This is a genomic window from Pseudomonas sp. CP-1, from assembly GCF_021213715.1.
In the GTDB taxonomy this organism is placed as follows: domain Bacteria; phylum Pseudomonadota; class Gammaproteobacteria; order Pseudomonadales; family Pseudomonadaceae; genus Pseudomonas; species Pseudomonas aeruginosa.
Genome location: NZ_JAJQKY010000009.1, coordinates 1 through 54,974 on the forward strand (window position 1 = coordinate 1; position 54,974 = coordinate 54,974).

A 54,974-nucleotide genomic window follows, 5' to 3' on the forward strand; every position below is an offset into this window, starting at 1 on the left:
GAGGCCAGGACCTGGCAGAGTGGTGCGGGCCGCACCACCCAGCTCACCGCCTGCGCCGCCCCAAGGGAAAATCACCTTGCTCGACAGTGAGTATTTCATGGCTCATCACCCCGCTCGGATGGCACGCTCGATCCGTGCCTGGGACGAATGAGGTCCTTGAGCCGGCTGAGGACCTCGCTCCCTGTCCGGGTATCACCCCGCATTTGAACTTGGTGCTGTTTAGGCGTTGTGGGGCTTGGTGGTGCCGGAGCACGACTGGGGCGTTCCGTTGCGGGGATGTTTCGCTCAGCCGGTTCTTCCGGAGCCCAAGAGGCGTTGAACTTGCCCTGGACTGCACGCTGGATGAGCGTCATGAGGTAGCCGAACGGATTGCTGACTGTTCCGCCGGCACAACGGTGCTGCCACTGCTCGATGATGGGTAGCCGAAGATCTTCGGACACCCGTCGGAGCGCGCTTACCGCCTGGATCCGTTGCTCCGCCTCCAGTGCGTGCAGGAGATCCTGCCAGTTTGGATGGGCTTCCTCGCGTGCTCGCGGTTGTACTGGCTTTTTACATACAGAATCTTGTTTGTATGTATACGTACTATATGAGTTCGGCATCCGAACCAAGGGCGTACTCGGCGGATTCTGTCTGGGTTCGGCATCCGAACTCAGCGGTAGAGCGCATTGCTTGCCGCTGATTTCACTGAGTTCGGCATCCGAACTAGGGGTGGAATGAGGTAAATCCGACAGAGTTCGGATGCCGAACTCTGCCGCTGGATCCGCTTCGAGCTGACTATCGATAGCCCATTGCTGGTGGTTCAAGCGTCCCTCGAGCTTCTCCAGATGGGTAGGGAGGCGGCGACCCACGTCCGGATCATCCCTGAACTCCCGCCAGATGATCTGCCCGATTTCGCGTATGGCTCGGTTGCCGTGGCCGGTGGATTGGCTCAGCAACTGCATGTAGTCGGTGTCCAGCTCCAAGGCTTCGGCTGGAGAGACAGGCTCGTCGTGAAGAATGTAAACGTTGCCCTGGACCTGTCCGTTGAGGTCGTTGCGCAGGCGTCGGCCGAGGCTGAGCCAGCGGGTCAGACGAAGGACCATGAGTGCCTTGGCGATGGTTTCGCGCGAGGCGATCTTGCCTGGCTGCATGCCGAGATAGGGGCGCAGTTGCTCGTATGTCGGGAACGCGGTCAGTCCGTCGTCGTTGATGAGCAAGCGGAAAACTTGCCAGCAGTTCCGCTCCAGCGGAGTAAGACGCTTATCTAGGAGGAGGCGCCGTGGAACGGTTTCATGCGGATTGCCGCTGAAAATGATGCCGGAATATTGTTGAGCCAGCGGTTCGCTGCTTTCGGCAGCAAGCCGCTTCTTATACAAATGGGCCTCGAGATGTCCCGAGGCCGAGTCCAGCAGTGTCGAGATGGGAAAGCGCGACAGCCTCATGGTGCTGTGTCGCCTTCCGACTGAACCAGGTTCAGTAGTTGTTGACGTTCTGTCTCAGCGTTCACCTGCGTTGTTGCGGATGGGGCAGAGTGGGGCAGGTGTGAGCTGACGCTAGCGAGGTAAAGAGTGGATTGGGACTTTTGCAGGCCCGCCTGGCTCTGGCTCGATTTGCCAGACGGATAGAGCCCGTCTTTCAACCAGCTCTGGATGAGAGACCAAACAATGGCGAGGCTGATGAATTCTGGACTGTCTTGTTCGATTCCGGCGTTGATTTCCTCAGTTAGGATCATCGCGATGTCCAGCAACTCCATGCTGTCCTCGAGGCGGACCTGATTTTCCTGCATCAGGTGCTCCCAGCGGAACCATATCTGGCGCTCGATCTGTTCATCGAGCTGCCGCCAGCGACCTCGGCGCGGGTGGATCTCCAGCATCAAGCGCTTGGTGGCGGTGTCCTCCGGCGACAGACCGAAAAAGCTCTGGATCATCGTTGTGGTGGCTCCCAGCTTCAGTGCGCGTTCGATCTGCAGGTCTTCCTGCGCGCTGCGCTCGGCTGTGGCCAGGATTTTCTCCATGACGTCGATGTTCACTCTGACGTCTACCCAAGAAACCGGGGTATTGGTCAGGATGCTCATGACGGCAGGCTGTTGGAGCTGAGCCAGAATCTCCGGCCGCAGCCCCATCTCGGCACAACGCCTGAGCTGGCCGTTGCGCAGGTGGTTGAGCACCTGCGTCAGGACCGCTTCATTGATCAACGACTTCGACATGTCGATCCCTCCCCAAATCGTGCGAAATCACTGGTCGGTAGCTGCTTGCTCGGAGGCGGCCGGCAGCAGCTCAAGGTCAACCAAGCGTCGGGCCAGACGAATTATCCGGAACAGTTTCACCAGGGCTTCGTCATTGAGACGGCCTGCCTGGCTGGATGGCTGATCGCCTGTGGTGGGTTGGCCCAGCAGCAACTGAGCGAGGCCAGCTGAGAATTGAAACTCGCCCAGGGCGTCGCGGCAGGTCTGCTGGTCGTGTGAGTTCAGGACGACTTGGACCTGGCCGCTGAGCGCTTGAAGCAGCGTCATGAGGTGCAGCGCTGAATCAGTAATCTCATGGTCTTCATTGGGCTCGCGATACGTGTAACCCACACCGCCCTGGATCCTGACGATCTCGCCTGGGGCACCGACGTGCAGAGCGATTTCTTCAGCCAGATCAGCGATGTGCTGTCGCAGGATTTCGGGGGTGTCGATCGACCGCTCGATGTACCAGAGGTCGGTGATCGGGTGCAGGCCGCCGACTTGCACCGGGATTGCCTGCAGAGCTGTTTCCTCGAAGACAGGTAGATGTTCACCCTCGAGAGCGGCCAGCCGTTGGCGAGTCTGCTGGATCTTGGTGGATACCGGGCTCACGATATGACCTGCCAAGAGCTCAGCACGCTCCTCATCGGTCAGTTGCTGCTGTTGTACAGGTAGCGGCGGAGTTGGCGGGGTAGAGGGATTACCCGGGAGGCTATTGGTCTTGGACGTTTGGAGGCCGGCAGCGGGGCTCTGTGATTGTGCTTGTCCAGTAGTCGACGCAGCAGGACTTTCCTGCCCTACTGGTGGGATTTCAGGTGGTGCGGCAGGTGCGGGCAGATCGACCAGAGTGCCGCGGCGCTGCTCTTGCTGCCCGTTGGTGATCTCGAGCAGGATTTGGTCATAACGTAGGCCCAGGGGGCGCTTCATCTGGTCGATGAGTTCGTCTTGGAAGCGGTCGAAAATGAATTCGTCAGGGCTACTGTCGAAGATCGCCAGTGTGTCCTGGAACAGCATCTCGAAGTCGACACCCTCACCGGAGTAGAGGCGTTTCCAGCAGCCTAGGGAAGCCTTACGTAGTGAGAGAATGCGAGAAACACGATCAACCCCCAGGCCCGAGTACAGCATGCTTGGTATGGCTGGAAGCAGTATCTCAACGGCATCCAGCATTCTGCTGATGTGTGAGGGTGAAACAGGATAGCCGTCATCGGTCAGCTTCCGTGACAGCTCACGGATACCGACCGGTTCGCCTTTCTCCTCCTCATACCAGGCTTTCGCTTTCTGAATGCCCACGGCTCGCTCGATGAACTTGAGGTCACCCTTCAGGTCGTTCTCAGCTAGGTGACCAGTCAGCGCGATGATTTCGCCGCGCTGCTTGTCCCAGGGCCTGAACAGGCAGTTGAAACGGAAGTAACGCTCGTCGCCGGTCTCTTTGTAGAGCTCGTTGAGAATTTCCAGGCGAGTGTTGCCGCCGTTGCGAATGCGGTATTTGTCTTCCCCAGGGCGTCGAGTCACTGGTGGCGGCGTATCGAGGCCTCGATGCCGGATCGATTCTTTCAGCTCATCGTATTTCGGGTTTCGAGTGGTCCGGGGGTTGTCGTGCCAGGGGAGGACCTGGTCGAGTGTCAGCACCATGGGCGTGTCGCTGATCGGGTCCGACAACTGTTCCAGAACGGGCGGCGCGGTGAAACCAGGGGCAAGTAGCCGGTCTTTCAGATCTTGCGGGTTGATCTTGGCCATACTCATGCCTCCGCCACCTGAGGCGTGTTCGCCGCAGCCAGCTCTGCCTGCAGACGCTGGTTCTTGGCGAAGAGCTCGTCGACCATTCGGTTCGCTCGAGCGAGTTCTTCTTCGAGCTCGTTGCTGCGCTCCAGCCGGTAGACGATCTCGCTGTTGGCCGAGCGGTGGTTATGCGCGGCTTTTTGCTTTAGCTGATCGCGCAAGCCCAAGGGCATACGGACAACGAACTTATCTTCGGTTTCTCGGGCCATGGTCATTCTCCAATTTGGGCCTTGCGCCGCTTGAGCTGGTCGCGGAGTTGAGTGGGGAGACTGCTGATCCGCAGCGTGTCGCGCTCCTCGTCGTACTCGATTCTGGATCCCAGCAAGTGCGCCTCGAAGCTGATCAACAGGCCTTCGGCGCGGCCGGTGAAGCGGCGGAACTGGTTGAGGGTGCGCTTGTCCGCCGGGATTTCCGGCCACATCCCGTAGTCCATCGAACGGATGAAGTCGTATAACCCCCGCTGATGCTGCACGACCATCCCTTCCGAAAGCGCGTCGAGGGTCATCGGCTCGCCGATGCGCGCCTGCGAGGTGGCGTAGTCGACCAGCGTCTCGGTTTTCTCGCGGGCCTGTTCCTCGGCCATGCCCTCGCTCTCCACGAAGTCGCTGAAGGCCTTGAGCAGGGCGCGGGTTTCGCCCGGTGAGTCGATGCCCTCCTGGCAGCCGATGAAATCGCGGAAGTAGTCGGTGACCTTCTTCCCGCCCTTGCCCTTGATGAACGAGATGTACTGCATCGACTGCTTGTTGTTACGCCACTCGGAGATGTTGATCCGCGCCGCCAGGTACGGCTGGCCGAAGTCGAGGTGCCGCGACGGGGATACCTCCAGCGACTCGTTCACCGCCACGCCTTCGCTGTGGTGCAGCAGGGCGATCGCCAGGTAGTCGGTCATGCCCTGCTGGGAGTGGGCGAACAGCACGTGGCCGCCGGTGGAGAGATTGGACTCCTCCATCAGCTTCTGCAGGTGCTCGACCGCTTCGCGGCTGAAGCCGACGAAGTCGCGATCGCCCTCCAGGTACTCACCGAGCCAGCCGCTGAACGGGTAGGCCCCGGACTCGCCCTGGAAGAAGCCCCAGGCCTTGTTCTTGGCGTTGTAGCTTTCGTTGAGGTCGGCCAGCAGGTTCTCGATGGCCTGGGAGTCGCCCAGCTCGGCGTCGCGCGCGTGGAGCACGGCCGGGGTGCCGTCGGGCTTCTTCTCGATCAGGTGGACGATGGCGTGTTTGATAGGCATCAGAAAGACTCCTGGTTCAGGGAACGCTGCCGGTCGGCTCGACGGAGCATGGCGCGGGCATTGAGCTCGCCGCGTGCGTCGCTTGGCGTGGAAGAAATGAAGATCGAGGCGCAGCCGATCTTGCTGAGCTTCAAGTGGCCGCCTGCGGAGCGGTCGACCCTCCAGCCTTCGGCTTGAGCGAAGGCCACCAGCCGGCGAACGCTTTCCCGGGTGCCGCGAAGGAAACTACGCATCCGTGGTCTCCTCGCTGTTGAGCTGCAGCCAGGTCTCCATCTCTGCAAGGGAGCGGGGAAGGCTATCGGTGGCGGCGGCATCCAGGAGGCGTTTCACCAGCGCCTGAAGGCTGCGACGATCGTTCTGTCGGCTGCAGGCCAGGTCGTCATGCGCGGAACGCAGCATGCGGACCTCTGTGCGCAGTTGAGCGAGCTCGTCCTCAGCCGGCCGGTAAGCGGTGACGTCAGGCATCGCGCGCTACCTCCTTGGGATTTCTACAGGACAGCTCCCAGCGGCTCTCGATGCGCTTTTCATGGTCGCCTGCCTGTGCCGGCATACGGGTGATGTATGCGTTGTCCTCGCCAAACAGCCGTTCGGCAAGGCGGGAGGCTGCCACCTTGTCGCTCCAGGTGCAGGTCGCACGCTGCTTCTGAATGGTATTGGTCCAGAAACCGGCGCCATCGAACTTGACGATGCACTGATAGGTCTGGGACGCCTTCATGATTCGGCCTCCTTGCTGAGTGCATCACCGACCTGAACGGCCACCAGTTCGGGCAACTCCGGCTCATGCCCGGGATAGTTGTTGGCCAACTGATGCAGGAACTCACGCGCGGCGTCCTTGCTGCCTGCAATGCGGAACACGGCGGTGAGGTGCTGGGAGTCCTGAGTGCCGCAGCAGAGGTGCGGCACCAGGCTCACTTTCAGCGAGCAGCTGAACAGGTGTCGCGGGATCCATACCGACCAGAAGTAAGCCGAAAGCAGTTGCCCCGGAGCGCGCGTAGTGACCACCAGGGTCCCGGCCTGAGTGGTCGAGATTTCGATGTACCCCAGTTCCTCCAGCTCACGAAGCTCTCGCTCCATCGAGCTGGGTGCGACCGTGCTCTCGTCCCGAGAAAGGCGCGAGATCACTTGGCTGAGGGCGTCCAGCTCGATCGGGTTGACCCCAACGTGATTGGCATGAACCACCGCCGAGTCGGTGAACGCGGCCGAGGCGTGGATGCTCGGAAAACGGGTTTCAGTGTTCATCACGGACAGCCTCCAACTGATGGAAGTCGTAGCTCCCGCAGCAGGGGCAGACCAAGACCTCAGCTTCACCTTCCGGGGTGTTCTCTGCGGGGAGGATTTGGCGCACCAGGTGGAGAGGGTGGTGCTGACCGCAATTCATGCACTCGTGGGTGACCAGGTGCTGGGAAGCGTTCATGCTTGGACTCCTTGCCGGCGTGGGCCGGCAACTGGCAGCGGAAGATGAGATGAAAAATGAGATTGCAGGACCGGTAGCGCTGAAGGCGTGACGGTCGCTGCTAAAAGGGAGCCGGACGCATCCGGTGGTAAGGTTGGCGTCGCCAAACAAACCCACCCAGACCACAGGAGGTCCGGCATGAAGAACGAATACCGCTTTGGATACGACGAGATGCTTATCCAGATCCAGGCATGCGTTCCTGACTCACAAAAGGGGGACGGATTGCCTATGACGATGGCCAGAGCGCAATGGATAAGCCAAGTCTTTGTGCTGTGTACCCTTGGTAACTCACTGGCACGTGACAAAGGCTGGAGGCTATGGGGCATGGATGCCATTGAGTATGCGCTCATGCGTCGCTACTCCTGGCCACTGGAAACCATTCGGGAGATGCCAATTCGGGATAGGTGGCTAGCACTGCATGAAGAACTGGCGGATTTGCAATGGGATGAAGAGGCTCAGCAGGTATGGCTAGCGAAGATCGAACCAGTGCTGCCAGGCGCACCGGGGACGGACTACGACGTCTGGCGTTCGGATGCGCCAGGATTTCAATTACCCCAAGCTCCTGGCTATCTAGTGGTCCGGTAACGAATGCTTCGGGTCTCGAGCGCTTATCGGGCCAAATCTGTTCGGGGTCGATCCTGACCACCGTGGAAAAGCGATAGCCGTGCTCCTGCCAGTGCAAGACTGCCCCGCACCGGTGACTAATCAATCCCTCCTGCTCGAGCCGCTGAGCCACCCAGCTTGGGCGTAGCCCTCCGTATGGTATGTCCTCACGGCTGTTAAGAACGTACTCGATGACACCGTGGATGAGGGCAGCGCTGGGAACAAGTAGGCAGGCATCCAATAGCCAGGCATTGGCGGCGGACCCGTCATACACTCGTCCGTGGTGGCAGAAGTTCTGCAAGGCTTGTATCCATTCGGCGCTCGCTATCGAAAGGAGATTGTTAGCGGGCTGCTGGTCACGCATGACTAGACTCCTTGCCGGCTCCCGCCGGCGAGAGATCGGAAGTTCAATGAAGGGGCTCATGCAAGAGCTCCCTGCCAAGTTGGTGCAAGGTCGGCGAAGCGGGTCTGGTTGGCGATGAAGGCGGCGCGGACGGTGCCGATCGGGCCGTTGCGGTACTTGCCGATGATGATTTCGGCGATGCCCTTGGCCTCGGTGTTGGGGTGGTAGACCTCGTCGCGGTACACGAACATGATCACGTCCGCGTCCTGCTCGATTGCGCCGCTCTCACGCAGGTCTGCGTTGTTCGGTCGCTTGTTCGGCCGGTTCTCCAGGCTGCGATTGAGCTGGGACAGGGCCACGACGGGGCAATCCATCTCCTTGGCCAGTGCTTTCAGCGAGCGGGAGATCTCCGAGATCTCGGTGGCTCGGTTTTCCAGGCCTGGGCAGCGCATCAGTTGTAGGTAGTCGACCAAGATCAGCACGGGATGGCCGTACTTCCTGGCCGCACGGCGTACTTTGGCACGTAGCTCCGTCGGCGAGAGGTTGCCCTGGTCGTTGATGACCAGGCGGCTGCCATATTCGTTTATGCGCTTGATCGCGACAGACAGCCGGGGCCAATCCTCCTCTTGCAGTTGGCCTTTCATCAGCTTGCCAAGGTCCAGATGGCCAAGCAGGGCGGCCAGCCTGAACAGCAGCTGCTCTGCCGGCATTTCCATGCTGTAAACCTGGACAGACTTCTGTTGGTCGCTCTGCAGCGCGGCGTCGATAAGGTTGAGGGCAAACGACGTTTTACCCATCGAGGGACGGGCACCGACGATGATGAGATCTGATCTCTGTAGTCCGCCGGTGAGCTCGTCGAGATCCTTCAGGCCTGTCGGGACCCCCGTTACCGTCACGTTGTTGTTGAAGCGGTAATCGATGGTGTCGACGATCTTCGCGAGGCCCTTGTTGATATCGACAAAGTCGGACTTGTGCTGATCTTGGCCGAGGGCGAACAGCTTCTGCTCGATCTCTTCCTGAACCTCACAGGGATTCGCCTGGTGGTTCGAGGCGGTTCTGGTGCAGTGGTGCCCGAGAGACATCAACTGCCGCAGGTGCGCCCGATCGCGAACGATCTGCGCGTAAGCCTCGATATTGGCCACGGAGGGCGTGTTGTCAGCGAGCTGGCCGAGGTAGGCCAGCCCGCCGGCTTCTGGAAGGTCTTCGATCGCTTCCGACACCGTCACGACGTCAAACGGGGCGTCCTTCGCGGCCAACTCGCTGATGGCGGTGAAGATCAGCCGATGTTCATGCCGGAAGAAGTCCTCTTTATGCAGGTGTTCGCCGACAATGTCCCATGCCGCGTTGTCCAGCATCAGGCCACCGAGTACCGCTTGCTCTGCCTCGACTGAGTGAGGAGGAGTAAGCTCCAGCGCGCTCACTTCGAGTCCTCCTGGCCGATCTGCAGGAATGTGCTTCCGCTGCTGCCTGGGGCGCCGATGATCTCCAGCGCTTTCACCTCCACCTTGGCGGACTCGATGATCACCGAACCCACATGAGCCACCGCTTTCGCGCGTTCGATATCCAGGGGCTTGTCTTCGTCCAGCAGCCCTTCGATGGTGGCAAAGAGGTGATTACGCAGATCCTCAATCTTGTTTTTCATGCTCGACCTCCTGAATGGTGCGCTTGAGCTTGCTGATGACGCGGATTGCGCTCTTCAGCTCAGGTGGATAGCGATGGATGGAGTTGCGGCGCATGCGTTCGGCCCGGGTGATGAGCTCCAGGTTGTCGATGACGACGTTCTGCTTGTTGTTGTCCTTGAAGCAGACGCAATGGCCGGTTGGGATGGGGCCGAAGTGTTCTTCCCAGAGCAGGATGTGCATGCCCTTCCAGTCCCGGGGGGGATAACCGGTATCCGAGATCTTTCGTTGCAGGTAGCCATCAGCGCTGACCCGTGTACTGCCGACTGGGAGCCATGTGTGGGGCTTTTGCCCCTTCTTGAACTGCGTTTCCGACGAGCGTCCTCGCGCGAGAAGCCCCTTCATGCCGCAGTTCCATGGCGTATGCCCCTTCTTGAACTGCGTTGCATTGCCTTCGATTTGAAGCTTCCGGCCGCAGGCCTGCAGAATCTGCTTGGCGAGCTCTGGGCTTTTTTTCAGTCCTAAACGGTGGGCTTTTGCGTAGATCTGCTGGACCGTTTTGTTCAACCTGGCTGCTAGGACCTCGTTCGGCATATCCGGATACAGGCGCAACAGCACCAGTTCCTGTTCGGCAGTCCAGATTTCGCGGATGCAGCGCTCCTCTCGGTTGCTGAATTTGCTGCGGGCACGCACCAGGGCCTCGTAGGCGATGGTCGAGAGAGCAGAGCGAGTCATCGGGAACCTCCCTGCTCGAGCGCGCCCTGAACTCGCCGGCTGACGCCGCGGTGCAGGCGAGTGTTTTTGCCGTGCTCCCAGCCTGCGTGCAGCGAAGCCTGGTCATAGGCCAGGGGCTTCGTCGGCGCTGCCGGCTCCAGGAGTTTCAGCTCCGGATGGTGTAGTTCGAGGTAGGCCTTGATGGCTGCTTGAGTCGACTCGTCCGGCCTGCCGGCAAAGTCACGTACCAGCGAACGCACTGCGAGAAGCCAGCCTTCGACGAAGAGCTTGCTGCGACGGCGCTTGGTCGACAGCTTGCAGCGCTTCTGTTGAGCTACATGAGCCGAGCGCGCCGCCACCAGTTGGTGGTGGAGCGTAGAGTAGGCGTGAGCGGCTAGCTCAGGGCCGATCCCTCGGCCCATGAACTTGAACGTCCAGCCCGCTGGCATCGCGTATGCCGCCAGGTAGTCGCAGCCGAAGGAACTGGCGCAGATCCCGGCCAGTTCATGCAGCCATGGGGCAGGAGAGCGCCTGGTTCGAGTGGGAACGCACGCGGTTTCCACCGTGTGGGCCGAGATCTCCGCATCGCTGAGGTCGAACTGGCGCTTCAGGATCGCGGCCTGGCGCAATGCGGTTTCCGCCTCGTTCGGCGTGGCCCCCTTGGCATTCGCCAGGGCCATCAGCTTCTCGACCTTGGCGAGGACTTTTTGCTTGTCCATTGGCTTCATGCCAGCCCCCCCTCGCTCATGCCAAGCACTGCACTTGCCTCTGCGGCCAGTTGCTGGCCTTCCGGGCTAGGCGAGCTGCCGACGAAGAGCATCAGCCGCTCGATGACCTTCACGGTGTCCTGGGAGGGTTGGGCGAACTCGGCCAGGTGATCGATGGCAGTCGCGATATTCCAGATAGCCCTGTTCATGTCCCGCTGGATCACGTGGATCGAGCTGGCATTGGCCGCGATGGCCAGTTGCGACTTCGTCTGCAACAGTAGGTCGTGGGCGATTTGGAGCAGGGCGTTCTGCAGGGGCTGTCCACAGGCACGCTGCTGAGCGCGAACCGGAGCGACAAGGCCCTGCAGCATCGCAGCACCTTCAGCCTCGACCAGCAGATTGTCGGAAGCACCGGCGGCAGCGCCTGCTTTGGCCATGTAGCCTTGCACGTAGGCGTCGAACTGGGTCTCGGCGATCAGGCTCAGGATGAGGTTGTTGCGGTTCTGGAGGTTCATATGAGGCCCTCCGGAGCCGATTGCAGAGCGTCTGTCCAGAGCTGAAGGGTTTCCTGCTCCTCGCTGGTCAGAGCGATCTGTGCGGTGCAGTCAGCGACCTTCTGCTTGATGACGCGCAGGCGCTCCTCGACTTCACTGCCATCGTCGTAGGCGATTTCGTGAGTCAGGTGGCTAATGAAGTCATATCGCAGGCTCCCCACCTGACTAGCGAAATACTCGGCTTCACTGCGCCACCCGATGAGCTGCTTGGGACGCTCCAGCCAGCGTTTGAGTTTTGAGTGGAGCTGGTGCGTGGAGTACAGGGGATCGAACACCTTGGCCCGGTTGTAGATCAACGCGATCTGCAGGATTTCCAGCCGCTCTTCGAGCGTATTTCCCGGAAGCGGGTAGTTCGAGTCGACCAGTTGCTTGGCCAGGCGCCCGCGCAGCTCACGCCGCTTCTTGGCCTGTTTCTCGTCGCGATCACGCTTTTCCTTCGCATGCTCGACCTGCTGGTTCACCGAGTCGAGCAAGCGCGCAGCGTCTTGTAGGAGCTGCTTTTGCTCGAAGCTCAAGTAGCAACCCAGCTTCCCGAACAGGTCGGTACCGCCACCAGTCAGCTTGCGTATTTCTCGCGCAGCGCCGGTCAACTTGGCCTGTTGGCTCCGAAGGTCGGCGGCGCTGCCGAACTTGTTCAGTTGCAGCACAAGTTCCGCGTCGACGTCGCGGGCTTGGGTGATAGGAGGCTTCGCCATGTCAGCGCCCTCCCTTGACCAGTGCTGCTACCGCCTCCGGCGTCAGCGCGAGGAAGCGGTCAGTCCACTCGGGAAAGACCTCGATGGCCAGGTTACGGATGATTTCCAGCGCGGGCGCTGATGTGCGATTGGAGGGTTGCCGCGTTTCGAGGCGGTGCGCTGGTAGCCCGCGCGATGCTGCGTTGCGAAACACGACGGCATCCGGGACAGTCGTTTCGAGCACAGAAATGTCCTGATGCTCATCGAAGATGGCGCGCACATTCTCGTGAATCGCCCGGGAGTCATTGGTCTGGTCCAGGCAGTTGATGACGATCTGAACCTTGGGGATCCGCATGCCGAGGCGCTCGTAGGGACGCAGTCCATCGAGCATTTGCATGGTGCCGCGGTTGAACTCGCGGGCAGTGAGCATGTTGGGCTGCAGGGGGGAAACAACCAGATCCGATGCGAGCACGACCATTTCTAGTAAAGCGGAGCGCGCACCTTGTGTGTCGATCAGCACTAGGTCGTAGCCCTGTTTCAGGGACGGCATGAGGTTTGCCAGCCGGAGCCGGCCATCGGGCGCCTGGAGCAGTAGGTTGTTGAGCTGGTTGTTCTGGTCGTTGGAAATCACGACGTCCAGGTTGGGGATAATCGTCCTGGAGATGATCCTCGCTGGGTCAGTTATGTTGGCGGCGAGCAGGTCGTAGATGCCGCCCTGGGCGACTTCAGGAAGCTCGTAGTACGAAGATAGGGAGGGCTGGACGGGGTCCAGGTCGATGAGGAGGGTCTTCAGGCCAGCATCGGCGCAAAATGCACCGAGGTTGGCGGCGGTGGTGGATTTCCCTACACCACCCTTGGTGGATACAACCGAAGTCGCTTTCGCATTCATGTCTACAGCCTCTAATGTGGGGGTCATTAGAGGCTGCTGGTGTGAAAGGTGGCTGGGTAGAAACCCTTCCTAGAGAAACCTAGGCCAATTGTCTTTTAACCAATTGGTCGTAGGTTCGAATCCTACACGACCCACCATATTCAAGACGAAAAAGCCCACCTGCGAAGGTGGGCTTTTTCGTTTCTGTACCTTACTTTCCGAATGCTGGCCTGTGGGAAGGAGGAGGGGCCGCTCTTCCAGCCCTGTTTCTCCGACGCCTGGCCTTCCCGCATGGCATTCATCGAGCGTCTGGAGGCGGCGGGCCCTGAGGCCCGGCCGCTCCATCGAACAGGAAGCCTCCCGGTACGGGTACCGGGAGGATCGATTCACAGGTTGTAGTGGCGACCTATCATGGGAACGGCCGCCGCAGCCCCGTATACCGAGTTCCAGGACTGCCAGCCAAAATTGATGCCGATCAGTCCGCCATGGATCTGGTTGGGGATTTGTGGCTCCAGCCTGCCGCTGGCCGAAGAACCCATGACATTCCCCTGATTCCAGGCGACCAGGCCGCCCAGCAGGCCCGAGCCTCCGACCTTGCCGGAAGCGGAGGCGCCCCTGATGGTGCCGGTGCTGAAGCCTGCCAGCCCGCCGATATAGCTGTCGTATCCCGCCGTCACATCGCCGCTGGCCGAGGCCCCCAGGACGAGAGCCCGCCAGCCTTCCAGGGAGCCGACCAGCCCGCCGACACTGGCGCCGCCGCCCCCGGTGACCGCACCGGTGGCGTTGGCGGAGCGGATCGAGGTATTTTCGCCGCGGCCGAGCAGTCCTCCCAGGTTGTGGCCGGTCATGTCGATTACCGTCCCATGGCTACTGGCGAGCATCAGCGAGCCTCGCAGGTCACTGCCGAGCAACCCGCCGATGGCCCTGGAACCGTTGGCGCTGACGTTGCCCGAAGCCGAGACGTTCGTCAGCGAGGCGGCATCGTTGTAGCCGACGAGTCCGCCGACGCGACTGCCCTTGCCCCCGGTGACATTGCCGGATGCGGCCAGGGTGCTGTGGTTGCCGCCCCGGTTGTGGCCGATCAGCCCTCCCACGTCACTGTTCGCCCCTGCGTTTACCCACCCGGAGGCCTTCAGGTTGGAATGATTGCCGCCGAGGTTGGACCCTATCAGGCCACCCAGGGTTTTGCCGCTGCCGTCGGTGACTTCGCCACTGGCGGCACCGTTGATGACGGAGCCGTACAGGTTTTCGCCGAGCAGACCGCCAACCGCTTCTGCTCCGCGGGTAGCGACATTGCCCTTGGCGGAGGCATTGACCAGCGAGGCATTGGCGTTGAGACCGATCAGGCCGCCGGCCTGAAGCAGCGACCCACCACTCAGGTTGCCGCTGGCACTGACGTCGGCCAGATTGCCTGCCTGGTTGTGGCCGATCAGGCCTCCCAGGTAGCGGCCGGCTTGCAGGCTGACATCGCCATGGGCGCTGGCGTTGGTGATGGCCGCGCTCAGGTTCCGGCCGATCAGCCCGCCCAGTGCTTCCGCGTCTGTGCCCCGGACCTTGCCGCTGGCCGTGGCGTGGGCGATACCACTGTTTACGTTGAGGCCGATGAGCCCTCCGTACAGGCCGTGCTGTCCGTTGCCTGAGACGTCGACGGAGGCGGATACGTCCGCCAGTCCGCCGGCGGAGCTGTATCCGACCAGTCCTCCCAGGTTCATCCCGTGACCGGTCAGCGACAGCGTTCCCTGGCTGCCGCTGCTGCGGATGAGGCCGCCGCGGTTCCTGCCTACCAGGCCCCCCGCGCCGTAGTGGCTGGCATGGTCCTTCAACTGGCCGGAGATGGCAAAATCGGCCCGGCTGTTGGAGATGCTGGCCACGCCCCTGGCTGTGCTGATGTTTTCGGCTGCGAGTCCGCCCAGAGCATAGGTGTGGCGGTTGCCGACCAGCGTGCCGCTGGCGCTGGCGTTGTCGATGCTGCCCAGGTTCAGCGCGACCAGCCCGCCGAGGCTGTTCAGCTTCGAGGCCGCGGCGATACGGATGTCGCTGGCGTTCACATTGTCGATGCGACCGAGGTTGGCGGCGGCCAGGCTACCGACCTGGACGTTGTAGTGGGTGGCCCGTGCTCCATCGGCGGAAATGCGTTCCAGGTTCAGGTTGCGAAGGGTGCCCCGGTTGACGCTGAACAGGCCGGAGTAGGCACCGGTGCCGTAGACGGCAAGATTATCGATGGTGTTGCCCAGGCCGTCGAAGGTACCGCCGAAGGCGCTGGCGTTGCCTATCGACAGGAAGCTGGAATTGCCGCCTGCGATTCGATTGCCGAGGACATAGCTGCCGCCCAGATCCCTATCGATGCCGCGCAACTGCTGCAGATCCTGGATCACGCTGTAGTCCCGCCCATTGGCGCGGAATCCTGCGTTCTTTCCGGACAGAGTGATCCGGGTGCCTTCGGCGAGAGCATAACCCTTGTCCGAATTGAATTCGACCCGGGCTCCCTGGCCAGTGAGAGAGAGGCTGTTGTCGATACGGAGAGGGCGCTGCCCGGCATTGAGAGTAAGGCTGGCGTTTTCTCCCTGGGCCGTCAGCGCGCCATTGATCCTGAGGTCCCCGCGCTCGGCGGTTAGCGTCAGGCCGTTGCCGCTGTCCCAGGACAGCGGCGCGCCGACATGCGCGTTGCCCTGGGTGGCGACCACTTCGACGTTGCTTGTGGAAAGGTTGCGGGCCAGGGTATCGGCATGCAGCGTCGGGCCTTTTCCCGCGCTGCTTGGATTCGCCAGGCCGGAACCGACATTCTCGCTGCTCCGGGCCTGAACGGTACGTGACCTGACGTTGGTGGCGGAATTGCCGAAGACCTTGTTACCGCCGGTCTGGACCTGCACGACATGCACATTGCCGGCGTCGGCGGCGATATCGGGTAGCGCCTGGACCTGGACGATGCTGGAGCCATTGGCGCCTGGGCTCAGGTTGGGGAGGGTCTGGGTCTGGACGACATCGATTCCGCTGACACCGGGGCCGATGTTGGCACCGCTCTGGCTCTGCACGATTGTGACGCCATTGACGCCCGAGCCGATGCTGGGGCCGCTCTGGCTCTGCACGACGCTGATGCCACTCGCGCCTGAACCGATATTTGCGCCATTCTGGCTTTGCACAACGGTGATGCCACTTGCGCCCGAACCGATATTGGCACCGTTCTGGCTCTGCACGACAGTCACGCCATTGACGCCCGAGCCGATATTGGGGCTGTTCTGGCTCTGCACGACGCTGATGCCACTCGCGCCGGCGCCGATATTGGCGCCATTCTGGCTTTGCACGACGCTGATGCCATTGGCGCCCGAGCCGATATTGGGGCTGTTCTGGCTTTGCACGACGCTGATGCCACTTGCACCCGAACCGATGTTGGCGTCGCTCTGGCTCTGCACTGCGGAGATATCGTTGGCGCCGGCGGCGAGGTCGACGGCCGGCTGCTGCTGAACGATGGTCACGCCGTTGCTATCGGACGCATTGGCCCCGGCTGGGCCCTGCGCTACATGGACCTGGCCGGAACCATCACCGGCAGCGTTTGCCTGGCCGGCAGCGGCTACGCTGACCTCGTGCGAGAGAATCCTCCAGGTGCCGGTTGCGCCCTGGTCGGCATGGGTGTCCACCTGCGCGGTTCGCTGTATCTCGACGTTCGCGCCCTGGTTCAGCACCAGGCCGCCATTGCCTCCGCCGATGGCGCTGGCGTCCTGCTTGCCGGCCACCCGCACGGTACCCTGTTCGCCGCCGTCGAGGACGATGCGTCCTTCCGCGCTGCGTAGCGTCCTGGCCTCGAGGGTGCCCTGGTTGTTGACGACGGTCTTGAGCAGGCTGTCGGCGCTGCGGGCGCTCATCAGCACCTGGCCGCCATCGGCGCGGATGAGGCCGCCGTTGTGTGCAAGAGCGTCGACCGAGCCCTTGTCCACCTGCAGGTTGAGCAGGCCGTCGCCGTCGAAATTGAGGTTGATGCCCTGGCCTGCGCCCAGGGCCACGTCGCCGAGTTGCGCCTGGATCACGCCGTCGTTGCTGACCCGGGCGCCCAGCAGGGCGATGCTGCCGCCTTCGCTGGCTTTCAGGCTGCCGGCATTGCTTACGGTTGCGCCGGAGTCGCCGGAGAACTGGTAGTTGCCGGCGAGGAAGTCCCTGTCGGCCAGGTCCAGGGTGGAAGCCACCAGGCCGCCTACGTTTACCTGGGCGGACTTGCCGAAGACCACGCCGTTGGGATTGACCAGGAAGACCTTGCCGTTGGCATCTATCCGCCCCTGGATATCGCTGCCGTTGCGGCCGATCACCCGATTCAGGGCGACGGCGTCCTGGCCCGGCTGGTGGAAGCTGACCCGCTCATCGGCACGGACGCTGAACTCGTTCCAATTGGTGATCAGCTTGTGGCTCTGCTGGTCGATGACCATATGCCGGCCGTCGGTGGATGTCTGGAATCCGGCATCGCCTGAAACGACCGTGGCGCCGCTGGGCAGGGCGAAGGCAGGGGCCTGGCAGAACAGGCCGAGCAGTGACGCTCCGGCGACTACGAGCGCCTTGCCGCGTCCGCTCTTGCTGCGCCGACGGGTACCTTCGCTTGCGACGTTCCAACAGCCTGTGGCCTGGTTCCAGACCAGCGTATAGCTCTTGTTCATGGCTTTTCCTTTCAGTGGGGCCCGCCGGCATGGCGGGCGGGAGCTTGCTCAGAAGTAGCGGGTCGCTTGCAGCCACAGCCGGGGAGTGCGCTCGGGCTCGATGTTGTTTTCCTGGCTCAGGGGCCAGGCGGCGGTCAGGCTGACCTGGTGATCCGTTCCGTACCAGGTTGCGCCGCTGCCGACGGCGGCCATGCGGTTGCGATTGCCTTCCTTGGTGTTGGGGTGCTTGAGGAATTTCACCGCGCCCTGGTCGATGAACGAACTCAGCTGCCAGCCCGGAGCCAGGCTGTAGCGCAGCTCCGCACTGGCTTGCCAGCCTTCGTCGCCGTAGCCCTTGTAGCTGCCCAGGGGGAACGCCCGAACGCCGTAGGGGCCGCCCATGTCGAACTGTTCCGCGCTGTCGAGGTTGCCGCCGCTCCACTGGGCGTTGAGTTGGGCGAACAACTGCAGGCGGTCGCCCAGGTGCTGCAGGCGTACGGCGTTGAGCATGATCTTGTCGAAGCTGCCGGCGGTACCGATGGTGTAGCGGTCCAGCAGCCGCTCTTCGGCGGAGTCGATGGCGAGCTGGCCGTGGGCATAGGCCAGCGAGAAGCCGCTCTGTCCACCGCCGAACAAGCGGTCCTGGGCGTTTCCGCTGATGCTGGCGGTCCACAGGCGGATCTCCTTGCGGCTATGCCTCCCGGTACGCTCCTGGTCATCGCGAAGTCGCTTGTTTTCATATTGCAACTGGGTGGACAGGCTTAAGCTGCGGCTACGCAGCAGGGGCTGGCTGACGAACAGGCTGTCGGTAATGGCCCGGCCATGGGCGTCCAGGCGCGAGAAATCGCGTACCAGTCGATAGGTCGTCTCGGCGTGGGCCAGTCCGATGCGCGTGCCTCGGGAACCAAGGGGCAGTTGATAGGCTGCACGGTAGTAGCGTTGGTGCCGGTCGCTGCCCAGCAGGCTCAGTCTCGCCTGGTCGCCCAGTCGCAGCGGGCTGTTGAAGTCGAGGGTGGTTCCCAGGCGATATTCCCCCATGTAGCGGCCGCCATAGTTGTCTGCCTCCAGCCTGCCGCCGACCAGCGGGCCGGGGCGGGCCTCGACGCGCAAGTCCGTGGTTCCCTGCGCCTGGCCCGGCAGCAGGGTGCCTTTGGCCTGGAGGCCGGGAATGTCGCTCAGGAGCAGAAGCGCACGCTCCAGCTCCGAGCCCTGGACCGCGGTATCTCGTTCGAGTGCGCTCAAGGGGCGGAGTAGAACGCGGTCCAGCGTTCGGGACGTGTTGTGCAGTTCGATCCTGCCGTAGCGCCCCTCGAGCACTTCGATGCGTACCGTTCCATCCTGGATTTCCTGTGCCGGGAGGAAGGCGCGCGCCAGCACATATCCCTTTTCCCGATAGAAATCGCCGATGCGGGCGGCGGCGGCGTGCAATTGGCTCAGGTTGAGTTCCTGGCCCGGCAGGTCGTGCAGGAGCGCCAGCAGGCGTCGATCGTCGAACTGTCTGTTGCCGCTGAGTTGGAAGCGCTTGACCAGCACCGTCGGGCCGCCCTCTTCGGCAGCCCGTGATACGCCGTCCTCGGGGCTGGGGCGCTCGGCGTCCAGTTCCACCGGCGCGGGCAGGTTCAGGCGTCGGCTTTCCACGTCACGCAGCGCCTGCCCCGCATCCGGGGCGGCACTGGCAAGGCAGGACGACAGCATGGCCATTCCCATGAGGCCCGTACGGAGCAACGGTCCGGCCCTGAAGGATTGAACGATCGAAGTGGAACTGCCGGAAGGCTTTGGGGAGGGCGGGGGGAAAGAAAGGCTAGCCTGGTTACGCGGAAAAGCTGGATGCATGGTCAATCGGCCCGGAGCGCGGTTCTTGCAGGGAAAAGAAGCCGATATCCGCAGGCATGTGCAGAACGATCGGTTTCAAGGCGGAGAATCGAGTGGGCGATAGCCTGGGGCGAGGCTGAAACGGCGACAATCGTAGTTTTCTGGCGTTGGCCGGTAGAACTTCTTGGTTTTCGTAGGGGACTGGGAGGACTGCTGTAGGAAAAAACTCCGGTGATAACGGGCTCGGCTGCGGAAGCGGCGGAAACAGTGGGGCGGAAGTAGCTGCTGAGCGCGATTCCGTATCGCGACCGTGGCGGTCATGATCAAAGGGCCTGTCCGACTATCGCCCGCCGTTCGGTCTGGCGGCTGGAGCATGGGCAGGACGCAGCGCTAGAATGCCGTTCTCGGTTTAAGGGCCCTCTCAGGCTGAGCATCAACGGCGTGTGTCTTTCGGTTCTTTTTCGTGGCGTTCACCCATGACTGGCATCAAGCCCACAACGCCCGTAGCCCGCTATTTCCACCAAGAGGCGCAACGGCGCGGCTATGTGCTGGACGCAGCCCAGGGCAATGCCATTCTTCATCTCGATCGATTGGCGGAGCGCTTGCGTCGAGGCCCGTCGCTATTCCGGCAAGCGCCGCGCAGCCTCTACCTGTGGGGTCCGGTTGGGCGCGGCAAGAGCTGGCTGATGGATGGCTTCTTTCGCAGCGCCGATTTGCAGGGCCTGCGCCGGACGCATTTCCATGCGTTCTTTCGCCGGCTTCATGACGGTATGTTCCGCCGCCAGGGGCGGCCCGATGCCCTGGGCGGTGCGCTCGACGAACTGCTAGGAGATTGCCGGCTGCTTTGCTTCGACGAATTCCATGTCCACGACATTGGCGACGCGATGCTGATAACACGCCTGTTCAGGGAGCTGTTCCGCAGGAAGATCACCCTGGTCTGCACCTCCAACTACGCGCCGCGGCAACTGCTGCCCAATCCGCTCTACCACGAACGCTTCCTGCCGGCGATCCGGTTGATCGAGACGCGCATGGAAGTGCTGGAAGTAGCCGGCGCCCGGGACTACCGGACGGTTTCGCCGCGGCAGGAGATCGCTTCCGGTTATGCCAGCGGCGGGTATTGCTGGCCAGCCTCATGCGCTTGCCTGGACGAGCTGGGCTTGTCCGCGCCCGAGCCCTCGCAACGCGTGACCCTGCAAAGCGGCGCGAGGACGTTGCAGGCGCGCGCGGTGTGCGGCGACCTGGTGTGGTTCGCCTTCGCCGACCTTTGCGAGGCGCCAACCGCGGTGATGGACTACCTTGCCCTCGGCGAACGCTTCTCTACCTGGGTGCTGGACGGCGTACCGCCGATGGCGTGTTGTTCGGTCGCCGCCCAGCAGCGCTTCATCAATCTCGTCGACGTCCTTTACGACAATGACCGGCGTTTTTTCCTGAGTGCCGAAAAGGCGCTGCCGGCCCTGGTCGAGGGCAGCGACCTGCCTGCGGACATGCAGCGTACCGCCAGTCGGCTGGCGCAGTTGCGCCAGCTTCGCTGTTGAAGGAACGCCCCGCGCCGACGGCAAACGGGGCGCAATGGCTCAGTGCAGCTTGAGGCGTGGCTCGGTGCTGCGCAGGCGTCCGCTGAGCATCAGCATCGCGGTGCGCAGCGGACCGTACAACGCCATCTGGTGCATGCGGTATAGCGATACGTAGAACATCCGCGCCAGCCAGCCTTCGAGCATGACGCTACCCATCAGATTGCCCATCAGATTGCCGACTGCGCTGAAGCGCGACAGCGAGATCAACGAACCGTAGTCGCGGTAGTGATATTCGCCCAGCGGCTTGCCTTCGAGACGGGCACGCAGCGATTTCACCAGCAGCGAGGCCTGCTGGTGCGCGGCCTGGGCGCGTGGCGGCACGTTGCGCGGTTGCTCTCCCGGTTGCGCCGGCTGGGGACAGGCGGCGCAGTCGCCGAAGGCGAAGATGTCGTCGTCGCGGGTGGTCTGCAGGGTCGGGCGGACCACCAGTTGGTTGATACGGTTGCTTTCCAGGCCGTCGAGTTCCTTGAGGAAGGCCGGAGCCCGGATGCCCGCCGCCCAGACCTTGAGCGTCGCCGGGACGAACTCGCCGTCGCCGGTCCAGAGGCCGTCCGCATCTACCTTGCTCACCGCGGAGCCGGTCATCACCCGTACGCCGAGCTTGCTCAGGGTCTGGTGTACCGGCTGACTGATACGCTCGGGCAGCGCCGGCAGCACCCGTGGGCCGGCTTCGACCAGGCTGATGTGCAGGTCTTCCGGGCGGATCCGGTCGAGCCCGTAGGCGGCCAGCATCTGCGCGGCGTGGTGCAGTTCCGCAGCCAGTTCGACGCCGGTGGCGCCGGCGCCGATGATGGCGATACTCACTGCGTTGTTGTTCGCGTCGTGCCCGGTATGCGCACGCAGGTACTGGCCGAGCAGCTGGCGGTGGAAGCGTTCGGCCTGGGCGCGGGTATCGAGGAAAATGCAGTGTTCCGCAGCGCCCTCGGTGCCGAAGTCGTTGGTGGTGCTGCCGACGGCGATCACCAGGGTGTCGTAGGCGATGTCGCGCTCGGGAACCAGCTCAACGCCATTCTCGTCCACCAGTGCGGCCAGGCGGACCCGCTTGCTGGCGCGATCCAGGCCCTGCATGCGGCCGAGCTGGAATTCGAAGTGGTTCCATTTCGCCTGGGCGACGTAGTTCAGCTCGTCCTCGGAGGAGTTGAGCGAGCCGGCAGCGACTTCGTGCAGCAGGGGTTTCCAGATGTGGGTGAGGTTGGCGTCGACCAGGGTGACCTGGGCCTTGCCGCGTTTACCCAGGGTGCGGCCGAGACGGGTGGCGAGCTCCAGCCCGCCGGCGCCGCCGCCGACGATCACGATGCGATGGGACATGTGGATATCTCATAGTGGGAATTCCGTGAGGCGGTCGTCGGGAGCGTGGCTCGACCGGACGACTCAGGCCAGGTAGCTGAGGAGGCGGCTGAGCAGGCCCAGGCCGATGACCACGGCGAGCAGGACGAACATCAGGAACCACGGGCGGAACGGCGCACGCTCGACCTGGTGCAGCGGCGAGGCGAGGTACTGCTCGACCTTCTGCTGGTCTTCGGGGCTCAGTCGGCTGGACATGGCAGGCCTCCGTTTTCGATGTCGGTCATTCTAGACAGACAGGGGGCTCGATCACCAGCGGATCGTCGAGGCGGATCACTCCGCTGCCGATCACCCGCGCGGTGATGCCGCCCTGTTCGCGCACGCTTTTCAGCGTGCGGTGGTCGATGTGCTTTTCCAGGCGTCCGCAGGGTTGGTACCAGCCAGTGGTTTCCAGCAGCGCGCCGCCGAGGCGGAAGCGACGGTCCTTCAGGCTGAGCAGGTTGATGCCGGCGACGGCGATGTTGCGGCGCATCTCGTTGGGCAACAACGGCCTGCCCAGCAGGGTACCGAGGGCCTCGATGTGTTCCCACTGCACCAGGGTGACCTGGCGCGGCGGGTGCGGGTGATCGCCCGTCAGTCCCAGGCCGCGCCGTGCCTCCACCGCCTCCAGTTCCTGGATCGGCGCGCGACTGCCGGAGCGCACGCCGATCCACTTCACCCGCCCTTCGCTCACAGGCCTACCCCGGCGTCGAACAGGATGCTGCGGCCGAGGTTGGCGCGCAGGAACTCGGGGGCGCCGGAGTGAGCGAAGAGCACCCGGGCAAAGGTCGGACCGACCATCGACAGCGAGCGCCAGCCTTGGCGCAGGTATTCGGTGGGCGGCGGGAAGGGCGTATTGAAATCGGGCACCGCGCGCTTCAGGTTGACGAAGGCCAGCAGGTCCAGTTCGCCGTGGTCGATGCCGCGCTCGCTATAGTTGTGCGCCTTCTTGCGCAGGGTTGGCGCCAGCCGTGCCTGCAGCTCGGCGGCGGCGATCCGTTGTGGCCGCTCTTCGCGGCGGATCAGTTGGCGCAGGCTGACGGCCTGGCGGCGACGGGTCAGTTCCTCGCGCCACTCCTCGTTCAGCCGGCGACCTTCATCGAGGACGAAGAACACCTCGAAGCCGGCACCCTTGAACAGGACGTCCGGCGGCTGCTCCCCGGGGGCGGCGAAATCCTCCTGGCGATAGGGCACGTTGAGGGCTTCGAGGAAGCGCTGGCAGACCCAGCGCTCGCGGTCCCATTTACGTGCGTTGGAGAGGAAGTCGTTGGCTTGTTCGGCCTGACGGGTGAGCAGGCGCAGATAATCCGCTTCGTTCATGGGCTCAGCTTAGTCTGCCGGCGGGCCCGCTTTCCAGCCCGCAGGCGCTCCGGCTGCGACAATCCGTCCCGGAGCGCGCCAGCGGCGAGGCTCGGTGTACACTGCCGTTCCCCTTGGGCCGGAGCCGTTCCGATGCAACTTCGCAGCGTCATCGCCGCCGATCACCCGGCACTCTTCGCGCTGTGGTCGCGAACGCCAGGTATCCGCCTCCGTGCGGAGGACGCCTATCCCTTCTTCCTCGCCTACCTTCAACGCAACCCCGGGCTGAGCCTGCTGGTCGAAACCGAAGGGGAGGTGATCGCCTGCCTGATGGCCGGGCATGACGGTCGCCGTGGTTACCTCCAGCACCTGGTGGTCGATCCCGGTTATCGAGGGCTGGGGCTGGCGCGGCGGATGCTCGACGAAGTGCTGGCGCGTCTGGCGGGGGAGGGGATCGGCAAATCCCATGTCTTCGTCCTGGATGCCGCCGAGGAGGCACAGGCATTCTGGCGAGCCCAGTCGGACTGGGAGCGGCGCAAGGACATCCAGGTATTTTCCACTCGGGAGGGACACGCGTGAAACGATTGCATTGGGTTCTGCTGGGCATGCTGCTGCCCGGCCTGGCGCTGGCCGTGGAGAAGGGCTCCACCCTGGAGCCCTGGACGTTGCAGGACCAGTTCGAAAAGGCGCACTCGCTGGACGACTCCACCCGGGTCCTGCTGGTGGCGCGGGACATGGACGGCTCGAAGCTGGTCAAGGCGGCGCTGGCGGAGCGCCCAAAGGGCTACCTGGAGGCGCGCCACGCGCTGTTCCTGGCGGACATCAGCCGCATGCCGGCGCTGATTTCCCGGCTTTTCGCGGTGCCGGCCATGCGTGACTACAGTTATCCGGTGCTGCTCGATCGCGACGCGGCCATCGCTTCTCGCTATGCCTCGGACGAGGGCAAGGTGCTCTGGGTCAGGCTGGAGCAGCGCCGCGTGTTGGAAACCCGCCAGTTGGATTCGCCGGTGGCCCTGCGCATCGCCCTGGAACAACTGCAGCCGTGATCGCTGCCGAATTGCTGTCGGCGGAAAGCCTGGAACTGGGCTGGGCCATCTATGCGCCGCTGCTGCTGCTCGCCGCCTGGCGCGCGCCTTGGGTCGAGCTGGTCAGTGATACCCGCCGCCAGCACCTGGTGTTCGGTACCATGCTCGGGCTGTTCCTGCTCTGGCTGGTGCGCCGGGACTTCGAGTCGGGACTGTCCTTCCATTTCATCGGCATGACCGCCGTCACCTTGCTGCTCGACTGGCCGCTGGCGATCGTGGTGGGGCTGGTGGCGCAGCTGGGCTTGTGCCTGCTCGGTCGCCAGGATTGGCTGGCGATCGGCGTCAACGGCGTGCTGCTGGTGGCGATCCCCGCGCTGATCGCGGAGCTGGCGGCGTTGTTCGTGGAAAAGCGCCAGCCGCGCAATCTGTTCGTCTACATCTTCTGCTGCGGTTTCTTCCCGGCGGCCCTCACCGCGGTGGTGGTCCTGCTGCTCGGCCTTGGCGTGGTCTGGATCGACGGCCTTTTCCCGATGCCGCCCTGGCTGGAGGACTTCGCTGGTTACCTGTGGCTGATCATGTTCCCCGAGGCCTTCATCAACGGCACGGTGATCACCGGCCTGGTGGTCTACTACCCGGAGTGGCTGGAAACCTTCAATCGCACGCGCTACCTGCAGGCGCCCTGGAAGGACGAAGAGCGCAAGCCCTGATGACCAGTCATTCGCCAGGTTCATGGCGGGCGGCGGCTGACTTGCGTCAGTGTTTCGGACGAAGCTGGCCGCGATCCTGCCGTTTTCCCAGGTGAGGAGCGGAACATGGGTGTCCATGAATGGGCCCGAGAGGGCCTGCGAGAGTTGCTGTCGAAGAGCGACGAGGCGGACCGAGCAATGCGCCTGCGCGCGCTGCTCAGCGCAATCGTCGAACTGAACCGGGCGGAGCGCGATGCTGGCGACCTGGCCAGCGAACTGCAATTTCTTGCGGAGAATCTCGACGACCAGCGCGACTACGCTTTCATGCGTCCCTGAAGGAACGGGCCTGCCGGATTGGCTGGCCCGTTGCGTTCAATGCTCGCGAGGCGGCAGGTCGGCGGAGAAGATGTCGTCTTCCAGGGTGTCGCCGGGGATCGCATGTTCCTCGGCGGCCCAGGCGCCGAGATCGATCAGCTTGCAGCGGTCGGAGCAGAAGGGGCGGTACTTGTTGTCGCTTTTCCATTCGACGGGCGCGCCGCAGGTCGGGCACTCCACGGTCAGGGGCTGGCTCATGCTCGGCCTCCTCGCAAGGTCAGGTAGAAGGCGTGCAGTCGTTCGACTTCACGCTGCAGGTGGGACAGGTCGCCGTCGTTGACCAGCACGTCGTCGGCGTGCTTCAAGCGCTCGTCGCGCCGGGCCTGGGCCTGGAGGATCGAGCGCACCTGCTCCTCGGAGACCTTGTCGCGAAGCATGGTGCGCTGTAGTTGCAGATGTTCCGGGGTATCCACCACCAGCACGCGCTGGGTCATCTGGCGCTGGCCGGACTCCACCAGCAGCGGCGAGACCAGGATGGCGTAGGGCGATTCGGCCCTGGCCAGGTACTGGACGATCTCCGCGCCGATCAGCGGGTGCAGCAATTGCTCCAGCCAGCGCCGTTCCTCCGGCGCCTGGAAGATCCGCTCGCGCAAGGCGGCGCGGTCGAGTTGGCCATCGGGCAGGAGGATGCCGTCGCCGAAGCGTTCGACGATCTTCGCCAGGGCCGGACGCCCCGGCTCCACCACCCAGCGGGCGGCATGGTCGGCGTCCACCAGGTGGACGCCGAGGGAAATGAAATGCTCGGCGGCTGCGCTCTTGCCGCTGCCGATACCGCCCGTGAGGCCTAGTATCCAGGGTTGGGTCATTTGAATCCGGCGAATTGCAGATAGGTCCGGGTTATTTGATCACCCCAGAGCAAAGCAATCCACCCGGCAATCGCCAGATAGGGACCGAAGGGGATCGGCGTGCCGCTTTCGGCGTTGCGCAGGCGCAGCATGATCACCCCGAGGATCGCCCCGACCAGCGACGACAGCAGGATGGTCAGCGGCAGGATCTGCCAGCCGCCCCAGGCACCGAGCATGGCCAGCAGCTTGAAGTCGCCGTAGCCCATGCCCTCCTTGCCGGTCACCAGCTTGAACAGCCAGAACACCGACCACAGGCTCAGGTAGCCGAACACCGCGCCGAACAGCGCATCGTCGAGGCTGGCGAAGAGGCCGAAATGGTTGGCGATCAGACCCAGCCAGAGCAGCGGCAGCACCATCACGTCCGGCAGCAGTTGGTGATCGGCATCGATCAGGCTCATCGCCAGCAGGCCCCAGGTAAGCAGGAGCATCGCGCCCGCCTGCCAGGTGAAGCCGAAATGCCAGGCGACGTAGCCGGAAAGCAGCGCGGTGGCCAGTTCCACCAGGGGGTAGCGTTTGCCGATGGCGGCCTTGCAGGACGAGCACTTGCCGCCCAGCGCCAGGTAGCTGACCAGCGGGATGTTTTCCCAGGGGCGGATCTCGTGGCCGCAGCGCGGGCACGCCGAATTCGGCAGCACCAGGTTGTAGGTCGCCTGCTTGGGTTCCGGCTCCAGCCCGAGCGCTTCGCGGGCCTCGGCCTTCCAGTTGCGCTCCATCATCTTCGGCAGGCGATGCACGACGACGTTGAGGAAGCTGCCGACCAGCAGGCCAAGGAGGATGGCGCACAAGACAAAGGCCAGCGGATGGCTGGCCAGGTAGTCGAGGAGGGTCATTTAGACGACGTTGCCCAACTGGAAGATCGGCAGGTACATGGCGATGATCAGGCCACCGACCAGGACCCCGAGGACCGCCATGATCATCGGTTCCATCAGGGCGGTCAGGTTGTCCACGGCATTATCCACTTCCTGCTCGTAGAAGCCAGCGACCTTGGCCAGCATGTCGTCCAGCGCGCCCGATTCCTCGCCGATGGCGGTCATCTGGATGGCCATGCTGGGGAAGATGTTGGTGGTGCGCATGGAGAAGTTCAGCTGCATGCCGGTGGAAACGTCCTGCTTGATCTTGTCCACCGCGTCCCTGAACACCACGTTGCCGGTGGCGCCGGAAACCGAGTCGAGGGCTTCCACCAATGGCACGCCGGCGGCGAAGGTGGTCGACAGCGTCCGCGCGTAGCGTGCCACGGCGGATTTGTAGAGGATGGCGCCGACGATCGGCAGCTTCAGTACCGTGCGGTCGGTGGCGTCGCGAAACTTCTCCGAACGCTTGTAGGCGTGGTTCAGCAGGAAGCCGGCGCCGCCCATCATCAGCAGTACCAGGAGCCACCATTCCTGGAGCACGTTGGAGATATTGATGACCATTTGGGTGAAGGCCGGCAGTTCGGCGCCGAAGCCCTCGAACACCGACTGGAACTGCGGCACCACCTTGATCAGTAGGATCGCCGAAACGATGATGGCGACGACGATCACCGCGATTGGGTAGGTCATGGCCTTCTTGATCTTGGCCTTCAGCGCCTCGGTCTTTTCCTTGTAGGTGGCGACCCGGTCGAGCAGGGTTTCCAGGGCGCCGGATTGTTCGCCGGCGTCCACCAGGTTGCAGTAGAGCGAGTCGAAGTACTGCGGCTTCTTGCGCAGCGAGTTGGCCAGGCTGTTGCCGCTGGCGACTTCCTGCTTGATCTCCTCCACCAGCTTGCGCATGTTCGGATTGTCGAAGCCTTCGCTGATGATGTCGAACGACTGCAGCAGTGGCACGCCGGCGGCCATCATGGTGGACATCTGGCGGGTGAACAGTGCGATGTCCATAGGCTTGATCTTCTTCCCCGCCCCCAGCAGGGAAATGCCTTTCTTGCGGACCTTGACCGGCGTGATGCCCTGCTTGCGCAGTTGCGCCTTGACCAGGGTCGGGTTCTGGCTGGACAGCTCGCCCTTGACCTTGGTGCCTTTCTTGTCAGTGCCTTCCCATACGAAGACACTGGTTTTTAACGCTTTGTCCGCCATGGATTAATCCTTGGTCACGCGGTTGACTTCCTCCAGGCTGGTGATTCCCTGCATGGCTTTCAGCAGGCCTGAGGTGCGCAGATCGTTGAAGCCTTCTTTGCGGGCTTGCTCGGCGATCTCGATGGAGTTGCCTTCTTCCATGATAATCCGCTGCAGGGCGGGGGTGTTTTTAACCACTTCATAAATACCGACGCGACCTTTGTAACCGCCTTTGCAGTTTTCGCAGCCTACAGGCGAATACAGCTTGAAGGTGCCGATCTTGTCTTCCGGGAAGCCCTCGTGAAGCAGGGTTTCCTTCGGCACGTCGTGTTCTTTCTTGCAGTGCGAACAGAGTTTTCGCGCAAGGCGCTGGGCGATGATCAGGTTCACCGAGGTCGCCAGGTTGAATGCCGGCACGCCCATGTTCAGCAGGCGGGTCAGGGTCTCGGCGGCGCTGTTGGTGTGCAGGGTGGACATCACCATATGCCCGGTCTGCGCCGCCTTGATGGCGATCTCGGCAGTCTCCAGGTCGCGGATCTCGCCGACCATGATCACGTCCGGGTCCTGGCGCAGGAAGGCGCGTAGCGCCTGGGAGAAGTCCATGCCCTGGCGCGGGTTGACGTTGACCTGGTTGATGCCTTCCAGGTTGATCTCCACCGGGTCTTCGGCGGTGGAGATGTTGATGTCGGTGGTATTGAGGATGTTCAGGCCGGTGTACAGCGAAACCGTCTTGCCCGAGCCGGTGGGGCCGGTGACCAGTATCATGCCCTGTGGCTGTTTGAGCGCAGCCAGATAGAGTTCCTTCTGATCCTCTTCGTAGCCGAGGGCGTCGATGCCCATCTGCGCGCTGGAGGAGTCGAGGATCCGCATCACGATCTTCTCGCCCCACAGGGTCGGCAGGGTGTTGACGCGGAAGTCGATCGACTTGTTCTTCGACACGCGCATCTTGATCCGCCCGTCCTGCGGCTTGCGTCGTTCGGAGATATCCAGGCCGGCCATCACCTTGAGTCGCGCGGAAATGCGGCTGGCCAACTGGATCGGCGGCTTGGCTACCTCGTGGAGCATGCCGTCGGTACGGAAGCGCACCCGGTAGGTCTTTTCGTAGGGCTCGAAGTGCAGGTCGGAAGAGCCGCCGCGGATGGCGTCGAGCAGCATCTTGTTGACGAAGCGCACCACGGGGGCATCTTCGGCATCGTCGCCGCCGTCGTCCTGGCTGGCGCTTTCCGCCTTGCCGACATCGACCCCGTCGAGATCGATATCGCCGAGGTCGCCGAGGGCGTCCATGGCGCCCTCGTAAAGCTTCTCGATGGCTACGCTGAGCTTGTCGTCCTCTACCAGCAGGGCTTCGGTGGTGAGGCCGGTGCTGAATTGGATATCGGTGACCGCCTGATGGTTGGTCGGGTCGGAGAGACCGATGAACAGTTTGTTGCCGCGTTTCCACAGCGGCAACACGCGGTGCTGGCGGACCAGGCGCTCGCTGATGACATCCTTCGGAATGCTTTCCCGATCCAGGCTGTTCAGGTCGCAATAGGCGATGCCGAACTGCTCGGCGGCCACCTCGACCAACGCCCGGCTCTGCACCAGCTTGGCCTGGACCAGGTGGCTGACCAGCGACTGCTTGTTGCGCGCGGCCTGCACCTGGGCCTGGCGGGCGGTCTTTTCGTCGAGGAGTTCGTTCAGGACCAGTTGCTTGGCAAGGCCGCTGAGAGGCGTGGAATCGTTCATTGGGGAACATCTGAAGAAGGCTTGGAGCGAGACTTATAACGCAGATGCCAAAGGCTGCCAAACCGACGATTCCGAGATGCCAAAAAGTGTCACATATTGCCGGCAGGGGAGAGCGGAACACTTTCGAAGTCCCCGCGAGAGTTGCGAAAGGAGGGCGTTTGAAAGGTTGGCATGCAACCTGCTTTGGAGGGGGAAGGCGTTTGGCCTATACATACCACATGGAGATATTCATGAAAGCTCAGAAGGGTTTTACTCTGATCGAACTGATGATCGTGGTCGCGATCATCGGCATCCTGGCCGCCATTGCCATCCCGCAATATCAGGACTACACCGCCCGTACCCAGGTGACCCGTGCCGTGAGTGAAATCAGCGCGCTGAAGACCGCTGCGGAGTCGGCGATTCTGGAAGGTAAGAAGCTCGTTTCTAACGATTCTCCCAAAAACGATGAGTATGATCTTGGCTTTACCAGTTCTACTCTGCTTACCGGTGACGGTAAGGGGCAGATCAAGATTGACAAAGCTGATACCGCAACTCCGGAGATTTCTGGTACCTTGGGCGGCTCTTCTGGTAAAGGTATTGCTGGCGCTGTCATCACTGTCAAGCGTGATGATAAAGGAGTATGGACCTGCGGCATCACTGGAAAGCCGACCAACTGGAAAGCCAACTACGCTCCGGCCAATTGCCCGAAATCCTAATAGGCTTTTCGGTCTGGTCTAGTGGTAAATGAAAAACCCCGCATTGCGGGGTTTTTCATTATGGACTCGCGATGAATCGAACAAGAGTGATCTGGCAAGACGGGACTGCTTTGCCTTCTTTCGTAGGGCTTGCACTGCTATCCCTGATAGCGGCTATGCTGCTATCGACTGTAATTCATTATGGGGTTTCTCCGAACTGGCACGACCAGCAACGCATATTCCAGTTGCTGTTGCTGAGTGGCTCGTCACTGTTTTTTTTCTTGTATTTTCCTTCTTCGCTTATTAGGCGAAAGGTTTTTGCCGCTCTATTGTTGACTCTCGGGCTGGGTGTTTTTTCCTCCTTTCTTTCTGATAATTCTTCCTGGGCGCTCAAGGAGTGGTCGGTATTCTCCGGCCTGATGCTGTTCTCCTTCAATATTTCCGTCAGTCCCGAGTGGGTTCGCCGTGCCGCTATCTGGGGGCTGGTCGTGTTGGGAGGGTTCTTCTGCTACCAGTTCCTGCTTTCCTATCTCGCGGCCTTCGTCAGCGGACTCCGTGAGTTGAATCCCACGGTTTTGCTCAGCGGCTTTTCCAACGTCCGGACCATGGGGCAGTTCCAGGCCATGCTGCTGCCGCTGATGGCTGCGCTGGGGTTGTACCTGCGAGAGACCGTGCGGTTCAGGCTGTCCTGGCTTGTTATGCTGCTGCTGGCCATCCAGTGGTGCATCTCCTTCGCCTTGGCTGGGCGCGGGCTCTGGTTGGGTTTCGCCGTCGCGCATCTCGCGCTTTGCTGGATCGGCCCCGTGGGGCGCCGCTTTTTGATCGTCCAGTTGTCCGCGGCATTCGTCGGACTGGCGCTCTATTTCCTGCTAATGGTTGCCTTGCCGACTTGGCTCGGTATCGACATGACCCTCATGTCCGGTATGCGCAGTGGTCTGTCTCTGCGCGACGTGTTGTGGAGAGATGCTTGGGGCATGTTCGTAGCCCATCCTTTGCTTGGGGTCGGGCCCATGCATTTCTCGGCGGTGCCGAACAGCGTCGGTGCCCACCCGCACCAGATGCTGCTGCAATGGTTCGCCGAATGGGGCGGGGTCGCTGGCCTTCTGGTGGTTGGGCTGATGATCCTTGGTCTGCTTCGCGGCGCGCGTTACCTGCGTGAACAGGGCGATCCGATGGACGCCGGACTGTGGCTGGCCCTTGTTTCGGTCTTGGTCCTGGCCCAGGTGGACGGCGTGTTCGTCATGCCCTTCACCCAGACCGTATTGGCCTTGCTGGTAGGCATCGCCATGGCGCGCTGGTCGAAGCCGGTCGCGCCGTCCCCCGCACAGCGCTGGCTCTGTCGGGGCCTGGCTGTCGTTGTCATTGTCGTGCTGGGGCGCGTGCTGCTGCTCGAGGTGCCGGGGCTGACCGCGACCGAGGAGCGCTACCTGGAAATCCACGGCGGCGGTGAGGCGCCACGTTTCTGGATTCAGGGTTGGATTCCCATGTGAGGGGGAATATCGGTTGAAATCCGGCTGTGCCGAGTGATACCTTCCCCGCGCCGCCGGATTAGCTCAGTCGGTAGAGCAGCTCATTCGTAATGAGAAGGTCGGGGGTTCGATTCCTCTATCCGGCACCAGTCGCATAAAAAAGCCCCGCTTCGGCGGGGCTTTTTTTCGCCTGCGATTCGTTCAGAGGGTGAGGCGCATGGACAGGTCGACGGCCCTGACGTCCTTGGTCAGGGTGCCGATGGAGATGTAGTCGACGCCGGTCTCGGCGATGTTGCGCAGGGTGCTCTCGTTGATTCCGCCGGAAGCTTCCAGCTTGGCACGGCCGGCAGTGAGGGCGACGGCGGTGCGCATGTCGTCCAGGCTGAGTTCGTCGAGCATGACGATATCGGCACCGGCCTCCAGCGCCTGGCGCAGTTCATCGAGGTTCTCCACTTCCACTTCCACCGGCTTGCCGGGTGCTATGCGCCGGGCCTCGGCGATTGCCCGGTCGATACCGCCGCAGGCGGCGATGTGGTTTTCCTTGATCAGGAAGGCATCGTAGAGGCCGATGCGATGGTTGTGGCAACCGCCGCAGGTGACCGCGTACTTCTGCGCGAGGCGCAGGCCGGGCAGGGTCTTGCGCGTGTCGAGGAGCTTCACCGTGGTGCCGGCGACCAGGTCGGCGTAGTGCTGGCTGCGGGTGGCGGTACCGGAAAGCAGCTGGAGGAAGTTCAGCGCGCTGCGCTCGCCGGTGAGCAGCGCGCGGGCCGGACCTTTTAGCTGGAACAGCATCTGGTTCGGCTCGACTCGCTGGCCGTCCTCCACCTGCCAGGTCACCAGCACTCGCGGATCGACCTGGTGGAAGACCTCGTCGACCCAGGCGCGGCCCGCGATCGTCGCGTGCTCGCGGGTAATCACCCGGGCCTCGGCCTCGCGTTGTGGATCGATCAACTGAGCGGTAAGGTCGCCGCCGCCGACGTCTTCCGCCAGGGCGGTGCGGACGTTGGCCTGGATTTCGCCTTGGAGGTCGGCAAGGGTGAGGTTAGGCATGGCGGGCTCCTGTACGAGATCGGGCGATTATACGGAGCGCGGCGGACGGCGTCTGTGCCTGCCTGGGCGCCGGCCGGGGCGGCCGCCATTCATCGGCCTTCGCTTGTGTGAAGAGAGTCATGTCTATAGGAAAACCCTCTATCTAGATTTGAAAGTATCTCTATAATGAATGTAGATACTTGTTTTTGACGCCTGGAAATTGACGTTACGGACGACGCCAATCGATCCTCTGTGCCCGATTTTTGCCATTCCATGCGCGGCCGCGAGGGTGGCAGGAGAGTCCCGATGCAGAACGATGCCAATGTGGTGCACCTGACCAGGGTCGCTTCCGAGCCGTCGCCGAACGCCGGAGCGGGGCGCCTGCCGGTCATCCTCGTGCAGGTGCGCGACAAGGCGGCGCTGCAGCTGAAACAGGCGTTGCAGGCGTTGTTCGACAACGCCGACGACACCCTCTTCGAAATGGCCGACCGAGCCACCAGCAACCTCGAACAGAACGCTTTCTTCGAAGCCATGCGCGACCTGCGCCTCAAGCGCAAGAGTATCGAGCGGGTCTACCTGCAGAAGGTCTTCGAGGAGTTCTCGGCGCTCAACCAGGTACAGTCCGGCAAATCCGTGCCGACCCTGGATACCGTGTCCTTCGATAGCCTCAGCCTGGTACAGAACGAGGAACTGGAGGAGTCCGTCGCGGTGGACGCGATGGTGGCGCGGGTGATGAGCCGCGATGCCACCGCGCTGGCCCACCTGAGTACCCGCCTGAACACCCTGGTCGGCCGGAAGGTCGACGAGAAGAGCAATCCCCTCGCTCCGCGTCCGCTGACCGCGGCTTTCCTCGATGCCTGCCAGGGGCTCGGCGTCGAGATCAAGGTCAAGCTGATCATTCTCAAGCTGTTCGAGAAGTACGTCCTGGCCCATTGCGACCAGTTGTACGCCGAGGCCAACCAGATCCTGGTCGCTGCGGGCGTGCTGCCGGAACTCAAATCCGTGCTGCCGCGGCGTCAGCCCGCTGTCCGTCCCGAAGCGATGCGCGATGCCGGGACCCTGCAGGCACAGGCTGCGCTGCTCGACGGCGGTCAGCAGGAAGTCTTCGGCGCGCTGCAGGAACTGCTGGCGCAGGTCCGCGACAATCCTTCCTTCTACCGTCGCGAAACGCCTGAGAATGCCGCGCCGATTTCCAGCAACGACCTGATGCGCCTGCTTTCCCACCTGCAGCAGCACCTGCCGGGCCCCGGCGCCGCGGAGTTCGACGTCCGCGACGGGGTCGACCAACTGCTCCAGCGGGTCAGCCACAAGAGCGGCCGTTCTCGGGTGGTCGGCCAGGTGGACGATGACGTCATCAACCTGGTGTCGATGCTGTTCGAGTTCATTCTCGACGACCGTACCCTGCCTGATTCGCTGAAGGCCCTGATCGGTCGGATGCAGATCCCGATGCTTAAGGTGGCCCTGCTCGACAAGACCTTCTTCAGCCGCGGTAGCCATCCGGCGCGTCGCCTGCTCAACGAGATCGCATCCGCGTCGCTGGGCTGGGCCGAACACAATGATGCCCGGCGCGACAGCCTGTACCAGAAGATCGAACAGGTCGTGATGCGGCTGTTGAACGACTTCGTCGACGACCCGGCGATCTTCGCCGAGTTGCTGGAGGACTTCATTGCCTTCACCGGCGACGAGCGCCGCCGCAGCGAGCTCCTCGAGCAACGCACCCGCGACGCCGAGGAAGGCCGCGCCAAGGCCGAACTGGCTCGTCAGGACGTGGAGCAGGTGCTGAACCAGCGACTGCTCGGCAAGGTCCTGCCGGAGGTGGTGGTGCGCCTGCTGCGGGATGCCTGGAGCAAGGTGATGCTGCTGATCTGCCTCAAGCATGGCAAGGCTTCGGCCGAGTGGCGGGAGGCCCTGGATACCATGGACGAGCTGATCTGGAGCGTCGGCCCGCATGATGATCCGCTGTCCCGCCAACAGTTGCTGGAGCGCGTGCCAGGCCTGCTTAAGGCGCTGCGCGAGGGATTGGCCAGCGCAGCCTTCGATCCGTTTTCCACCGGTGAATTCTTCAGCCAGCTGGAAACCCTGCATGTCCAGGGCCTGCAGCGCGACAAGCGCGGCGAGGCGGCGGTCGCGGACAGCCCCCTGCTCGACGAAGCGACCCCGGGCACGGCCGCGGAAAAGCCCCGGACGCCGGTCATGCTGCGGGTGGTCGAGGAAATCGTCCTGACCTCGCCGGACGCCGCCCCGGCGCCTGTCGAGAGCGAAGTGCGCCTGCCGGACAACGACGAGGCACTGCTGCGGGTCGATGCGCTGCGTGTCGGCAGTTGGGTGGAAATCCAGGAGGACGCCGAGCACAAGCTGCGCTGCAAGCTGGCGGCAGTGATCCGGCCCACCGGTCGCTACATCTTCGTCAATCGCACCGGGATGAAGGTCCTGGAAAAGACCCGCATGGGCCTGGCGGTGGAGTTTCGCCGGCAGGCGGTACGCCTGCTGGACGATGCCTTGCTGTTCGACCGGGCCCTGGAGTCGGTGATCGGCAACCTGCGGCGCCTCAAGGGCGCCTAGCCGCTTCTCGAGGACCCGGCGGATGCCGGGTCTTTTCGTTCTTGTGGGTAATACCTTTCCTCGAAGCATGTCGAAGCGGCCGATCCAGAGCCCGCCTGATCGTCATTCCGGCGCCGCTGGATTAGAGTGGGGGCTCGTTCAGGAGCCCGTATGCATTTCGATTCCGTTACCGGCTGGGTCCGTGGCGTCCGCCACTGCCCTTCACCGAATTTCAACCTGCGTCCGCAAGGGGACGCGGTGTCGCTGCTGGTTATCCACAATATCAGCCTGCCGCCGGGACAGTTCGGCACCGGTAAGGTCCAGGCGTTCTTCCAGAATCGCCTGGACCCGAACGAACATCCCTATTTCGAGGAGATCCGCCACCTGACGGTTTCCGCGCATTTCCTCATCGAACGCGACGGCGCCATCACCCAGTTCGTCTCCTGTCACGACCGCGCCTGGCATGCCGGGGTTTCCTGCTTCGACGGTCGCGAGGCGTGCAACGACTTCTCCCTTGGCATCGAACTGGAGGGGACCGACACGGAACCGTACACGGACGCGCAGTACACTGCCCTGGCCGGGCTGACGCGGCTGTTGCGCGCGGCCTTCCCGGGGATCACCCCGGAACGCATCCAGGGCCACTGCGATATCGCCCCGGAGCGCAAGACCGATCCCGGCGAGGCTTTCGACTGGTCGCGCTACCGCGCCGGATTGACCGATTCCAAGGAGGAAACATGACGTTCCTGGTGTTGCTGCTGGCCCTTGCGCTGGAGAAGTTCTCCGGCTGGCGCCGGCGTATCCAGCGCGATGGCGCCTGGCTCGCCTGGCTGGGCCTGGTCGAGGACCTGCCCTCGGTGTCCCGCCGCTCCTGGCTGGGGCTGCTGCTCGCGGTGGTCCTGCCGTTGCTGCCGCTGGCCCTGCTGCTGACATTGCTGCAGCCGCTGGCCTATGGCTGGTTGAGCCTTCCGCTGCATCTTCTGGTGGTGGTCTACAGTCTCGGCCGCGGCGACGTCATGGCCGACCTCGGGCCGTTCCGCGACGCCTGGCGGCGCGAGGAGGCCCAGGCTGCCTTCCATGTCGCCGAACGCGATCTGGGGATCCTGGGCGGCAGCGAGAGCGAACTGATCGGCCGGGTGCACGGCCATTTGCTCTGGCAGGGCTACCAGAGCTTCTTCGCGGTGATCTTCTGGTATGCCTTGCTCGGCCCGGTGGCGGCCCTGGCCTATCGCCTGCTGGCACTGGCGCTGGAGCACGCCCGCCAGCCGGCGTTGCGCGAACAGGCGGCGCGCGTCCGGCATATCCTCGACTGGTTGCCGGTGCGTGCGCTGGTGCTGAGCTTCGCCCTGGTCGGCAACTTCCTCGCGGTTATCCGCGTGCTGCTGCACTGGCTGCTGGCCTGGGACATCTCGGCGGCCGCGCTGCTGGGCAAGGCCGGACGGGTCGCCAGCGATGTCGAAGCGGTCGAACTGGGTGCCGCCGGCGTCGCCAGCCTGGATGCGCTCTGGCAATTGCTGGTGCGCGCGGCCGTGCTCTGGTACGCCGTGTTCGCCTTCTGCGCGCTGTTCCTCTGAGCGCAGCGACGGGGAATCCGCCTGCGATTCCCCGTTAACCTTAAGTTACAGAACACCAGGCCGATATCGGGTACACAGGTGAACGTGTCCGCATGATTTCGAAAGGCCATTACCGAGCGGACTCCGTGCGTCAATGTCGCCACGCGGCGGCATCTCTCAGAACGATAAGAACAATCAGGAGACGTCTGGGTGAAGACCGTACTCTATCCCGCTATCGCGCTGATGAACCGGCTCAGCTTCGGCATGAAGTTCGGCCTGATCAGCGTGCTGTTCTTCCTGCCGCTGCTGATCACCAGCTTCTATCTGGTGCGCGATGCCTATCGCCAGTTCAGCGACACCCGGATCGAACTGCAGAGCTTGACGCTGCTGGGTAGCGGACTTCAGATCCGGCGTGGCCTGGAGTCTCTCAACGATCTGTTGCAGATCAATGCGGTCATCGGCCAGTCCGGCAAGGCCGGCGATCTGGAAGCGCGCATCGCGGACGTCCAGAAGGGGCTGCGCGGGCGGCTCGAGGCGCTGGCGCCGCTCAGCGAGGATGGTGCGGCGGTAGCCGAATTCGAGGCCCAGCGCGACCGGTTGCTCAACGGCTTGCAGGCCGTGGAGGCCGAAGGGTCCTTGCAGGGCAAGGGCGCACGGGCGGAGAAGCTGCTCGGTAGCGCACAGGTATTCATCAAGTTGCTTATCGCCCAGGCCGGGCTCAGCCAGGACAGCCAGCGCCAGGTGCGCCAGCTCAGCGAGCTGGTCGGTGCGATAACGCCGGAGGTGACGGCGGCCATCAGCAAGGGGCGCGCCATCGGCGCCTACTCCCTGGGCCAGGGTTTCCTCAATTCGTCCTCCAGCGCGCGGCTCGACGAACTGCTGCTGGAGTTCGAGAAACTGCATGGCGAGTACGGCCTGAAGCTGCAGGAGTCCCTGGCCGGCAGCCCACCGGCGCTCGAGGAGGCCGCCCAGGCCAGTCGCGAGACCCTGAAGAGCCTGGGGCAGTTGTTCGAGGACCGGGTGATCGTGGCTGAGACGCTGGATACCCCGTGGACGCAGTTCTACGATCAGGTCAGCGCGGCGATGGACAAGACCTACCAGCTCGACGACGCCGTTCTCGGCTATCTCGATACCCAGTTGCAAAAGCGCCTGCAACAGGTGCGCACGCAGATGCTGTTGCTAGTCGCCGCGCTGGCCGTGGTTTTCGCCGCGATCCTATACCTCTACGGCGGTTTCTACGTCTCCACCCGCGCCACCCTGAAGGATCTCGGGCGAATGATGGAGCGCGTCGCCGGCGGCGACATGACGGTCAGCTTCCAGGCCCGCAGCCGTGACGAACTGGGCGAGCTGGGACAATCGTTCAACGAATCGGTGGCGAAGATCCACGACCTGATCGAGCGGGTCAGCCAGACCGTCGGCGAGGTCGAGCGGCAGACCCTGCGCGTCGAGTCGGTGTCGGCCGAAAGCAACCAGGCGGTAGCCGGGCAACGCAGCCAGATCGAGCAGGTGGCCACGGCGATGAACCAGATGGCCGCTACCGCCCAGGAAGTGGCACGCAGCGCGGCGATGGCGGTGAGCAGCGCGAACAGCGTGAACCAGGAAACCCTCAGTGGGCGCAGCCTGGTCGAGTCGCAGGTGGGTAGCATCCAGCGCCTGGCCGGCGAGATCGACCAGTCGGTGGCGGCGATCAATCGCCTGGCCAGTGACAGCGCCTCGATCAGCCAGGTGCTGGATGTGATCAAGGGCATCGCCGAACAGACCAACCTGCTGGCGCTCAATGCGGCGATCGAGGCCGCTCGTGCCGGGGAGCAGGGGCGCGGTTTCGCGGTGGTGGCCGACGAGGTGCGCACGCTGGCCAAGCGCACCCAGCAATCCACCGCCGAGATCGAACAGATGATCCTGCGCCTGCAGGGCGGCGTCGATGCGGCGGTGAAGGCGATGGGCAGCAGCCACCATACCGCCGATGGCACGGTCAACGAGTCGGCGCAGGTGCAGCAGGCACTGGAGAATATCCTCGGCGCGGTGGGCATGATCGTCGACCAGAACCAGCAGATCGCCGCCGCCGCCGAGCAACAGACCGCCGTGGCCCACGATATCGACCAGAACATCGTCGAGATCAACCAGGCCGGCGAGCGCACCGCGGAAGGCGCCAGCCAGACCGAACGGGCCAGCCGCGAACTGGGCGCCCAGGTGACCCAGCTGAAACGCCTGATCGGTGCGTTCCGGGTGTAGGCACAAGGCCTGCGCGGGACGTTTTTCGTCCATCCGATTGAACGCTGGGCGGACGGGGACATCCCACTGTCATGCACATGGGGTAAAGGCTGAGCAGGTCAATCCGGCGGTGCGACAGGCGGAGGCGAAATCGCGGCATTTTTTTATTGATCTCGCGTCCCCTTGGTCCTAAAGTTCGCGCCCGAACGTCCATGCTGGAAACGATCCATCCGGCTCAAGTACTGACGACGAGAGATCGCCTTGTGGCAAGGCGACGTCCGCTGCTCAAGCGGCCAGGTCGTCGCGCGGGACACGCGCGCGACCTACCAGGATGAACAGGCGGTGGCTGCCGGCAGGCAGGTGATACTCGGCGACATGCCTTGGGAAGTAGGCGAACCAAAGTGGGGAAACGGATTAGACGTTCAGCTTCACCCCTACGAATCCATGTGTTTTGCCATTGGGAGTCCCAACCATGTCCATCAAGGTCGAGGATTATTTCGCCCCTGAAACCTTCCAGCGCATGAAGGCCTTCGCCGACAAGCAGGAAACCCCCTTCGTGGTCATCGACAAGCAGACCATCGCCGATGCCTACGACCAACTGACCGACTGCTTCCCCTTCGCCAGGATCTACTACGCGGTGAAGGCCAATCCCGCTACCGAAATCACTGAGCTGCTGCGCGACAAGGGTTCGAACTTCGATATCGCCTCGATCTACGAACTGGACAAGGTGATGAAGACCGGCGTCGGTCCGGAGCGCATCAGCTACGGCAACACCATCAAGAAATCCAAGGACATCCGCTACTTCTACGAGAAGGGCGTGCGCCTGTTCGCCACCGACTCCGAAGCCGACCTGCGCAACATCGCCAAGGCCGCTCCCGGCGCCAAGGTCTACGTGCGTATCCTCACCGAGGGCTCCACTACCGCAGACTGGCCGTTGTCGCGCAAGTTCGGCTGCCAGACCGACATGGCCATGGACCTGCTGATCCTGGCCCGCCAGCTGGGCCTGGAGCCCTACGGCATTTCCTTCCACGTCGGTTCGCAGCAGCGCGACATCTCGGTGTGGGACGCAGCGATCGCCAAGGTCAAGGTGATCTTCGAGCGCCTGAAGGAAGAAGACGGCATCGTCCTGAAGATGATCAACATGGGCGGCGGCTTCCCGGCCAACTACATCACCAAGACCAACGACCTGGAAACCTATGCGGAGGAGATCATCCGCTTCCTCAAGGAGGACTTCGGCGACGACCTGCCGGAAATCATCCTCGAGCCGGGCCGTTCGCTGATCGCCAATGCCGGCATCTTGGTCAGCGAAGTGGTGCTGGTCGCCCGCAAGTCGCGGACCGCCGTGGAGCGCTGGGTCTATGCCGACGTCGGCAAGTTCTCCGGACTGATCGAAACCATGGACGAGTCGATCAAGTTCCCGATCTGGACCGAGAAGCAGGGCGAGATGGAAGAGGTGGTGATCGCCGGCCCGACCTGCGACAGCGCCGACATCATGTACGAGCACTACAAGTATGGCCTGCCGCTGAACCTGGCGAGCGGCGACCGCCTTTACTGGCTGTCTACCGGCGCCTACACCACCAGCTACAGTGCGGTGGAGTTCAACGGCTTCCCGCCGCTGAAGGCGTTCTACCTCTAGCGCAGTCGCCTCTGTTACGAAGAGCCCCGCCTCGGCGGGGCTTTTTCATGTCGCTCTGGAAGCCTCGCGGCGCTCGTGCCAGCCTTGTTCGACAACCCATGACAAGGACGCCGACATGACAGGTAACGGTGTTTCCCTGGTGACCCTCGGGGTCGCCGATCTGGCCCGCTCCTCTCTCTACTACCAGGCGCTGGGCTGGCAGCCCTCTTCGGACGGCAACGAGCAGGTGGTATTTCTCAAGGGCCGCAACCTGGTCCTCGGCCTCTACGGACGCAGCGCCCTCGCCGAGGATGCGCAGGTGGAAGATCGTCCGACCGGCTTCGCGGCTATCACCCTGGCCTGCAACTGCGCCTCGCGGGACGAGGTGGACCGTCTGTTCTCCGCAGCTACGGCGGCCGGCGGGCAGGCGACCAAGATGCCGCAGGAAGTGTTCTGGGGTGGCTACTCCGGATATGTCGCCGACCCGGATGGACACCTTTGGGAAATTGCCTACAACCCGTTCTGGCCGTTCGACGAGCAGGGCAACCTGGTCTTGCCCTGAGGGCGCTACGGATGGAAAAACGCCCCGCTCGGCGGGGCGTTTTCTTTGGCGGCGGTCAGCCTTCGTTCGGCTGGCGGGACGGTGCGCGCGGCGTCGTTGGCGCGGGTCGTCCGGCCTGGGCGACCTGCTGCCCGGCGTCGGCCTTGTCCAGCGGCAGCTTGTCGAAGTCGCGCAAGCCATTGTGGGCATAGGGGTTGCCGATCCAGCGGACTTCATGCTGGAAGTCGTTGCTCACCAGGCTCTTGGTCGGATCGAAGAGGTCATAGTTGAGGCCGGCGAGGTCGGACCAGGTATGGATCAGGTCTTCGCTGCTGTAGCGTCGGTCGACCAGGGCCTGCAGGTCGCGTGGGTGGGTCTGCTGCCAGCTGGGCGAAGTCCAGACCAGGAAGGGCACGGTGTACATGCCGCGGGTCGGGTCGCCTTCGTTGCGGCCGAGGCGGTCGTGCGGGGCTTCGTCGAAGACTTCCTCGCCATGGTCCGAGAGGTAGACCAGGAAGCCGTTCGGATCGCTGTTGGCGAAGCCCTTGATCAGGCTGGAGACCACGTAGTCGTTGTACAGCACGGCGTTGTCGTAGCTGTTGTAGACCTCCACCTGGTCGTCGCTGAGGGCCGCCGGGGCGCCCTGGCGGTCGACGAAGCGAGCGTAGTCGGCGGGATAGCGGTACTTGTAGTTCATGTGGGTGCCGAGCAGATGGACCACGATGAACTTCTTCGGCGCCGGGTCGTCCAGCACCTTGGCGAAGGGCGCCAGCACCGCGCCGTCCAGCTGGCTGGCGTTCTGGCTGCGCTGGTTGTTCAGGTAGAACTGCGCATCGGTCTGCTGGGCGAAGGTCGTCAGCATGGTGTTGCGCTTGGTCATAGTCTGCTGGTTGGTGATCCAGAAGGTTTTGTAGCCGGCCTGCTTCATCAGGTTCATCAGCGACGGATCGGTGAGGAAGCGGTCGGGATGCTCCTGGTCAGCGAACGTTAGCACCTGCTGCAGCACCTCGATGGTGTATGGCCGCGACGCCACCACGTTGTTGAATACCGTGAGGTTCCGGTTCGCGGCCTTCAGTGCGTCCAGCTGCGGGGTCGTTTCGCGTGGATAGCCGTAGAGGCTCATGTGCTTGCGCGACGTGGATTCGCCGATCACCAGGACCAGCGTGCGCGGCGTATCGCCATTGGCATCGACGAGGTTCTTCAGCGGCGGTAGGGCCGCGTTCTTTTGCAACAGCGCCTGCATGCTGCCCAGTTGCTGGCGGTATTGCTGGTAGCCGATCAGCAATTGCCAGGGCACCGCCGGTTCCATGCGCGCCTGGACCTTGTCCAGGGCTTCGTCGAAGGACCGGCCCTGGCTGACCAGTTGCTTGTAGAACGGATAACCGATGGTCGCGACGATCAGCAGCACCGCCACCGGCAGGGCGCTGAAGCGCGGCAGGTAGACCGGGCGCAGGCGGCGCCAGAGGAGGATGGCGACCAGGCTGTAGAGCACCAGGCCGAGGGTCATCCAGGGGTTGAAGTACTGGCTGAAATATTCGCTGGCCTCGGCGGTGTTCGACTCGAACATCACGAAGATCACGCTTTGCGAGAATTCCTGGTGATAGATGCCGAAATAGCTCAGGCCGACCAGCGAGGCGGCCCACAGCACCAGCCCGATGACGGCGGCCAGCGGCTTGGTCCAGCGCGGGAACAGCAACACCGGCGCAAGCCAGATGGTGCTCAGCACCATGGCGTTGCGGAAACCGGAGAAACCGCTGTTGCCGGAGGTCAGCAGGAGCAGTTGGGTGATACCGGAGAAGAACCAGAAGAACAGGAACAGCCAGCCCAGGCCGGCCCAGTCGATGCGATTGCGCGTAACGCGTGGTGGGGTGGGGGACACGATAGCCTCGTTCGATGGATCGGAGGCGCGATCGTCTTCGCCTCGATGAAACGGCGAGGGTAGGGAAAGGCTTGTCAAAAAAGTGTTATGTGGGCGTGAACAAAGGGTCGTGCGTTGTTCGTCAGGCGGGCAGTCGTGCGTGCCCGTGACGTTCGAGCGCCTGTTCCAGGGCCTCTCGATCGGTGTCGTCGCCCAACTGCGCCGCGCGTCGGTAGTAGGCCAGCGCCAGGCTGCGGAACGGTGGGTGGGCCGACTGCTCCAGGCCATGGCGGGCGCTGCGCAGGAAGTTCAGGTTGCCGCCTTCGAGGGCACGCCGGAGCCAGGTTTCGGCCTCGGCATGGCGGCCCGAGGCGCTGAGCATCGCGGCGTGGCTGAACTGGCCGCGAAAATCGCCACCCTCGGCGGAGCGTCGATACCAGTGCGCAGCTTGCGCCAGGTCGCGAGCGACCACCAGGCCTTCTTCGTGGTAGCGCCCCACCAGGTTCATCGATTTCGCGTGGCCCTGCTCGGCCGCTTGCCGATACAGCGCATAGGCGCGCGGATGGTCCTGGGGCACCCCGCGGCCGGTAGCGTGAAGATTGGCCAGGTTGTAGCGGGCCCAGTCGAGGCCGGCCTGGGCGGCGATCCGATAGTGGACCGCTGCCGCGGCTGGATCCGCCGGGCCGCCCCAGCCATGTTCCAGGCAGCGAGCGAGCATATTGCGCGCCATTGCGTGGCCGTGCCCGGCGGCGATTGCGAACCAGGTCCGCGCCAGGGTCGGGTCGCGCTGGATGCCTTGGCCGTCCAGAAGGATCTGTCCGAGCAGGGCCTGGGCTTCCGTCAGGCCCTCGCGCGCAGCGCCGAGGATAGCCTGGGCAACCTCGCCCGGGGTACCGGCCAGTTGTGCGGCGAAACCTTCGGCGTCCAGTGCGTCGTGACGGAGCAGCAGGTGGCGCATGTTCAGAGTTCCGACCAGCGCCGCAGGAGATTGTGGTAGGTGCCGGTTAGGCGGATCAGCGAGGGATGGTCGGGCACGTCGTGGGTGAGTCGCTGGATCGACTGGTCCATTTCGAATAGCAGGGTGCGCTGGCTGTCTTCGCGGACCAGGCTCTGGGTCCAGAAGAACGAGGCGTAGCGCGCGCCACGGGTGACCGGATTGACCTTGTGCAGGCTGGTGCCGGGGTAGAGCACCAGATCGCCGGCGGGCAGCTTCACCTGTTGCAGGCCGTAGGTGTCCTGGATCACCAGTTCGCCGCCGTCATAGTCCTCCGGGTCGCTGAAGAAGAGGGTCGAGGACAGGTCGGTACGGACCCGCTCGCGGCCGCCATGGACGTCGCGCACGGCGTTGTCGATGTGGAAGTCGAACGAGCCCCCGCCGGTATAGCAGTTGAACAGCGGCGGGAAGACCTTGAGCGGCAGGGCGGCGGACATGAACAGGGGATGGTTCCACAGGCGCTGCAGCATGGCTTCGCCGATCTCCCGGGCCAGCGGGTGGTCCTGCGGCAGTTGCAGGTTGTGCTTGGCCTTGGCCGATTGGTAGCCGGCGGTCGCCTTGCCGTCGGCCCATTCCGCCTGCTCCAGGGCTGCGCGGATCCGGGAGACTTCCTCGGCGGTGAAGATGGCGGGAATATGCAGCAACATGGCGCTGTCCATGAAGGCGAAATGATTGCCAATGATATTGATTTGCATTGGACATGTAAAACCGCCAGAGGTTGTAGACGAGCGAGATGGGAAAAAATGTAATGAGAAAATTGTAAAGAATGTAAATTCCTGTCGAATGCGAATCCGTAATAATTGATAACAATTCTGATCTGCAATAAATTCCGCGACCTTCACAGCTCCCGGGGAGGGGTTTCGAATGTCGCGTCAGTCCACGGATACCGCCGTTTCTTCGCAACGTCTGCTGGCTTCTGCCATCGGTGTCGCCATCACCGCCATCGCCGCACCGCAGGCAGCCCACGCCGACGAGGCCGGGCAGAAAAAGACCGACAAGGACCGCGTACTGTCGCTGGATGCGGCTACCATCGTCGGCGAGCAGCAGGACGAAACCACCTATAACGTCGACCGCTCGGCGTCGAAGAAGTACACCGCGCCGCTGCTGGATACGCCGAAGACCGTGACCGTGATCCCGCAGCAGGTGATCAAGGACACTGGCGCCTTGACCCTGGCCGACGCACTGCGCACCACCCCGGGTATCACCTTCGGCGCGGGCGAGGGCGGCAACCCCGCAGGCGACCGGCCATTCATCCGTGGCTTCAACGCCGAGAGCGATACGTTCCTCGACGGTATGCGCGACGTCGCCTCGCAAACCCGCGAGGTGTTCAACGTCGAGCAGATCGAGGTCAGCAAGGGCCCGGGCTCGGCCTACACCGGCGCCGGCTCCACCGGTGGCAGCCTGAACCTGATCAGCAAGACCGCCAAGCAGGACAACTTCACCGACGCCGGCTTCACCTGGGGCTCAGACCAGACCCGCCGCACTACTCTCGACGTGAACCGGATGATTGGCGACAACGCCGCCTTCCGCCTCAACCTGATGAAGCACGATGCCCACGTCGCAGGGCGCGACGAAGTCAGCGTCAGCCGCTGGGGCGTGGCTCCGACCGTTACCTTCGGCTTCGACACGCCGACCCGCGCCACCCTGTCCTATTACCATCTCAGCACCGATGATATGCCGGACTACGGCCTGCCGCTGACCAACGTCAACCGCAGCAAAGCCAATCCGAGCAAGCCGGCCTCGGTGGATCGCGATAACTTCTATGGCCTGAAGGACCGCGACTACCGCAAGAGCACCACCGACAGCGGTACCTTCCGCATCGAGCATGACCTGAACGACAACCTGACCCTGTCGAATAGCACCCGCCTGGTGCGCACGACGCTCGACTACATCGTCAGCAACCCCGACGACAGCCGTGGCAACGTTGCCAACGGCTACGTCTACCGTTCGGCGAAAAGCCGCAATTCGACCTCGAAGGGCTGGGTCAACCAGACCGACCTGAAGGCCAACTTCGAAACCGGCTTCATCAAGCACACCCTGGTGACCGGCCTGGAGTTCAGCTACGAGGACGTGCACAACCGTCCGTACGCCATTACTTCCGGTGGCGGCGCCGGCAACACCTGCAATGCACGATTGCTCGCCAGTGGCGACTGCACCAGCCTGAATCGCCCGACTCCGGGCGACAACTGGACCGGCAGCATCACCGACGGCCTGGCCTATACCGATACCGACACCAAGACCAGCGCGGCTTATGTGTTCGATACCCTGAAGCTAAGCGAACAATGGGAGCTGAATCTCGGCCTGCGCTACGACGACTTCGATACCAAGTCCAGCGGCTACCAGACGGCTGGCCGCAACGGTCCCGCCGGCTACTTCAAGCGCGAGAACAACAGCCACTTCTGGAACTACCAGACCGGTCTGGTCTACAAACCGGCGCCCAACGGCAGCATCTACCTGGCCTGGTCGACCTCGAGCAACCCCACCGGCGAGACCGGCGGCGAGGGCCAGGCGGACATCAGCGTAGGCAACAACGGGTTGGATCCGGAGCGTAACCGCAACCTCGAACTGGGTACCAAGTGGGCCTTCTTCGACGATGCTCTGTCGCTGAACGCCGCGCTTTTCCGCACCGACAAGACCAATGCCCGGGTCGCTTCGCCGGATGTTTCCACTCTTCAGGTACTGGACGGCGAGCAGCGGGTGCAGGGCGTCGAGCTGGGCTTCAATGGCAAGCTGACCGAGAAGTGGAAGGTCTTCGGCGGCTACACCTACCTCGACAGCGAAATCCGCAAGTCGACGGTGAAGAGCGACGAAGGCAACAAGATGCCGCAGACCGCGCAGAACAACTTCACTCTGTGGACCACCTACGATCTGTTGCAGAACTTCACTATCGGCGGTGGTACCACCTATGTGGACAAGCAGTACGGCAACACTGCGAACTCTACCTATATCCCGTCCTACTGGCGCTATGACGCCATGGCCAGCTACAAGGTGAGCAAGAACGTCGACCTGCAACTGAACGTGCAGAACCTGACCGACAAGCGCTACTTCGACCAGGTCTACAGCACGCACATGGCCCACGTCGCTCCGGGCCGCACGGCATTGCTCGGGGTGAACTTCCACTTCTGACTGCCGCTCTCGCTCCCCACGAAAGCCCCATTCCCCCTGCGGGATGGGGCTTTCCCGCATCCAGGTGGGTAAATAGAGCGTAAAGAACGTTAATTCGGCTTTATCGCAACTGATTATCAAATAGAATTGCCCGCCGACGTCCTCGTGTCGTCTGGCCGGCGCTTGGCGTCGGCGTAGTCCCGTTGTTGCCGCGCGGCGGCCGTGAAGGTGATCCTGTGAAGAAAGTCTGGTTCCAGTTGCATTGGTTCTTCGGCATCAGCGCCGGCCTGGTGCTGGCGCTGATGGGCGTCACCGGAGCGACCCTGTCGTTCCAGGACGAGCTGATGCGCGCGCTCAACCCTGACGTGCTGGTGGTGCAGAAGCGCCCCGAGGGCGTGCTGCCGCTGGACGAACTGGTGCGCCGTATCGAAGGCGCCGAGCCGGGGCGGAAAGTGGCCTTCGTCTGGGTCGAGATGGACAGCGACAAGGCCGGGCGGATCTTCTACACCCCGCCGCCGGGACAGCGCCGCGGCGAGTCGCGCTGGATCGATCCCTACACCGGGGCTTTCGTCGGCGAGCCGCGCGGCGAGGGTTTCTTCAACCTGATGATGCAACTGCACCGGTTCCTCGCCATGGGCGAGTACGGCAAGCAGGTCACCGCCGCCTGCACCCTGATCCTGATCTTCTTCTGCCTGTCCGGTCTCTACCTGCGCTGGCCGCGCAAGGTCCTCGACTGGCGCGCCTGGCTGACCCTCGACTGGTCGCGCAAGGGGCGCAGTTTCAACTGGGACCTGCATGCCGTGGCCGGCACCTGGTGCCTGGCGCTCTACCTGCTGGCTGCGCTGACCGGCCTGTACTGGTCCTACGAGTGGTACCGCAACGGCCTGTTCAAACTGCTCGACGACGCGCCCGCCGGCCAGCAGGCGCAGCGCGGCAAGCCGGGCGGACGTGGCGAGCGCCCGGCCGATGCGGCTCCGCTGGTGGTCGACTACGCGGCGGTATGGAACAGCATCCGCCAGGCCGGCGGCGACCGCTTGCAGGCCTACAACCTGCGCCTGCCGCCGGCGGGCGGCCAGCCGGCGACAGTGTTCTATCGCCTGACCGACGCGCCGCACGAGCGTGCCTTCAACACCCTGACCCTGGACCCGGCCAACGGCCAGGTGAAAAGCGACCAGCGCTATAGCGACCGTTCTTTCGGCAGCCAGTTGCTGGCCAGCGTCTATGCATTGCACGTAGGCAGCTATTTCGGCATGGCCGGACGCATCCTGATGATGCTCGCCAGCCTGGCGATGCCGCTGTTCTTCATCACCGGCTGGCTGCTCTACCTCGACCGCCGGCGCAAGAAACGCGCGGTACGGGCGAGCCGCGCCGACCTGGGCGGCAGCGCCGGCGCCAGCGGCGAGCCCTGGTTGATCGGCTACGCCAGCCAGAGCGGTTTTGCCGAGCAACTGGCCTGGCAGAGCGCCGGCCAGTTGCAGGCGGCCGGGTTGCCGGTGCGGGTCGAATCGCTGGCGCGCCTGGATGCCGGGCAACTCGCCGAGGCGCGCAAGGCGCTGTTCGTGGTCAGCACCTTCGGCGACGGTGAGGCGCCGGACAGCGCCCGCGGCTTCGAACGCAAGGTGCTTGGCCAGGCCGCCAGCCTCGACGGCCTGAGCTACGCCCTGCTGGCCTTGGGAGATCGCCAGTACGAGCAGTTCTGCGGCTTCGCCCGGCGCATGCAGGGCTGGTTGCAGGGGCAGGGCGCGCGGAGCCTGTTCGCCCCGGTGGAGGTCGATGATGGCGACGCCGCGGCCCTGCGCCAATGGCAGGAAAGCCTGGCCGAGGTGACCGGCGGTGCCGCCCCGGCGGCCTGGGAAGCGCCGGCCTTCGAGGTCTGGTCGCTGGCGCGGCGGGAGTGCCTGAATCCTGGCAGCCAGGGCGAGTCGACCTGGCTGCTGGACCTGCGTGCGCCGGCCAACAGCGCCATCCAATGGCGCGCCGGCGATCTGCTGGAGATCGTCCCGCACCAGGCGCCCGTGCGCATCCGCGAATGGCTGCAGCGGCATAACCTGGACGGCCAGGCGCGGGTGGCGGTCGAGGGCGTCGAGCAGAGCCTGGAGCAGGCCCTGGCTGGGCGCCTGCTGCCGGACTCTTTCGAACACCTGGTCGGCTTGCACCCGCAGGCGCTGCTGGATGCGCTGATTCCGCTTTCCGTGCGCCAGTACTCCATCGCGTCGCTGCAGAGCGATGGCGATCTGCAACTGATCGTACGCCAGGAGCAGCATGCCGACGGCAGCCTGGGCATCTGCTCCGGCTGGCTCACCGAGTACCTGCCGCTCGGCGCCGCGCTGACCCTGCGCCTGCGCCGCAACGCGGGCTTCCACCTGCCGGAGGATGACGTGCCGCTGATCCTCATCGGCAACGGCACCGGGCTCGCCGGCCTGCGCAGCCTGTTGCGCGCCAGCATTGCCGCCGGGCGCAAGCGCAACTGGCTGCTGTTCGGCGAACGCAATTTCGCCCACGACTACTACTGTCGTGCGGAGCTGGAGCAAGCCCTGGCCAGGGGTGAGCTGCAACGCCTGGACCTGGCCTTCTCCCGCGACCAGGCGGAGAAGATCTATGTCCAGGACCGCCTGCATGAAGCGGCGGATGAACTGCGGCGCTGGATTGACGAGGGTGCGGCCTTGTACGTCTGCGGCAGCCTGCAGGGCATGGCCGGCGGTGTCGACCGGGTGCTGCGCGAAGTGCTCGGTGAGGAGGCCTTGCAACGCCTGGCCGACGAAGGACGTTACCGACGCGACGTGTACTGAACGGATGAATGAAAAAGGCTCCCAAGGGAGCCTTTTCGTTGCCAACTGCCGGGACTGCTGGGCTTTCCGTGGGGTAGGGCGAATAACCGCAGAGCGGTTATCCGCCATTTCGGCGGGGTATCGGTGGATGACGCCGTTGGCGTCATGCGCCCTACGGAGCTATCGGGACTTCGCGTTGTCCGTGGCGTAGGGCGAATAACCGCAGAGCGGTTATCCGCCATTTCGGCGGGGTATCGGTGGATGACGCCGTTGGCGTCATGCGCCCTACGGAGCTATCGGGACTTCGCGTTGTCCGTGGCGTAGGGCGAATAACCGCAGAGCGGTTATCCGCCATTTCGGCGGGGTATCGGTGGATGACGCCGTTGGCGTCATGCGCCCTACGGAGCTATCGGGACTTCGCGTTGTCCGTGGCGTAGGGCGAATAACCGCAGAGCGGTTATCCGCCATTTCGGCTGGGTGTCGGCGGATGACGCCGTCATGCGCCCCACGGAGCTATCGGGGCCTTGCGTCGCCGGGCCTCAGATCCACAGGATGAAAGCCAGTACCAGGGCGAAGAAGCCCCATTTCTGCAGGTAGTAGAGCTTGCGGTTGCGCTTCTTCAAACGTTTGCCCTGCAGGCGGATCTTGTAGAGGCTGTCGAAGATCCGATTGAGTCCGCCGGTCCGGTCGCCTGCGTTGTTCGGGGCGGCCGCGGCAGCCATCACGTTGCGGCTGAACCAGCGGTTGAAGGCGGTGGCCCAGCCCTGGGTCAGCGGCCGCTCGATGTCGCAGAAGAGAATGATGCGGTTGTGTTCGGTGGTGTTTTCCGCGTAGTGGATGAAGGTTTCATCGAACACCACCGCCTCGCCGTCGCGCCAGTGGTAGCGCTCGCCGTCCACCTCGATGAAGCAGGCCGGGTCGTTGGGGGTGAACAGTCCCAGGTGGAAGCGCAGCGAGCCGGCGTAGGGATCGCGGTGTCGCACCAGCTTCGAGCCCGGCGGCAGTTCGGCGAACATCGCCGCCTTGACCGAGGGAATCTGCCGCAACAGGGCGGTGGTCTGCGGGCAGAGTTGTCCGGCGGAGGGATGGGCCTCGTCGTACCATTTCAGGTAGAAGCGCTTCCAGCCGCTCTTGAAGAACGAGTTGAAACCGATATCGTCGTACTGTTCGGAACGCTTGATGTTGCCGGCGTCGTGCAGGTGCAGCGCCTCGCTGCGGATGGCTTGCCAGTTGTCGACCAGAACCTGCAGTTCGGGGAAGGTCTGCGGTGCCAGGTAGGGGCGGTTCGGTACCTTCGAGAACAGGTACATCAGGCAGTTGATCGGAGCGAGGAAGCTGGAGTGGTCGCTCAATTGGCGCGACAGCTTGTGGCGTACCCGGCCGCGAAAATGGACATAGAGGATGCTCAGCGCATAGGCCGCCAGGATGAGAACTTTCATGAATGCAAGGTCGTCGGTGCAAAAGAGGAGAATTTACTCCTGTTCTCAGTGCCTGAGTATGCTACCTGACGCTAATTCGCCAGCACTGCGCTCATTTTTCCGTAATCCTGGCCTCGAAAGGAACGCACAATGAACGACACCGGCCGGCGTATCCTGCTCAACTGCGACATGGGCGAAAGCTTTGGCGCCTGGCGCATGGGCGACGATGTCCACAGCATGCCGCTGGTTGACCAGGCCAACCTGGCTTGCGGCTTCCACGCTGGCGACCCGCTCACCATGCGGCGCGCGGTGGAGCTGGCGGTACGCCATGGCGTGAGCATCGGCGCGCACCCTGCCTATCCCGACCTGAGCGGCTTCGGCCGGCGCTCGCTGGCCTGCTCTGCCGAAGAGGTGCATGCCATGGTGCTGTACCAGATCGGCGCGCTGGACGCTTTCTGCCGTTCCCTCGGTACCCAGGTGGCCTACGTCAAGCCGCATGGCGCGCTGTACAACGACCTGGTCGGCGACGATGAGCTGCTGCGCGCCGTGCTCGACGCCTGCGCCGCCTATCGCAAGGGCCTGCCGCTGATGGTGCTGGCCCTGGCCGACAACGGCCGCGAGCTGGAACTGGCCGACGAGGCCGACGTGCCGCTGCTGTTCGAGGCCTTCGCCGATCGCGCCTACCTGCCGGACGGTCGGCTGGCGCCGCGGCGGCTTGGCGGCGCGGTGCATCACGATCCGCAGCGGATCATCGAACAGGCCCTGGCCATCGCCCGCGGCGAAGCCTTCCCCGACTACGACGGCAACCCGCTGCGCCTGACCGCCGACAGTCTTTGCGTGCATGGCGATAACCCGCAGTCGCTGGCGGTCCTCCGGCGCCTGCGCGCGGCCCTGGACAGCCTGTGATCCGCATCGAACCCGCTGGTGCCGAAGCCCTGCTGCTGACGCTCGCCGAAGAGCCCGAAGTGGACCTGTCTGTGCGCCTGGCCGAGCTGGCCAGACGTCTGCGCGGGGGGCTCGGCGAAGGCGTCAGGGATCTGGTGCCGGGCTGGACCACCCTGATGCTGCATTACGACCCCTACCGCATCGCTCCGCAGGTACTGGAAGAACGCCTGGGTCCGCTGCTGGCGGAGTGGCATGCCTGGCGCCCCGCCGAGGATGCCGGGCGCCTGCACGAGATTCCCGTCTGGTACGCCGGCGAGGACCTCGCGACGGTAGCGGTTGCCTGCGGATTGACTGGCGAAGGGGTGATCGAACTGCACAGCGCGGCCGAATACCGGGTCGGCGCGATCGGTTTCGCTCCGGGATTCGCCTACCTCGGCGGCCTCGATCCGCGCCTGGTCCTGCCGCGGCGGGCCACCCCGCGGGCGCGCGTACCGGCCGGCAGCCTGGCCATTGCCGAGGCGCAGACGGCGATCTATCCGCAGGCCTCGCCCGGCGGCTGGCACCTGCTGGGACGCAGTCCGTGGCGTCCCTTCGATCCGGCCGCCACTCCTCCGTGCCCACTGGCGCTGGGCGACCGGGTGCGCTTCGTCGCCATCGGGCGCGAGGCTTTCCTCGACCTGGGCGGGCGCGAATGAATGGTTTGCGGGTCGTCAAGGCGGGTCCGCAGAGCCTGCTGCAGGACGACGGCCGGCGCGGCTGGCAGCACCTCGGCGTATCCCCGGGCGGCCCTCTGGACCGCCAGGCGGCAGCCTGGGCCAATCGTCTGCTCGGTAATCCCTGGGGGACGCCATTGCTGGAAATCGCTTTCGGCGGCTTGGTGCTGGAGTGCAGGGTGGAGGCGACCTGGCTGGCGTTGACCGGAGCGCGCCTGGCGCTGACGGTGGACGGTCGCGAATGCCTGCCCTGGAGTCGCTTCCGTGTCCGCCGCGGGCAACGCATCGAACTGGGCTTCGCCGAGGCCGGGCAGCGTGCCTACCTGGCCTGCGCCGGCGGTTTCCGGGCGAGGCCGGTACTGGGCAGCGTCGCCTGCCAGGTTCGCGACGGGCTCGGCGGTTTACAGGGCGATGGCCGGATCCTGGCGGAGGGCGATTGCCTGCCGTGTGCCGAAGCGGGAGCGGCGTGTCCGTGGGATGCCAGCGTGCCCTGGCGTTTCCAGCCGGACTACCGGCAGCAGCGGCCCTTGCGCGTGCTGCTCGGCGGCGATGCGGCGGCCTTCGACGCAGCCAGCCGGCAAGCCTTCTTCGCCAGCGCCTGGCGAATCAGCCCGCGGTCCGATCGCATGGGCGTCCGCCTGGCCGGCGAGCCACTGCGCGGGGCGCCGCGCGCCTGGTCGCAGGGCGTGGTGGAGGGCGCTATCCAGGTTCCGCCCGATGGCCAACCCATCGTGCTGATGGCCGACCGCCAGAGCATGGGCGGCTATCCGCTGCTGGGCTTCGTCCATCCACTGGACCTCTCGCGCCTGGCGCAAAGCCCCGCGCATAGCGAGGTAACCTTCGTCGAGAGCGACCTGGCGACGCAGCAGGCCGATCTGCTGCGCTTCTACCGCTTCTTCCGCGGCTGAGCGCTCAGCCGGCCAGGTGGCCGAGCGGCAGCGGCGAGGGCGCCTTGACCGTCTTGATCGCGAAGTTGCTGCGAATGTCGCTGACCCCGGGCAGGCGCAGCAGAGTCTCGCTGAGCAGGCGTTCGTAGGCGCGCAGGTCGGGGACCACCACTTGCAGGAGGAAGTCCGACTCGCCGGAGACGAGGTGCACCGAGATCACCTCCGGCAGGTCGACCACCGCACGGTGGAAGGCCTCGGCCTGCTCCTGGCGGTGGCGTTCCACCTTGATCCCGACGAACACCGTGAGGCCGAGGCCGACCTCGTCGCGGTCGATGCTGGCCTGGTAGCCGCGAATCACCCCGGCCTCTTCCAGCAGGCGCACGCGGCGCAGGCATGGGGACGGGGAGAGGCCGATCTCCTCGGCCAGTTGGACGTTGCTCAGGCGGCCGTCGCGCTGGAGGGCGGCGAGTATGCGGTGGTCATAGGCGTCGAGTTTCATCTTGGCATATCCGGATGGATAGTCTTCGGAGAATGGAATTTACTGCCAAATAGAATGGGTTGGCTGGTGGAAAACGCAAGCACCTGCCCTGCCTTGCGGGCATAGAATCGTTATCCGGGTCACCTTCCTGGAGCCGATACGATGGACACGAGCGCTTTCCTG

General features: G+C 63.7%; 54 protein-coding genes and 2 tRNA genes (1 of these 56 running past the window's edge). 22 read left to right on the forward strand and 34 right to left on the reverse strand.

Annotated elements, in window-relative coordinates; genetic code table 11:
- Window positions 1-95: 95 nt before the first annotated feature.
- Genes LT948_RS18325 through LT948_RS18370 form a run of 10 tightly spaced genes read right to left on the reverse strand, consistent with a single transcriptional unit; the run spans window position 96 to window position 6,624 of the window.
- Window positions 96-1,421 carry an STY4528 family pathogenicity island replication protein gene (locus LT948_RS18325; protein WP_079390166.1) on the reverse strand — a complete coding sequence of 442 codons (1,326 nt, stop codon included), beginning with the start codon at window positions 1,419-1,421 and terminating at the stop codon, window positions 96-98.
- The gene (locus LT948_RS18330) at window positions 1,418-2,185 is read right to left on the reverse strand and encodes a DUF2857 domain-containing protein (protein WP_019726827.1); all 768 of its coding nucleotides are present in this window, start codon (window positions 2,183-2,185) and stop codon (window positions 1,418-1,420) included. The genes LT948_RS18325 and LT948_RS18330 overlap by 4 nt, the downstream gene beginning before the upstream one ends.
- A gap of 27 nt (window positions 2,186-2,212) precedes the next feature.
- On the reverse strand, window positions 2,213-3,946 hold the full coding sequence (locus LT948_RS18335) for a ParB family protein (protein ID WP_031628727.1): 1,734 nt from the start codon (window positions 3,944-3,946) through the stop codon (window positions 2,213-2,215).
- Window positions 3,943-4,191 (reverse strand): ICE element conjugation transcription factor TprA, encoded by a 249-nt coding sequence (gene tprA / locus LT948_RS18340; RefSeq protein WP_003111972.1) that lies wholly within the window; start codon window positions 4,189-4,191, stop codon window positions 3,943-3,945. The genes LT948_RS18335 and tprA overlap by 4 nt, the downstream gene beginning before the upstream one ends.
- A 2-nt stretch (window positions 4,192-4,193) precedes the next feature.
- On the reverse strand, window positions 4,194-5,210 hold the full coding sequence (gene yejK / locus LT948_RS18345; RefSeq protein WP_232197110.1) for a nucleoid-associated protein YejK: 1,017 nt from the start codon (window positions 5,208-5,210) through the stop codon (window positions 4,194-4,196).
- Window positions 5,210-5,443, reverse strand: coding sequence for a hypothetical protein (locus tag LT948_RS18350; protein WP_003111774.1), 234 nt, complete (start codon window positions 5,441-5,443; stop codon window positions 5,210-5,212). The genes yejK and LT948_RS18350 overlap by 1 nt, the downstream gene beginning before the upstream one ends.
- A complete protein-coding gene (locus LT948_RS18355) occupies window positions 5,436-5,675 on the reverse strand; it encodes a hypothetical protein (protein ID WP_003111775.1) in 240 nt (79 codons plus the stop codon). The genes LT948_RS18350 and LT948_RS18355 overlap by 8 nt, the downstream gene beginning before the upstream one ends.
- Entirely contained in the window at window positions 5,668-5,925 is a 258-nt protein-coding gene (locus tag LT948_RS18360) for a hypothetical protein (protein ID WP_003111776.1), read from the reverse strand. The genes LT948_RS18355 and LT948_RS18360 overlap by 8 nt, the downstream gene beginning before the upstream one ends.
- Window positions 5,922-6,449, reverse strand: coding sequence for a hypothetical protein (locus tag LT948_RS18365; protein WP_023104898.1), 528 nt, complete (start codon window positions 6,447-6,449; stop codon window positions 5,922-5,924). Before LT948_RS18365 ends, LT948_RS18360 begins: the two co-directional genes overlap by 4 nt.
- A complete protein-coding gene (locus tag LT948_RS18370) occupies window positions 6,439-6,624 on the reverse strand; it encodes a hypothetical protein (protein WP_009315885.1) in 186 nt (61 codons plus the stop codon). Before LT948_RS18370 ends, LT948_RS18365 begins: the two co-directional genes overlap by 11 nt.
- A 177-nt stretch (window positions 6,625-6,801) precedes the next feature.
- Here LT948_RS18370 and LT948_RS18375 point away from each other — a divergent pair, with 177 nt between their 5' ends.
- A complete protein-coding gene (locus tag LT948_RS18375) occupies window positions 6,802-7,248 on the forward strand; it encodes a hypothetical protein (protein ID WP_003117028.1) in 447 nt (148 codons plus the stop codon).
- A gap of 438 nt (window positions 7,249-7,686) precedes the next feature.
- Here LT948_RS18375 and dnaB read toward each other — a convergent pair whose 3' ends face one another.
- The 7 genes from dnaB to LT948_RS18410 are packed head-to-tail and all read right to left on the reverse strand — an operon-like array spanning window position 7,687 to window position 12,766.
- Entirely contained in the window at window positions 7,687-9,030 is a 1,344-nt protein-coding gene (dnaB, locus tag LT948_RS18380) for a replicative DNA helicase (protein ID WP_034036281.1), read from the reverse strand.
- A complete protein-coding gene (locus tag LT948_RS18385) occupies window positions 9,027-9,251 on the reverse strand; it encodes a hypothetical protein (protein WP_003111780.1) in 225 nt (74 codons plus the stop codon). The genes dnaB and LT948_RS18385 overlap by 4 nt, the downstream gene beginning before the upstream one ends.
- Window positions 9,235-9,963 carry an HNH endonuclease signature motif containing protein gene (locus LT948_RS18390; protein WP_003111781.1) on the reverse strand — a complete coding sequence of 243 codons (729 nt, stop codon included), beginning with the start codon at window positions 9,961-9,963 and terminating at the stop codon, window positions 9,235-9,237. The genes LT948_RS18385 and LT948_RS18390 overlap by 17 nt, the downstream gene beginning before the upstream one ends.
- On the reverse strand, window positions 9,960-10,661 hold the full coding sequence (locus LT948_RS18395; protein WP_021205064.1) for a DUF2786 domain-containing protein: 702 nt from the start codon (window positions 10,659-10,661) through the stop codon (window positions 9,960-9,962). Before LT948_RS18395 ends, LT948_RS18390 begins: the two co-directional genes overlap by 4 nt.
- 5 nt (window positions 10,662-10,666) lie before the next feature.
- Window positions 10,667-11,164 carry a hypothetical protein gene (locus LT948_RS18400; RefSeq protein WP_003111783.1) on the reverse strand — a complete coding sequence of 166 codons (498 nt, stop codon included), beginning with the start codon at window positions 11,162-11,164 and terminating at the stop codon, window positions 10,667-10,669.
- On the reverse strand, window positions 11,161-11,898 hold the full coding sequence (locus LT948_RS18405) for a hypothetical protein (RefSeq protein ID WP_023104892.1): 738 nt from the start codon (window positions 11,896-11,898) through the stop codon (window positions 11,161-11,163). Before LT948_RS18405 ends, LT948_RS18400 begins: the two co-directional genes overlap by 4 nt.
- 1 nt (window position 11,899) lies before the next feature.
- Window positions 11,900-12,766, reverse strand: coding sequence for a ParA family protein (locus tag LT948_RS18410; protein WP_003111785.1), 867 nt, complete (start codon window positions 12,764-12,766; stop codon window positions 11,900-11,902).
- Window positions 12,767-12,786: 20 nt separating this feature from the next.
- On the opposite strand from LT948_RS18410, the gene LT948_RS18415 reads away from it, so the two are divergent.
- Window positions 12,787-12,903 (forward strand) — tRNA-Lys (locus LT948_RS18415).
- 228 nt (window positions 12,904-13,131) lie between these two features.
- On the opposite strand, the gene tpsA4 is transcribed toward LT948_RS18415, so the two are convergent.
- On the reverse strand, window positions 13,132-17,385 hold the full coding sequence (gene tpsA4, locus LT948_RS18420) for a two-partner secretion system exoprotein TpsA4 (protein ID WP_033995369.1): 4,254 nt from the start codon (window positions 17,383-17,385) through the stop codon (window positions 13,132-13,134).
- A gap of 48 nt (window positions 17,386-17,433) precedes the next feature.
- On the reverse strand, window positions 17,434-19,071 hold the full coding sequence (locus LT948_RS18425; RefSeq protein WP_030048367.1) for a ShlB/FhaC/HecB family hemolysin secretion/activation protein: 1,638 nt from the start codon (window positions 19,069-19,071) through the stop codon (window positions 17,434-17,436).
- 548 nt (window positions 19,072-19,619) lie between these two features.
- On the opposite strand from LT948_RS18425, the gene zapE reads away from it, so the two are divergent.
- Complete coding sequence (zapE, locus tag LT948_RS18430) at window positions 19,620-20,711, forward strand: cell division protein ZapE (protein ID WP_073657474.1); 1,092 nt, start codon at window positions 19,620-19,622, stop codon at window positions 20,709-20,711.
- A gap of 39 nt (window positions 20,712-20,750) precedes the next feature.
- On the opposite strand, the gene LT948_RS18435 is transcribed toward zapE, so the two are convergent.
- The 4 genes from LT948_RS18435 to LT948_RS18450 all read right to left on the reverse strand — a co-directional run bounded on the left by LT948_RS18435 (window position 20,751) and on the right by LT948_RS18450 (window position 23,393).
- A complete protein-coding gene (locus LT948_RS18435; protein ID WP_023092876.1) occupies window positions 20,751-22,058 on the reverse strand; it encodes an NAD(P)/FAD-dependent oxidoreductase in 1,308 nt (435 codons plus the stop codon).
- 63 nt (window positions 22,059-22,121) lie between these two features.
- The gene (locus LT948_RS18440; RefSeq protein ID WP_003094672.1) at window positions 22,122-22,292 is read right to left on the reverse strand and encodes a DUF3094 family protein; all 171 of its coding nucleotides are present in this window, start codon (window positions 22,290-22,292) and stop codon (window positions 22,122-22,124) included.
- A 25-nt stretch (window positions 22,293-22,317) separates the two neighbouring features.
- Complete coding sequence (locus LT948_RS18445; RefSeq protein ID WP_003094670.1) at window positions 22,318-22,767, reverse strand: MOSC domain-containing protein; 450 nt, start codon at window positions 22,765-22,767, stop codon at window positions 22,318-22,320.
- Complete coding sequence (locus LT948_RS18450; RefSeq protein ID WP_003094668.1) at window positions 22,764-23,393, reverse strand: DUF1780 domain-containing protein; 630 nt, start codon at window positions 23,391-23,393, stop codon at window positions 22,764-22,766. Before LT948_RS18450 ends, LT948_RS18445 begins: the two co-directional genes overlap by 4 nt.
- A gap of 132 nt (window positions 23,394-23,525) precedes the next feature.
- Here LT948_RS18450 and LT948_RS18455 point away from each other — a divergent pair, with 132 nt between their 5' ends.
- The 4 genes from LT948_RS18455 to LT948_RS18470 all read left to right on the forward strand — a co-directional run bounded on the left by LT948_RS18455 (window position 23,526) and on the right by LT948_RS18470 (window position 25,419).
- The gene (locus tag LT948_RS18455; protein WP_003094666.1) at window positions 23,526-23,951 is read left to right on the forward strand and encodes a GNAT family N-acetyltransferase; all 426 of its coding nucleotides are present in this window, start codon (window positions 23,526-23,528) and stop codon (window positions 23,949-23,951) included.
- Window positions 23,948-24,418: a hypothetical protein gene (locus tag LT948_RS18460; RefSeq protein ID WP_003094664.1), complete on the forward strand. Its 471-nt coding sequence runs from the start codon at window positions 23,948-23,950 to the stop codon at window positions 24,416-24,418. Before LT948_RS18455 ends, LT948_RS18460 begins: the two co-directional genes overlap by 4 nt.
- A complete protein-coding gene (locus tag LT948_RS18465; RefSeq protein ID WP_003094662.1) occupies window positions 24,415-25,104 on the forward strand; it encodes an energy-coupling factor ABC transporter permease in 690 nt (229 codons plus the stop codon). The genes LT948_RS18460 and LT948_RS18465 overlap by 4 nt, the downstream gene beginning before the upstream one ends.
- A gap of 105 nt (window positions 25,105-25,209) precedes the next feature.
- Window positions 25,210-25,419, forward strand: a complete 210-nt coding sequence (locus LT948_RS18470; RefSeq protein WP_003094660.1) for a hypothetical protein — start codon at window positions 25,210-25,212, stop codon at window positions 25,417-25,419.
- 36 nt (window positions 25,420-25,455) lie between these two features.
- Here LT948_RS18470 and yacG read toward each other — a convergent pair whose 3' ends face one another.
- From yacG to pilB, 5 genes are read right to left on the reverse strand one after another with little or no spacing between them, the layout of a single operon-like run.
- On the reverse strand, window positions 25,456-25,656 hold the full coding sequence (yacG, locus tag LT948_RS18475; RefSeq protein WP_003094656.1) for a DNA gyrase inhibitor YacG: 201 nt from the start codon (window positions 25,654-25,656) through the stop codon (window positions 25,456-25,458).
- Window positions 25,653-26,264 carry a dephospho-CoA kinase gene (gene coaE / locus LT948_RS18480; RefSeq protein ID WP_003094654.1) on the reverse strand — a complete coding sequence of 204 codons (612 nt, stop codon included), beginning with the start codon at window positions 26,262-26,264 and terminating at the stop codon, window positions 25,653-25,655. Before coaE ends, yacG begins: the two co-directional genes overlap by 4 nt.
- The gene (gene pilD / locus LT948_RS18485) at window positions 26,261-27,133 is read right to left on the reverse strand and encodes a type IV prepilin peptidase/methyltransferase PilD (RefSeq protein ID WP_023092875.1); all 873 of its coding nucleotides are present in this window, start codon (window positions 27,131-27,133) and stop codon (window positions 26,261-26,263) included. Before pilD ends, coaE begins: the two co-directional genes overlap by 4 nt.
- Window positions 27,134-28,351 carry a type II secretion system F family protein gene (locus LT948_RS18490; RefSeq protein ID WP_033995372.1) on the reverse strand — a complete coding sequence of 406 codons (1,218 nt, stop codon included), beginning with the start codon at window positions 28,349-28,351 and terminating at the stop codon, window positions 27,134-27,136.
- A 3-nt stretch (window positions 28,352-28,354) separates the two neighbouring features.
- Entirely contained in the window at window positions 28,355-30,055 is a 1,701-nt protein-coding gene (gene pilB / locus LT948_RS18495) for a type IV-A pilus assembly ATPase PilB (RefSeq protein WP_023092873.1), read from the reverse strand.
- A gap of 230 nt (window positions 30,056-30,285) precedes the next feature.
- Between pilB and LT948_RS18500 the strand changes: the two genes are divergently transcribed.
- The 3 genes from LT948_RS18500 to LT948_RS18510 all read left to right on the forward strand — a co-directional run bounded on the left by LT948_RS18500 (window position 30,286) and on the right by LT948_RS18510 (window position 32,347).
- On the forward strand, window positions 30,286-30,750 hold the full coding sequence (locus LT948_RS18500) for a pilin (RefSeq protein ID WP_023092872.1): 465 nt from the start codon (window positions 30,286-30,288) through the stop codon (window positions 30,748-30,750).
- A gap of 155 nt (window positions 30,751-30,905) precedes the next feature.
- Entirely contained in the window at window positions 30,906-32,219 is a 1,314-nt protein-coding gene (locus LT948_RS18505; RefSeq protein ID WP_231280937.1) for an O-antigen ligase family protein, read from the forward strand.
- A gap of 52 nt (window positions 32,220-32,271) precedes the next feature.
- Window positions 32,272-32,347, forward strand: a tRNA-Thr gene (locus tag LT948_RS18510).
- A gap of 52 nt (window positions 32,348-32,399) precedes the next feature.
- On the opposite strand, the gene nadC is transcribed toward LT948_RS18510, so the two are convergent.
- Entirely contained in the window at window positions 32,400-33,248 is an 849-nt protein-coding gene (nadC, locus tag LT948_RS18515) for a carboxylating nicotinate-nucleotide diphosphorylase (RefSeq protein ID WP_033995373.1), read from the reverse strand.
- A gap of 285 nt (window positions 33,249-33,533) precedes the next feature.
- Here nadC and LT948_RS18520 point away from each other — a divergent pair, with 285 nt between their 5' ends.
- From LT948_RS18520 to LT948_RS18545, 6 genes are all read left to right on the forward strand, one after another.
- Window positions 33,534-35,789 (forward strand): DUF1631 domain-containing protein, encoded by a 2,256-nt coding sequence (locus tag LT948_RS18520; protein ID WP_033995374.1) that lies wholly within the window; start codon window positions 33,534-33,536, stop codon window positions 35,787-35,789.
- 150 nt (window positions 35,790-35,939) lie between these two features.
- A complete protein-coding gene (gene ampD, locus LT948_RS18525; protein ID WP_003112844.1) occupies window positions 35,940-36,506 on the forward strand; it encodes a 1,6-anhydro-N-acetylmuramyl-L-alanine amidase AmpD in 567 nt (188 codons plus the stop codon).
- The gene (gene ampE / locus LT948_RS18530; RefSeq protein WP_003104909.1) at window positions 36,503-37,339 is read left to right on the forward strand and encodes a regulatory signaling modulator protein AmpE; all 837 of its coding nucleotides are present in this window, start codon (window positions 36,503-36,505) and stop codon (window positions 37,337-37,339) included. Before ampD ends, ampE begins: the two co-directional genes overlap by 4 nt.
- A 189-nt stretch (window positions 37,340-37,528) precedes the next feature.
- Complete coding sequence (locus LT948_RS18535; RefSeq protein WP_023092868.1) at window positions 37,529-39,550, forward strand: methyl-accepting chemotaxis protein; 2,022 nt, start codon at window positions 37,529-37,531, stop codon at window positions 39,548-39,550.
- Between the two features lie 451 nt (window positions 39,551-40,001).
- On the forward strand, window positions 40,002-41,165 hold the full coding sequence (locus tag LT948_RS18540) for a type III PLP-dependent enzyme (protein WP_003094617.1): 1,164 nt from the start codon (window positions 40,002-40,004) through the stop codon (window positions 41,163-41,165).
- A gap of 115 nt (window positions 41,166-41,280) precedes the next feature.
- On the forward strand, window positions 41,281-41,706 hold the full coding sequence (locus tag LT948_RS18545; RefSeq protein ID WP_003094613.1) for a VOC family protein: 426 nt from the start codon (window positions 41,281-41,283) through the stop codon (window positions 41,704-41,706).
- 55 nt (window positions 41,707-41,761) lie between these two features.
- On the opposite strand, the gene LT948_RS18550 is transcribed toward LT948_RS18545, so the two are convergent.
- The 3 genes from LT948_RS18550 to LT948_RS18560 all read right to left on the reverse strand — a co-directional run bounded on the left by LT948_RS18550 (window position 41,762) and on the right by LT948_RS18560 (window position 45,184).
- Entirely contained in the window at window positions 41,762-43,564 is a 1,803-nt protein-coding gene (locus LT948_RS18550; protein ID WP_019486069.1) for a phosphoethanolamine transferase CptA, read from the reverse strand.
- Between the two features lie 121 nt (window positions 43,565-43,685).
- The gene (locus LT948_RS18555) at window positions 43,686-44,501 is read right to left on the reverse strand and encodes a tetratricopeptide repeat protein (RefSeq protein WP_033984885.1); all 816 of its coding nucleotides are present in this window, start codon (window positions 44,499-44,501) and stop codon (window positions 43,686-43,688) included.
- 2 nt (window positions 44,502-44,503) lie between these two features.
- The gene (locus LT948_RS18560; protein WP_003110338.1) at window positions 44,504-45,184 is read right to left on the reverse strand and encodes a Fe2+-dependent dioxygenase; all 681 of its coding nucleotides are present in this window, start codon (window positions 45,182-45,184) and stop codon (window positions 44,504-44,506) included.
- Between the two features lie 217 nt (window positions 45,185-45,401).
- Between LT948_RS18560 and piuA the strand changes: the two genes are divergently transcribed.
- Complete coding sequence (gene piuA, locus LT948_RS18565) at window positions 45,402-47,663, forward strand: TonB-dependent siderophore receptor PiuA (RefSeq protein ID WP_003116241.1); 2,262 nt, start codon at window positions 45,402-45,404, stop codon at window positions 47,661-47,663.
- 215 nt (window positions 47,664-47,878) lie between these two features.
- Entirely contained in the window at window positions 47,879-50,431 is a 2,553-nt protein-coding gene (locus LT948_RS18570; RefSeq protein ID WP_033995375.1) for a PepSY domain-containing protein, read from the forward strand.
- Window positions 50,432-50,949: 518 nt separating this feature from the next.
- Here the strand turns inward: LT948_RS18570 and lpxO are convergent.
- The gene (lpxO, locus tag LT948_RS18575) at window positions 50,950-51,849 is read right to left on the reverse strand and encodes a lipid A hydroxylase LpxO (protein ID WP_019372155.1); all 900 of its coding nucleotides are present in this window, start codon (window positions 51,847-51,849) and stop codon (window positions 50,950-50,952) included.
- Between the two features lie 129 nt (window positions 51,850-51,978).
- Here lpxO and LT948_RS18580 point away from each other — a divergent pair, with 129 nt between their 5' ends.
- Genes LT948_RS18580 through LT948_RS18590 form a run of 3 tightly spaced genes read left to right on the forward strand, consistent with a single transcriptional unit; the run spans window position 51,979 to window position 54,334 of the window.
- On the forward strand, window positions 51,979-52,734 hold the full coding sequence (locus LT948_RS18580) for a 5-oxoprolinase subunit PxpA (RefSeq protein ID WP_003112852.1): 756 nt from the start codon (window positions 51,979-51,981) through the stop codon (window positions 52,732-52,734).
- Entirely contained in the window at window positions 52,731-53,408 is a 678-nt protein-coding gene (pxpB, locus tag LT948_RS18585) for a 5-oxoprolinase subunit PxpB (RefSeq protein ID WP_016852116.1), read from the forward strand. Before LT948_RS18580 ends, pxpB begins: the two co-directional genes overlap by 4 nt.
- Entirely contained in the window at window positions 53,405-54,334 is a 930-nt protein-coding gene (locus tag LT948_RS18590; protein ID WP_003116236.1) for a biotin-dependent carboxyltransferase family protein, read from the forward strand. The genes pxpB and LT948_RS18590 overlap by 4 nt, the downstream gene beginning before the upstream one ends.
- A 4-nt stretch (window positions 54,335-54,338) precedes the next feature.
- Here the strand turns inward: LT948_RS18590 and LT948_RS18595 are convergent, their stop codons facing one another.
- A complete protein-coding gene (locus LT948_RS18595) occupies window positions 54,339-54,812 on the reverse strand; it encodes an Lrp/AsnC family transcriptional regulator (protein ID WP_003094456.1) in 474 nt (157 codons plus the stop codon).
- A gap of 141 nt (window positions 54,813-54,953) precedes the next feature.
- Between LT948_RS18595 and LT948_RS18600 the strand changes: the two genes are divergently transcribed.
- Window positions 54,954-54,974, forward strand: the beginning of a protein-coding gene (locus tag LT948_RS18600) for a LysE family translocator (RefSeq protein ID WP_016264278.1). 612 nt of this gene lie beyond the right edge of the window; the window shows 21 of its 633 coding nt (coding positions 1-21); it begins with the start codon at window positions 54,954-54,956; its stop codon lies off the right edge, out of view.

Bases quoted from the DNA above. Each gene is read 5' to 3' on its own strand.
- LT948_RS18325 (WP_079390166.1), bottom strand. From the start codon at position 1,421: ATGAGGCTGTCGCGCTTTCCCATCTCGACACTGCTGGACTCGGCCTCG.
- LT948_RS18330 (WP_019726827.1), bottom strand. From the start codon at position 2,185: ATGTCGAAGTCGTTGATCAATGAAGCGGTCCTGACGCAGGTGCTCAAC.
- LT948_RS18335 (WP_031628727.1), bottom strand. From the start codon at position 3,946: ATGAGTATGGCCAAGATCAACCCGCAAGATCTGAAAGACCGGCTACTT.
- tprA (WP_003111972.1), bottom strand. From the start codon at position 4,191: ATGGCCCGAGAAACCGAAGATAAGTTCGTTGTCCGTATGCCCTTGGGC.
- yejK (WP_232197110.1), bottom strand. From the start codon at position 5,210: ATGCCTATCAAACACGCCATCGTCCACCTGATCGAGAAGAAGCCCGAC.
- LT948_RS18350 (WP_003111774.1), bottom strand. From the start codon at position 5,443: ATGCGTAGTTTCCTTCGCGGCACCCGGGAAAGCGTTCGCCGGCTGGTG.
- LT948_RS18355 (WP_003111775.1), bottom strand. From the start codon at position 5,675: ATGCCTGACGTCACCGCTTACCGGCCGGCTGAGGACGAGCTCGCTCAA.
- LT948_RS18360 (WP_003111776.1), bottom strand. From the start codon at position 5,925: ATGAAGGCGTCCCAGACCTATCAGTGCATCGTCAAGTTCGATGGCGCC.
- LT948_RS18365 (WP_023104898.1), bottom strand. From the start codon at position 6,449: ATGAACACTGAAACCCGTTTTCCGAGCATCCACGCCTCGGCCGCGTTC.
- LT948_RS18370 (WP_009315885.1), bottom strand. From the start codon at position 6,624: ATGAACGCTTCCCAGCACCTGGTCACCCACGAGTGCATGAATTGCGGT.
- LT948_RS18375 (WP_003117028.1), top strand. From the start codon at position 6,802: ATGAAGAACGAATACCGCTTTGGATACGACGAGATGCTTATCCAGATC.
- LT948_RS18385 (WP_003111780.1), bottom strand. From the start codon at position 9,251: ATGAAAAACAAGATTGAGGATCTGCGTAATCACCTCTTTGCCACCATC.
- LT948_RS18390 (WP_003111781.1), bottom strand. From the start codon at position 9,963: ATGACTCGCTCTGCTCTCTCGACCATCGCCTACGAGGCCCTGGTGCGT.
- LT948_RS18395 (WP_021205064.1), bottom strand. From the start codon at position 10,661: ATGGACAAGCAAAAAGTCCTCGCCAAGGTCGAGAAGCTGATGGCCCTG.
- LT948_RS18400 (WP_003111783.1), bottom strand. From the start codon at position 11,164: ATGAACCTCCAGAACCGCAACAACCTCATCCTGAGCCTGATCGCCGAG.
- LT948_RS18405 (WP_023104892.1), bottom strand. From the start codon at position 11,898: ATGGCGAAGCCTCCTATCACCCAAGCCCGCGACGTCGACGCGGAACTT.
- LT948_RS18410 (WP_003111785.1), bottom strand. From the start codon at position 12,766: ATGAATGCGAAAGCGACTTCGGTTGTATCCACCAAGGGTGGTGTAGGG.
- tpsA4 (WP_033995369.1), bottom strand. From the start codon at position 17,385: ATGAACAAGAGCTATACGCTGGTCTGGAACCAGGCCACAGGCTGTTGG.
- LT948_RS18425 (WP_030048367.1), bottom strand. From the start codon at position 19,071: ATGGGAATGGCCATGCTGTCGTCCTGCCTTGCCAGTGCCGCCCCGGAT.
- LT948_RS18435 (WP_023092876.1), bottom strand. From the start codon at position 22,058: ATGTCCCATCGCATCGTGATCGTCGGCGGCGGCGCCGGCGGGCTGGAG.
- LT948_RS18440 (WP_003094672.1), bottom strand. From the start codon at position 22,292: ATGTCCAGCCGACTGAGCCCCGAAGACCAGCAGAAGGTCGAGCAGTAC.
- LT948_RS18450 (WP_003094668.1), bottom strand. From the start codon at position 23,393: ATGAACGAAGCGGATTATCTGCGCCTGCTCACCCGTCAGGCCGAACAA.
- LT948_RS18455 (WP_003094666.1), top strand. From the start codon at position 23,526: ATGCAACTTCGCAGCGTCATCGCCGCCGATCACCCGGCACTCTTCGCG.
- LT948_RS18470 (WP_003094660.1), top strand. From the start codon at position 25,210: ATGGGTGTCCATGAATGGGCCCGAGAGGGCCTGCGAGAGTTGCTGTCG.
- yacG (WP_003094656.1), bottom strand. From the start codon at position 25,656: ATGAGCCAGCCCCTGACCGTGGAGTGCCCGACCTGCGGCGCGCCCGTC.
- coaE (WP_003094654.1), bottom strand. From the start codon at position 26,264: ATGACCCAACCCTGGATACTAGGCCTCACGGGCGGTATCGGCAGCGGC.
- pilD (WP_023092875.1), bottom strand. From the start codon at position 27,133: ATGACCCTCCTCGACTACCTGGCCAGCCATCCGCTGGCCTTTGTCTTG.
- LT948_RS18490 (WP_033995372.1), bottom strand. From the start codon at position 28,351: ATGGCGGACAAAGCGTTAAAAACCAGTGTCTTCGTATGGGAAGGCACT.
- pilB (WP_023092873.1), bottom strand. From the start codon at position 30,055: ATGAACGATTCCACGCCTCTCAGCGGCCTTGCCAAGCAACTGGTCCTG.
- LT948_RS18500 (WP_023092872.1), top strand. From the start codon at position 30,286: ATGAAAGCTCAGAAGGGTTTTACTCTGATCGAACTGATGATCGTGGTC.
- LT948_RS18505 (WP_231280937.1), top strand. From the start codon at position 30,906: ATGCTGCTATCGACTGTAATTCATTATGGGGTTTCTCCGAACTGGCAC.
- nadC (WP_033995373.1), bottom strand. From the start codon at position 33,248: ATGCCTAACCTCACCCTTGCCGACCTCCAAGGCGAAATCCAGGCCAAC.
- LT948_RS18520 (WP_033995374.1), top strand. From the start codon at position 33,534: ATGCAGAACGATGCCAATGTGGTGCACCTGACCAGGGTCGCTTCCGAG.
- ampD (WP_003112844.1), top strand. From the start codon at position 35,940: ATGCATTTCGATTCCGTTACCGGCTGGGTCCGTGGCGTCCGCCACTGC.
- ampE (WP_003104909.1), top strand. From the start codon at position 36,503: ATGACGTTCCTGGTGTTGCTGCTGGCCCTTGCGCTGGAGAAGTTCTCC.
- LT948_RS18540 (WP_003094617.1), top strand. From the start codon at position 40,002: ATGTCCATCAAGGTCGAGGATTATTTCGCCCCTGAAACCTTCCAGCGC.
- LT948_RS18545 (WP_003094613.1), top strand. From the start codon at position 41,281: ATGACAGGTAACGGTGTTTCCCTGGTGACCCTCGGGGTCGCCGATCTG.
- LT948_RS18555 (WP_033984885.1), bottom strand. From the start codon at position 44,501: ATGCGCCACCTGCTGCTCCGTCACGACGCACTGGACGCCGAAGGTTTC.
- LT948_RS18560 (WP_003110338.1), bottom strand. From the start codon at position 45,184: ATGTTGCTGCATATTCCCGCCATCTTCACCGCCGAGGAAGTCTCCCGG.
- piuA (WP_003116241.1), top strand. From the start codon at position 45,402: ATGTCGCGTCAGTCCACGGATACCGCCGTTTCTTCGCAACGTCTGCTG.
- lpxO (WP_019372155.1), bottom strand. From the start codon at position 51,849: ATGAAAGTTCTCATCCTGGCGGCCTATGCGCTGAGCATCCTCTATGTC.
- LT948_RS18580 (WP_003112852.1), top strand. From the start codon at position 51,979: ATGAACGACACCGGCCGGCGTATCCTGCTCAACTGCGACATGGGCGAA.
- LT948_RS18590 (WP_003116236.1), top strand. From the start codon at position 53,405: ATGAATGGTTTGCGGGTCGTCAAGGCGGGTCCGCAGAGCCTGCTGCAG.
- LT948_RS18595 (WP_003094456.1), bottom strand. From the start codon at position 54,812: ATGAAACTCGACGCCTATGACCACCGCATACTCGCCGCCCTCCAGCGC.